50 protein-coding genes, 1 tRNA gene and 3 pseudogenes (2 of these 54 running past the window's edge) are annotated in these 57,671 nt (G+C 67.2%); 23 read left to right on the top strand and 31 right to left on the bottom strand.

The window, feature by feature from the left end; translation table 11 throughout:
* From GLP40_RS24225 to GLP40_RS24205, 5 genes are all read right to left on the bottom strand, one after another.
* Positions 1-56 carry the beginning of an SAM-dependent methyltransferase gene (locus GLP40_RS24225; RefSeq protein WP_154790270.1) on the bottom strand. The gene continues 862 nt to the left of window position 1, outside the view, so the window shows 56 of its 918 coding nt (coding positions 1-56); its start codon is at positions 54-56; its stop codon lies beyond the left edge, outside the window.
* Position 57: 1 nt separating this feature from the next.
* Entirely contained in the window at positions 58-315 is a 258-nt protein-coding gene (locus GLP40_RS24220; RefSeq protein WP_328290589.1) for an acyl carrier protein, read from the bottom strand.
* A gap of 12 nt (positions 316-327) precedes the next feature.
* Positions 328-1,302, bottom strand: a complete 975-nt coding sequence (locus GLP40_RS24215; RefSeq protein ID WP_154790269.1) for an acyl-CoA desaturase — start codon at positions 1,300-1,302, stop codon at positions 328-330.
* 192 nt (positions 1,303-1,494) lie between these two features.
* Positions 1,495-1,923 carry a PNPOx family protein gene (locus tag GLP40_RS24210; protein ID WP_154790268.1) on the bottom strand — a complete coding sequence of 143 codons (429 nt, stop codon included), beginning with the start codon at positions 1,921-1,923 and terminating at the stop codon, positions 1,495-1,497.
* Positions 1,924-2,143: 220 nt separating this feature from the next.
* The gene (locus GLP40_RS24205; protein WP_154790326.1) at positions 2,144-2,596 is read right to left on the bottom strand and encodes a MarR family winged helix-turn-helix transcriptional regulator; all 453 of its coding nucleotides are present in this window, start codon (positions 2,594-2,596) and stop codon (positions 2,144-2,146) included.
* A gap of 121 nt (positions 2,597-2,717) precedes the next feature.
* Here GLP40_RS24205 and GLP40_RS24200 point away from each other — a divergent pair, with 121 nt between their 5' ends.
* Positions 2,718-3,194: an SPW repeat protein gene (locus GLP40_RS24200; RefSeq protein ID WP_154790267.1), complete on the top strand. Its 477-nt coding sequence runs from the start codon at positions 2,718-2,720 to the stop codon at positions 3,192-3,194.
* A gap of 547 nt (positions 3,195-3,741) precedes the next feature.
* Here GLP40_RS24200 and GLP40_RS24195 read toward each other — a convergent pair.
* Both GLP40_RS24195 and GLP40_RS24190 read right to left on the bottom strand, forming a co-directional pair.
* Complete coding sequence (locus tag GLP40_RS24195) at positions 3,742-3,888, bottom strand: hypothetical protein (protein WP_154790266.1); 147 nt, start codon at positions 3,886-3,888, stop codon at positions 3,742-3,744.
* A 267-nt stretch (positions 3,889-4,155) separates the two neighbouring features.
* Positions 4,156-5,196 carry a hydroxyacid dehydrogenase gene (locus GLP40_RS24190; protein WP_328290588.1) on the bottom strand — a complete coding sequence of 347 codons (1,041 nt, stop codon included), beginning with the start codon at positions 5,194-5,196 and terminating at the stop codon, positions 4,156-4,158.
* Between the two features lie 195 nt (positions 5,197-5,391).
* On the opposite strand from GLP40_RS24190, the gene ppsA reads away from it, so the two are divergent.
* Entirely contained in the window at positions 5,392-7,791 is a 2,400-nt protein-coding gene (ppsA, locus tag GLP40_RS24185; protein ID WP_154790265.1) for a phosphoenolpyruvate synthase, read from the top strand.
* A 194-nt stretch (positions 7,792-7,985) separates the two neighbouring features.
* Here the strand turns inward: ppsA and GLP40_RS24180 are convergent, their stop codons facing one another.
* Both GLP40_RS24180 and GLP40_RS34080 read right to left on the bottom strand, forming a co-directional pair.
* Complete coding sequence (locus tag GLP40_RS24180; RefSeq protein WP_154790264.1) at positions 7,986-8,474, bottom strand: MarR family winged helix-turn-helix transcriptional regulator; 489 nt, start codon at positions 8,472-8,474, stop codon at positions 7,986-7,988.
* 578 nt (positions 8,475-9,052) lie between these two features.
* The gene (locus tag GLP40_RS34080; RefSeq protein ID WP_230329866.1) at positions 9,053-9,673 is read right to left on the bottom strand and encodes a hypothetical protein; all 621 of its coding nucleotides are present in this window, start codon (positions 9,671-9,673) and stop codon (positions 9,053-9,055) included.
* 1,992 nt (positions 9,674-11,665) lie between these two features.
* Here GLP40_RS34080 and GLP40_RS34905 point away from each other — a divergent pair.
* Positions 11,666-11,821, top strand: a pseudogene (locus GLP40_RS34905) (hypothetical protein); the annotation flags it as partial.
* A gap of 283 nt (positions 11,822-12,104) precedes the next feature.
* Here the strand turns inward: GLP40_RS34905 and GLP40_RS34065 are convergent.
* Positions 12,105-12,237: pseudogene (locus tag GLP40_RS34065) on the bottom strand (NADH:flavin oxidoreductase); the annotation flags it as partial.
* On the opposite strand from GLP40_RS34065, the pseudogene GLP40_RS24165 reads away from it, so the two are divergent.
* Positions 12,235-12,668, top strand: a pseudogene (locus GLP40_RS24165) (hypothetical protein); the annotation flags it as partial. The pseudogenes GLP40_RS34065 and GLP40_RS24165 sit on opposite strands and share 3 nt — an antisense overlap.
* Positions 12,669-12,896: 228 nt before the next feature.
* Positions 12,897-13,748 (top strand): SDR family oxidoreductase, encoded by an 852-nt coding sequence (locus tag GLP40_RS24160; RefSeq protein ID WP_328290587.1) that lies wholly within the window; start codon positions 12,897-12,899, stop codon positions 13,746-13,748.
* Between the two features lie 49 nt (positions 13,749-13,797).
* Here the strand turns inward: GLP40_RS24160 and GLP40_RS24155 are convergent, their stop codons facing one another.
* The 3 genes from GLP40_RS24155 to GLP40_RS24145 all read right to left on the bottom strand — a co-directional run bounded on the left by GLP40_RS24155 (position 13,798) and on the right by GLP40_RS24145 (position 15,406).
* On the bottom strand, positions 13,798-14,016 hold the full coding sequence (locus tag GLP40_RS24155; protein ID WP_154790261.1) for a hypothetical protein: 219 nt from the start codon (positions 14,014-14,016) through the stop codon (positions 13,798-13,800).
* Between the two features lie 523 nt (positions 14,017-14,539).
* Positions 14,540-14,616 (bottom strand) — tRNA-Pro (locus GLP40_RS24150).
* Positions 14,617-14,728: 112 nt separating this feature from the next.
* Positions 14,729-15,406, bottom strand: coding sequence for a TetR/AcrR family transcriptional regulator (locus GLP40_RS24145; RefSeq protein ID WP_154790260.1), 678 nt, complete (start codon positions 15,404-15,406; stop codon positions 14,729-14,731).
* Between the two features lie 77 nt (positions 15,407-15,483).
* Between GLP40_RS24145 and GLP40_RS24140 the strand changes: the two genes are divergently transcribed.
* From GLP40_RS24140 to GLP40_RS24130, 3 genes are all read left to right on the top strand, one after another.
* Positions 15,484-16,818 (top strand): lipase family protein, encoded by a 1,335-nt coding sequence (locus tag GLP40_RS24140; protein WP_154790259.1) that lies wholly within the window; start codon positions 15,484-15,486, stop codon positions 16,816-16,818.
* Positions 16,819-16,874: 56 nt separating this feature from the next.
* Positions 16,875-18,470 (top strand): GMC oxidoreductase, encoded by a 1,596-nt coding sequence (locus GLP40_RS24135; protein WP_154790258.1) that lies wholly within the window; start codon positions 16,875-16,877, stop codon positions 18,468-18,470.
* A 321-nt stretch (positions 18,471-18,791) separates the two neighbouring features.
* On the top strand, positions 18,792-20,324 hold the full coding sequence (locus GLP40_RS24130) for a sensor histidine kinase (protein WP_154790257.1): 1,533 nt from the start codon (positions 18,792-18,794) through the stop codon (positions 20,322-20,324).
* Here GLP40_RS24130 and GLP40_RS24125 read toward each other — a convergent pair.
* Positions 20,308-20,601: a hypothetical protein gene (locus GLP40_RS24125; RefSeq protein WP_154790256.1), complete on the bottom strand. Its 294-nt coding sequence runs from the start codon at positions 20,599-20,601 to the stop codon at positions 20,308-20,310. The genes GLP40_RS24130 and GLP40_RS24125 overlap by 17 nt on opposite strands.
* Before the next feature lie 147 nt (positions 20,602-20,748).
* On the opposite strand from GLP40_RS24125, the gene GLP40_RS24120 reads away from it, so the two are divergent.
* Positions 20,749-21,768: an asparagine synthase-related protein gene (locus GLP40_RS24120; RefSeq protein WP_196054768.1), complete on the top strand. Its 1,020-nt coding sequence runs from the start codon at positions 20,749-20,751 to the stop codon at positions 21,766-21,768.
* A gap of 3 nt (positions 21,769-21,771) precedes the next feature.
* Here the strand turns inward: GLP40_RS24120 and GLP40_RS24115 are convergent, their stop codons facing one another.
* Positions 21,772-22,674, bottom strand: coding sequence for a LysR family transcriptional regulator (locus GLP40_RS24115; protein ID WP_154790254.1), 903 nt, complete (start codon positions 22,672-22,674; stop codon positions 21,772-21,774).
* A 139-nt stretch (positions 22,675-22,813) separates the two neighbouring features.
* Here GLP40_RS24115 and GLP40_RS24110 point away from each other — a divergent pair, with 139 nt between their 5' ends.
* From GLP40_RS24110 to GLP40_RS24090, 5 genes are all read left to right on the top strand, one after another.
* Complete coding sequence (locus GLP40_RS24110) at positions 22,814-24,208, top strand: MFS transporter (RefSeq protein ID WP_154790253.1); 1,395 nt, start codon at positions 22,814-22,816, stop codon at positions 24,206-24,208.
* 17 nt (positions 24,209-24,225) lie between these two features.
* Complete coding sequence (locus tag GLP40_RS24105; RefSeq protein ID WP_154790323.1) at positions 24,226-24,972, top strand: 3-hydroxybutyrate dehydrogenase; 747 nt, start codon at positions 24,226-24,228, stop codon at positions 24,970-24,972.
* Complete coding sequence (locus GLP40_RS24100) at positions 24,969-26,924, top strand: acetoacetate--CoA ligase (protein WP_154790252.1); 1,956 nt, start codon at positions 24,969-24,971, stop codon at positions 26,922-26,924. The genes GLP40_RS24105 and GLP40_RS24100 overlap by 4 nt, the downstream gene beginning before the upstream one ends.
* Before the next feature lie 193 nt (positions 26,925-27,117).
* On the top strand, positions 27,118-27,612 hold the full coding sequence (locus GLP40_RS24095) for a hypothetical protein (RefSeq protein ID WP_154790251.1): 495 nt from the start codon (positions 27,118-27,120) through the stop codon (positions 27,610-27,612).
* Positions 27,613-27,677: 65 nt separating this feature from the next.
* Positions 27,678-28,070 carry an NUDIX domain-containing protein gene (locus tag GLP40_RS24090; protein WP_328290586.1) on the top strand — a complete coding sequence of 131 codons (393 nt, stop codon included), beginning with the start codon at positions 27,678-27,680 and terminating at the stop codon, positions 28,068-28,070.
* 4 nt (positions 28,071-28,074) lie between these two features.
* Here GLP40_RS24090 and GLP40_RS24085 read toward each other — a convergent pair whose 3' ends face one another.
* Positions 28,075-28,674: a TetR/AcrR family transcriptional regulator gene (locus GLP40_RS24085; RefSeq protein WP_154790250.1), complete on the bottom strand. Its 600-nt coding sequence runs from the start codon at positions 28,672-28,674 to the stop codon at positions 28,075-28,077.
* Between the two features lie 151 nt (positions 28,675-28,825).
* On the opposite strand from GLP40_RS24085, the gene GLP40_RS24080 reads away from it, so the two are divergent.
* From GLP40_RS24080 to GLP40_RS24055, 6 genes are all read left to right on the top strand, one after another.
* On the top strand, positions 28,826-29,668 hold the full coding sequence (locus tag GLP40_RS24080) for an alpha/beta fold hydrolase (protein ID WP_154790249.1): 843 nt from the start codon (positions 28,826-28,828) through the stop codon (positions 29,666-29,668).
* A complete protein-coding gene (locus GLP40_RS24075) occupies positions 29,665-32,040 on the top strand; it encodes a beta-glucosidase (RefSeq protein WP_154790248.1) in 2,376 nt (791 codons plus the stop codon). Before GLP40_RS24080 ends, GLP40_RS24075 begins: the two co-directional genes overlap by 4 nt.
* 455 nt (positions 32,041-32,495) lie before the next feature.
* Positions 32,496-33,362, top strand: a complete 867-nt coding sequence (locus GLP40_RS24070; protein ID WP_154790247.1) for a MinD/ParA family ATP-binding protein — start codon at positions 32,496-32,498, stop codon at positions 33,360-33,362.
* 125 nt (positions 33,363-33,487) lie between these two features.
* Complete coding sequence (locus GLP40_RS24065) at positions 33,488-34,006, top strand: hypothetical protein (protein ID WP_154790246.1); 519 nt, start codon at positions 33,488-33,490, stop codon at positions 34,004-34,006.
* Between the two features lie 48 nt (positions 34,007-34,054).
* Positions 34,055-34,288 carry a hypothetical protein gene (locus GLP40_RS24060; RefSeq protein WP_154790245.1) on the top strand — a complete coding sequence of 78 codons (234 nt, stop codon included), beginning with the start codon at positions 34,055-34,057 and terminating at the stop codon, positions 34,286-34,288.
* Positions 34,289-34,815: 527 nt separating this feature from the next.
* A complete protein-coding gene (locus GLP40_RS24055; RefSeq protein WP_154790244.1) occupies positions 34,816-35,010 on the top strand; it encodes a hypothetical protein in 195 nt (64 codons plus the stop codon).
* 42 nt (positions 35,011-35,052) lie between these two features.
* On the opposite strand, the gene GLP40_RS24050 is transcribed toward GLP40_RS24055, so the two are convergent.
* The 9 genes from GLP40_RS24050 to GLP40_RS24010 form a co-directional block, all read right to left on the bottom strand.
* Complete coding sequence (locus tag GLP40_RS24050; protein WP_154790243.1) at positions 35,053-36,051, bottom strand: phosphatidylinositol-specific phospholipase C; 999 nt, start codon at positions 36,049-36,051, stop codon at positions 35,053-35,055.
* Positions 36,052-36,110: 59 nt separating this feature from the next.
* On the bottom strand, positions 36,111-36,785 hold the full coding sequence (locus GLP40_RS24045; protein ID WP_154790242.1) for an FHA domain-containing protein: 675 nt from the start codon (positions 36,783-36,785) through the stop codon (positions 36,111-36,113).
* A complete protein-coding gene (locus tag GLP40_RS24040) occupies positions 36,785-38,074 on the bottom strand; it encodes a vWA domain-containing protein (RefSeq protein ID WP_328290585.1) in 1,290 nt (429 codons plus the stop codon). Before GLP40_RS24040 ends, GLP40_RS24045 begins: the two co-directional genes overlap by 1 nt.
* Positions 38,071-39,180 carry a PP2C family serine/threonine-protein phosphatase gene (locus GLP40_RS24035; protein ID WP_328290584.1) on the bottom strand — a complete coding sequence of 370 codons (1,110 nt, stop codon included), beginning with the start codon at positions 39,178-39,180 and terminating at the stop codon, positions 38,071-38,073. Before GLP40_RS24035 ends, GLP40_RS24040 begins: the two co-directional genes overlap by 4 nt.
* Positions 39,177-41,618 carry a serine/threonine-protein kinase gene (locus tag GLP40_RS24030; RefSeq protein ID WP_154790241.1) on the bottom strand — a complete coding sequence of 814 codons (2,442 nt, stop codon included), beginning with the start codon at positions 41,616-41,618 and terminating at the stop codon, positions 39,177-39,179. Before GLP40_RS24030 ends, GLP40_RS24035 begins: the two co-directional genes overlap by 4 nt.
* Positions 41,615-42,796 (bottom strand): hypothetical protein, encoded by a 1,182-nt coding sequence (locus tag GLP40_RS24025; RefSeq protein WP_154790240.1) that lies wholly within the window; start codon positions 42,794-42,796, stop codon positions 41,615-41,617. The genes GLP40_RS24030 and GLP40_RS24025 overlap by 4 nt, the downstream gene beginning before the upstream one ends.
* Positions 42,797-42,803: 7 nt before the next feature.
* The gene (locus GLP40_RS24020) at positions 42,804-43,760 is read right to left on the bottom strand and encodes a glutamate ABC transporter substrate-binding protein (RefSeq protein WP_154790318.1); all 957 of its coding nucleotides are present in this window, start codon (positions 43,758-43,760) and stop codon (positions 42,804-42,806) included.
* Between the two features lie 5 nt (positions 43,761-43,765).
* On the bottom strand, positions 43,766-45,028 hold the full coding sequence (locus tag GLP40_RS24015; RefSeq protein ID WP_230329864.1) for a hypothetical protein: 1,263 nt from the start codon (positions 45,026-45,028) through the stop codon (positions 43,766-43,768).
* Between the two features lie 408 nt (positions 45,029-45,436).
* Entirely contained in the window at positions 45,437-46,033 is a 597-nt protein-coding gene (locus GLP40_RS24010) for a flavin reductase family protein (protein WP_328290583.1), read from the bottom strand.
* Positions 46,034-46,097: 64 nt separating this feature from the next.
* Between GLP40_RS24010 and GLP40_RS24005 the strand changes: the two genes are divergently transcribed.
* Complete coding sequence (locus tag GLP40_RS24005) at positions 46,098-46,781, top strand: ArsR/SmtB family transcription factor (protein WP_154790239.1); 684 nt, start codon at positions 46,098-46,100, stop codon at positions 46,779-46,781.
* A gap of 345 nt (positions 46,782-47,126) precedes the next feature.
* Positions 47,127-49,961, top strand: a complete 2,835-nt coding sequence (locus GLP40_RS24000; protein WP_154790238.1) for a hypothetical protein — start codon at positions 47,127-47,129, stop codon at positions 49,959-49,961.
* Positions 49,962-50,316: 355 nt separating this feature from the next.
* Here GLP40_RS24000 and GLP40_RS23995 read toward each other — a convergent pair whose 3' ends face one another.
* The 6 genes from GLP40_RS23995 to GLP40_RS34060 all read right to left on the bottom strand — a co-directional run bounded on the left by GLP40_RS23995 (position 50,317) and on the right by GLP40_RS34060 (position 57,089).
* The gene (locus GLP40_RS23995) at positions 50,317-51,336 is read right to left on the bottom strand and encodes a zinc-dependent alcohol dehydrogenase family protein (protein WP_230329863.1); all 1,020 of its coding nucleotides are present in this window, start codon (positions 51,334-51,336) and stop codon (positions 50,317-50,319) included.
* Between the two features lie 26 nt (positions 51,337-51,362).
* Positions 51,363-51,551 (bottom strand): hypothetical protein, encoded by a 189-nt coding sequence (locus tag GLP40_RS33340; protein ID WP_196054772.1) that lies wholly within the window; start codon positions 51,549-51,551, stop codon positions 51,363-51,365.
* 160 nt (positions 51,552-51,711) lie between these two features.
* A complete protein-coding gene (locus GLP40_RS23985) occupies positions 51,712-54,501 on the bottom strand; it encodes a helix-turn-helix transcriptional regulator (RefSeq protein ID WP_196054767.1) in 2,790 nt (929 codons plus the stop codon).
* A gap of 87 nt (positions 54,502-54,588) precedes the next feature.
* Positions 54,589-55,422, bottom strand: a complete 834-nt coding sequence (locus GLP40_RS23980; protein ID WP_154790235.1) for an alpha/beta fold hydrolase — start codon at positions 55,420-55,422, stop codon at positions 54,589-54,591.
* A gap of 590 nt (positions 55,423-56,012) precedes the next feature.
* On the bottom strand, positions 56,013-56,603 hold the full coding sequence (locus tag GLP40_RS23975; RefSeq protein ID WP_328290582.1) for a hydrolase: 591 nt from the start codon (positions 56,601-56,603) through the stop codon (positions 56,013-56,015).
* Positions 56,604-56,636: 33 nt separating this feature from the next.
* Entirely contained in the window at positions 56,637-57,089 is a 453-nt protein-coding gene (locus tag GLP40_RS34060) for a MarR family winged helix-turn-helix transcriptional regulator (RefSeq protein ID WP_328290581.1), read from the bottom strand.
* A 264-nt stretch (positions 57,090-57,353) separates the two neighbouring features.
* Between GLP40_RS34060 and GLP40_RS23965 the strand changes: the two genes are divergently transcribed.
* Positions 57,354-57,671 carry the 5' portion of a methylated-DNA--[protein]-cysteine S-methyltransferase gene (locus GLP40_RS23965; RefSeq protein ID WP_230329886.1) on the top strand. Its footprint extends 153 nt past the window's final position, so the window shows 318 of its 471 coding nt (coding positions 1-318); the start codon lies at positions 57,354-57,356; its stop codon lies beyond the right edge, outside the window.

The raw sequence follows: 57,671 nt of genomic DNA, 5'->3' as shown, positions 1-57,671 counted from the left end.
GCCGCGGCATCGGTGCGCGCGCTGTCCACGATCCGCTCGGTATCGAGATCGACCATGTCAGGCCACGTTCCGGGCAGTCTGCTCGTGCAGGTAGGCCGCGACCGCGTCGAGGTTGGGGTTGCGGTAGAGATCCTCGGGCGAGAGGTCGACGCCGTAGCGTTCCTCGACCTCGATCAGCAGCGCCACCGCCAGTGCGGAATCCACGCCGAGGCGGTCGAAATCGGCGGCCGGGTCGATGGCGGAGGCAGGCATCTCCATCAGATCGGCCAGATACTGCTGGCACCAGGTGACGATGGCTTCTTTGCTGGTATCCACGGTGGGCCCCTCTCAGGCAATACGTTTGGCGGCCATACGGGCCTCGGACGGCAACTTCAGATCCCAGGCGAGACCGGAGGCGGCAAGGGCGCGGATCAGCCAGTAGCCCGGATCCAGCCGGTACCAGTCCAATCCGAACGACGGCGATTCCGGGAAGGCGTGGTGATTGTTGTGCCACGATTCGCCGAGCGTCACCAGTGCGAAGACGCCGCCGTTGCGGCTGTTCTCGCGGGAGTCGTAGGGGCGTGTGCCGAACATGTGCAGGAGCGAATTGATCGCCCACACGATGTGTTCGAGCAGGAAGATGCGTGCGAACCCACCCCATAGCAGGCCGCTGACGGCGCCGGTCCAGCTCATGCTGATCAGTCCGCCGATCACGGTGGGAATCAGCAGCCCGAGCGCGACCCACCAGTAGTACAGGCGCGCGACGCGCACGATGCCGCGGTCGCGCAGCAGATCGGGGGCGTAGTGCACGATGTTCGGGTATTCGTGGCGGCGCATCCACAGGAAATGCGAGTGCGCCAACCCTCGTACCGCCCCTCGGAATCCGTCGCCGGACAGGTTCGGCGAGTGTGGATCTCCTTGGCGGTCACTGTATTCGTGGTGCCGCCGATGCAAGGCCACCCACGACACCACGCCACCCTGACCAGCCATCGAGCCGAGCACCGCCAGCACGACCGCCACCCACGGGGCAGCCTTGAAGGTGCGATGCGTGAACAGCCGGTGGTAGCCGACTGTCACCCCGAGCCCGGTTGCCAGCCACATCGAGAACAGCAGGCAGAATTCCAGTAGCCCGAACGGGCGCACCCACAGGAAGGCGAACGCCGCTACGGTCCCGATGATCGGCAGCACATCGAACAGTAGGAAGTGCCGACGCTGTAGCCGGTGAATGTAGGGGTTGCTGATCGTCTTCTTGCGCGGTTCGGGCTTCCCGGTCTCCAAGACCTCCGGAAAGTCCCCGACCGATAGCGAATCGTCGTCGGTCATCGCAGTTCACTGAACCCCTCGTGATTGGCGTTCGACCGGCGCCGACGAATCGCCGGCGTCGATCACGGACTCGACGCTACGGTTGCGTCTCCAGATAGTGGCGTCGAATTCCGTTTGCCTGCATAGCGATTCGTTCTATCTATCGAGGGTTCCCAGGTTCGCAGGCCAGGTGTGGCTTCGTTGAGGCAGTCTCTAGGAGTCGGTGCGGGCGAGTTCGACGGTCACGAAGTTGTCGATATGGAATCGCCGGAATTGGCGTTGGCGCCGCGGGGTCAGCAGGGTTTGCGCGGCGGCGGCATCGATGATCCTCGGGGTCCCGACCGCGTAGGTGCGGCCTCGACGGGTGAGGGTCGACGTGCCGGTGTGCTGGAGGTTGCGCAGCCAGTCGACTCGGGTGCCGTAGGGCAGGGGAATGATGAACCCGTTGGCTGTCGGTTCGGCGACGATCGGGGTCGCGTACTTAGTGCCGGTGCGTCGGCCGATGTGCTGAATCAGCGAGGCGTACCAGTATTTTCGACCGGCCACGGGCCTCATGAGTCGGTTGGTCACGTACTTGTTGAACACCCGTAGCGCCTCTCGAGCCGAGGTCGAGTCGGGTGCGGTCGACGGTTTATCGGTCATGGTTTCGATGCTCACCCGGCGGGTGCACAGTAGAGCAGAGGAGAGGGCACCGCCCTCGATGGCATTTGGTCCTCTCATTGACCTCGATCTTTCGCCCAGCCCGGCGTGTTCGGGTGACGCGTGGCGGATGCCCCGTATGAAAGGCGTTCCAGTGCGGCGACCAGTAATGTTCATCGGTCCGGATTCGGCACCCGGGCCGGTGGCCGACACCGCCGAGACACTATGACCGAACCGGACAGGCCCGATCCGAGGGTGTCATCGCGGTGGGGTCGACCAGCGCGTCGACGAGCGGGGCCAGTCGCCGAAGTTCTTCGAGATGGGTCGCACTGAGTCGTGCGAGGATGTCCCGACCCGCCTCGGTCAGTGCGAGACGGACGACGCGGCGGTCCTTGCCCTCCTCCCGATTTCGAGCGACGAGGCCGAGTTGCTCGGTGCGATCGATCAGTTGCACCACACTGTGGTGCCGAGTGCACAGATACTCAGCGATTTCTCCGATGCTGGGGCCGGCTGGATGTGAATGGCCTCGAATCGCCAGCAGCAGTTGATGCTGAGTGGCGGTGAGTCCCACGTCGGCTGCTCGCCGCTCACTCCATCGCAGGAAGTGCCGGAGCCCTGCCCGGAACCTGAGCAGCCTCGAATACTCGTCGTCACTGAGGTGATCATCGGCCGACATGGACTGGTATATCATGCCGTGATATTATCACAGGGCGCCGCATAGGCCGGGTGGTCAGGGCTGTTGCCGTCTCCGCTCGACCCTCTCTATTCACGTACTGCGTCTGAAGGTGGTGGAGGACATGACCAGTGAGGCCATGAGCATGAGCCGGCATCCCGACATCCTGGAGTTGCGGGCCAAGCATGAGAAATATGAGCTCGCCTCGGAGGCGCCGGCCGCCCAGGCGGTTGCCGGCCTGATGTTCCTGACCGGGCTCTATATCGCGATCTCGCCCTGGGTTGTCGGATTCAACGGGTTCGCGACTTTGACAGGGAACAACCTCATCGTCGGGATCGCCCTGGCGATGCTGGCCCTGGGATTCGCTTCGGTGTACGGCCGGACGCACGGCATCGTCTGGACCGCTCCACTGATCGGTGTGTGGACGATCATCACTCCCTGGGTGGTGAGCGGCAATGTCGATACCGCATCGACGATCTGGAGCAACGTAGTCGCCGGCGCGGTCGCACTGCTTCTCGGTCTGGGCTCGATGGTCCTCGGGATGAGCCGAACCGGCCGACTGCAAGGCCTGGTGCCTTCGGCGGGCGCGAGGCAAGGTTAGGTGTACTGACCACGGACGTTGGTGACGGCGTGGCGAGCTGACATGGCGAAGACCTCCGAGTGAAATGCGAGCTGTCGCATTCACTCCGGAGGTCTTCGTGTCTTCCCGTCATGCCCCGGTTGTCGGAGTTGGGCCGACTGCGGTTCACATGTTGCGTCATCGAGCAGGGCCGGCCACTTCGGGGGGCGAAGTTGTCCCGGAACTCGAGGCCGCGCCGCTTCTGATCCAATCCTTGCCCGCAACACCGCGCCGGCCCTCGCCCGCCGTGGAATTGTCTGCGACGGGACCAACCGAAATCGCGCTCAGGATGCTCGTCGACACGTTGAACACACCTTCGAACCGATAGGTGTACCTCGAACAGATTTGCGGATCCGCAGATTGCGATGAGCATTCCCCGTCGGCCCGTCCACCTCTCGTCGCCCATGTCCGCGGTCGTGGTGCGGATCGGCCCGCGAGTAGACGCGCACGCGGGCGGCCCCCATTCCAGGTGGCGGCCTTGGTTGGCCCGCGCAGTCCCCATTCGCTCGCCGATATAGCCAGCGTGGCGTCAGGGACGCGCGGACTTCACACGGCTCGGCTTGGTGAGATCCTCGCCTCGCATCACGGCGTCCCACCAGGAATCGAGCGGGCTGGGGTCCGGCCAGATGACCGGGCTCTGTCTGTCGTAGGAAGTCCGGTGCGCGTTGTCGATCACGGCGTTCTCCTGACGCGAATCGAGTGATGAATATCAGGATCGCCGGATGATCGGCTCGGAACGAGGGGACTGCGGCTCGCTTCGGGCGGGGCTTTGGTCCCCGCGGTAGCGTACAGCCGGTCAGGGTGCGGTCCATGTTCCCGTGACATCGCGTCCGCCGATTCCGTTCAGCCGCAGTTCAACCGACGCGCCCGAACCCATCGGAGCGGGAATGCGCAGTGCTCCCGAGCGGTGATGGCCTCTCGGAGCCGGTCGGTTCGGTGGTATTCATTTCGCACTGAAGGGCTGCGGGCCTGGTGATGGGATCGAAACCTCGGCGGACACGACGTTTCGAGGTTCGCCGCGAGTGAAGGCGTCGATATTGTCGATCGTGGCGTCGATGAGCCGGTGCAATGCTTCGTCGGTGTTGTAGGCGTTGTGCGGAGTGACGAGTACGTTCGGGAAAGCCAGCAGGGCGTGGTCGGCGACGAGGGTGGCCATGTCGTATTTCGGGGCTGGGTCGCGGAAGATGGCCGCTTCCTCGCGGATGGCGGGTTCCTCCGGCAGTACGTCGAGTCCGACCGCCCGCAATCTGCCGACCGCGAGCGTTCGAACCAGCGCCGCGACGTCCACGATGTGGCCGCGGGCGGTGTTGATCAGGACCGCATCGGGCTTCATGAGCGCCAGTTCGCGGTCGGAGATGAGATGGACGGTGTCCGGTGCGGCGGGCGTGTGCAGGGTGAGAACGTCTGCCGCCGCGAGTGTTTCGTCCAATGACGCGTAGCGAAAACCCATTGCCCGAGCGGCAGCGTGGTCGGGGTGGGGATCGGTGGCGATCACCGCCATGCCGAAGCCGTGTGCGATCTGGATGACGCGCCGGCCGATGCGTCCGGTCCCGACGACGCCCAGCACCCGATCGTGCAGCTCGAAACCACGGAGTCCGGTCTGGTTGAAGAGCCCGTGGCGGGTGCGCTCGGCCGCCTCGACCAGGTGGCGGGCGAGGCCGAGGAGGAGGGTGAAGACATGCTCGGCGACGGTGGAGTCGCCGTAGTCGGGCACATTGCACACCGTGATGCCGTGCGCCGCACAGTAATCCATATCGATGTGATCGAATCCGCTGGACCGTGTCGCCACCAGCCGCAAGCGCGGGAATCGGGCGAGGACATCGGCGGTCAGCCGCGAATACACGAACGGGCTGATCACCTCGGCGTCGGGCGCGCTGATATGTGAATCGAGCGGCTCGGAGAAACAAACCAGCTCCTGTTCGTGCGCGAGCCGTCGGCACGCGGCGTCTTCCCATTGTTCGGTTTCGAAGATCGCGATTCGCACGATTCTCTGCCTTCTCACGGGACGCCGAATCCACGGTACCGCCGTCGATGGAGGCGTTCTACGGGCCGATGTCCAATCTCGCTTGCCCGGAGGGCACCGTGACCGTGGTCCAAAGGCCCTGTCGGCCGTGCGACGCCGCGCCCAGGATCAAGGGGAACGCACCGGCCGGTGCGATATCGACGACTGGAGACAGCTATGACCGATAGCACCTACGTCCGGTTCTTCGACGAGTTCGGCATGGCCGATGTCGCTGTAGTCGGCGGCAAGAACGCCTCCCTCGGAGAGATGTACCGCTCGCTGTCTGCGGCGGGTGTACGGGTGCCCGATGGGTTCGCGATCACCGCGGACGCCTATCGGGACATGTTGACGCGGGCCGACGCATGGGAGCGGCTTGCCGAAACCCTGGACGGTCTGGACCCCGGCGATGTGGCCGACCTGGCCCGGCGCGGCAAGCAGGCGCGCGAAATCGTCTACGGCGCCGGTCTTCCCGATGCGGTGCAGGCCGCGGTGCTGGCCGGTTACCGGCGCTTGCGCGACGAATACGGGACCGACATCAGCTTGGCCGTCCGCAGTTCGGCCACCGCGGAGGATTTGCCGACGGCCAGTTTCGCCGGACAGCAGGAGACTTTCCTCAACGTGCGCGGCGAGCAGGATCTGCTCGATGCGATCCGACGCTGCTTCGCCAGCCTGTTCACTGACCGATCGATCCACTACCGGATCGACCAAGGCTTCGACCATCTGAAGGTCGCGCTCTCTGTCGGCGTGATGAAGATGGTGCGGTCGGATCTGGCATCGTCCGGAGTGATCTTCACACTCGACACCGAATCCGGATTCCGGGACGTCGTCTTCGTCACCGGCGCTTACGGTTTGGGTGAGAATGTCGTGCAAGGGACGGTGGACCCGGACGAATTCTTTGTGCACAAGCCGACATTCGTCGCCGGGCACCGTACGGTATTGCGTCGCCGGCTCGGCGACAAAGCGGTGAAGATGGTGTACACCGAGGACCAGACCGGTCGGAGCACCCACAACATCCCCACACCGCGAGCCGATCAGCGCCGATTCTGCCTGTCCGATGAGGAGGTGTTGGGCCTCGCGGACTCGGCTCTGGCGATCGAACGGCACTACGGGCGGCCCATGGATATCGAATGGGCCAAGGACGGTACCGACGGCTTGCTCTACATCGTGCAGGCCCGGCCCGAAACCGTCGCTTCGCAGCGTTCGGCGGCCACGCTGGACACCTATCGTCTCGATGGTCACGGCGAGGTGCTGGTCACCGGTCGCTCGGTCGGCGAACGCATCGCGACGGGCACTGCCCGCCGGATCTCGAATGTCGAGCAACTGGGCGAATTCCGCCCGGGTGAGGTGCTGGTGGCCGAAACCACCACACCCGACTGGGAGCCGGTGATGAAGACCGCCGCGGCGATCGTCACCGACCGCGGTGGACGCACCTGTCATGCCGCGATCGTCGCGCGGGAGATGGGGATCCCCGCCGTCGTCGGCACGGTGGACGCGCGCACCGTGATCGCCGACGGCGAGACGGTCACCGTGTCGTGTGCGGAGGGCGATGTCGGACGCGTCTACCGCGGCGCGCTCGACTTCCACGTGGACCGGCTCGCCGTGACGGAGATGCCGCGCCCGGCCACCCGGGTCATGGTCAATCTGGGCGATCCTGACCGTGCTTTCGCGACCGCCATGTTGCCCAGCGACGGTGTCGGCCTTGCCCGGATGGAGTTCGTCATCACCGAATCGATCAAGGCCCACCCTCTGGCCTTGATCCACCCGGACCGGGTGGGCGATCCGGCCATACGGACCGAGTTGGAGCGGTTGACCGAAGGCTATTCCGACGGCTCGAGCTTCTTCGTGCAGCGGCTCTCGGAGGAGATCGGCACCATCGCCGCGGCCTTCTGGCCGAAACCCGTCGTGGTGCGCATGTCGGATTTCAAGACCAACGAATACGCCGGACTGTTGGGCGGACGGGATTTCGAACCGGCCGAGGACAATCCGATGCTCGGCTTCCGTGGTGCGTCCCGCTACGCCCACCCCGCCTACACCGAGGGCTTCGCGCTCGAGTGCGCCGCCATCAGGCGGGTGCGGGAGGAAATGGGTCTGACCAACGTCATCGTCATGATCCCTTTCGTGCGCCGGGTGGTCGAGGCCGAACAGGTGCTGGCGCGAATGGCCGAACTCGGACTTGTGCGCGGCGAGAACGATTTACAGGTCTACGCCATGTGCGAGATCCCCAACAACGTCATCCTGATCGACCAGTTCGCCCGACATTTCGACGGCTTCTCCATCGGAACCAACGACCTGACCCAGCTCACTCTCGGCGTGGACCGGGACAGCGAGATCGTCGCCTTCGACTACGACGAACGCGATCCGGGAGTCAAGGAGATGATCCGGCTGGCGGTCGAAGGCTGCCGCCGCAACAGCATTCATTCCGGCCTCTGCGGCCAGGCCCCCTCGGACTACCCCGACATGGCCGAATTCCTGGTCGAACTCGGCATCGACTCGATCAGCCTCAACCCCGACACCCTGATCGCGACCACCCGCACCATCCTCGACGCCGAGCAGCGCCTCGGCCGCTCACACCGCTGAGCGTCGCGTCCTATCGAATGCCTGCGCCGCGGAACGGCGAAACGCCATGAGCATGCTTGCCCGAGCCCCGACCGGACGACCTGACGCGCGACGGTGTGACACGGCCGTTTCCATCGAAGTCGACCTCGCGAGTCAGCTGTCCGCACGCGGGAAACCCTGTGTCGGTATGGGTTTCGGTGAGCCGCCCGGAACCCTCAGGGTCGCGGGTAGGGGTCCATGTTGCGTAGCCGTTGCCGGTGGATTCGTTGCAGTTCGCCTACCCGGGTGAGAAAGGCCGCGATCGTTTCGAGTTCGGCGGGATCGAACCAGGTCAGCATCATCTTGTAGCCCTCGTCGACCAATGGTGAGATCAGTTCCTGTACGCGGCGGGCGGCGAGATCCGTGGCCACCACGATCACGCGGCGACGATCGGTGGGGTGCAGCGAGCGGGCGATATAGCCCTGCTTCTCCAACCGGTTGAGCATGACCGTGGCGCCCGCGGCGGTGAGGCCCAGCCGTTCGGCCAGCATTCCAGGCGTCGTGGACTTCTCGTCCCCGAGAAGGACGATTTCCAGCGCACGTCGATCGGTCTCGTTCACGCCCAGCAATCTGATCGATTCGCGGGCCAGATCCTCGACGGTTCCGTGATAGAACTCCAGGGCCTTTCTGAGCTTTACTGCGATCCGAGCGGGTTCGGTTGACATCGGACGCACAGGCTCCCACCCTCGAACGCTTGAAACATGAAACCTCTCAACGGAATTCACCGACCATGGCTCGACCGATCGTCGAACAGCATGATTTCGCGCATGAACCGACGAGTTCGATGGACTCAATGAATACCGCGGGCCGCGGTGGCGCGGCGCGGGTCGAGGGCGGTGGGGGACTCGCGATTGTGCTTCATTGCTTCCCCTTCGCGCAGTGTGGATTCCGCGAGGCGCTCGATGCGGGCATCCCCAAACTCCTATCAAACGATAGGTCAACAGTCCATACCGCGGCTGACGATCATCTCGAGAGCGGCACCGCCCCTGGCCGCCGAAGCGGCTGCGGGCAGTGCCGGACATGCACTGTACGACGCGGTAGTCGATACGATAGTCTGCATTGCATAGCCGGTCAGAGTGGCTTTCACAGCACGAAAGCCGAAGCGGCCGAACACTATCCGGGACGGCGATTGTCCGATCGCGGAACCTGGGCTGGGCTGTTGGTACCAGCCCAGTCCAGGCATACTCACCACATTTCGCCAGCGCGGATACTGACCGTCACGCTGTTCCGTCCGCCCTCGGACTCAGCTCACAGCTGTGGTGGTGAGGGTCGGAGATGGATTCGGATAACACGCGGTCGCGACACCGCCGACCCATTGCACGTTGGTTGTCATGGTCATACCGGGATTGGCATAGCTGGTCCCCGCATACTTGCTGGTGATCGGCGTTCCGGAGGTTCCGGCCGTGACATTGATGGTCACGGCCGGCGGGGTGAAGCTCGAGCCGCCGGCGATCGGACCCGGCACGGTGAGAACGACATTCCCGCCCGAGGTGGTGACGGTGCCGGCCACGGTGCCACCGGAAGCGGTAGCCGAGACGAGCGTCGAATTCGCCGGAGTCGGGAAGATCATCTTCAGGTTGCTGATGCTCGTGACGGTGAAGCCCGAGGCCGAGCTGGGAACCGTGGAAACACCGGGGGTGAGGGTGATGGCCACCGCGGAGCCGGATGCCGCCGAACTCGGCGCGGTGCCGTCGACCGATGTGGTCATACTCGAGGTTTGGCCTATGCCGAAGATCGTGCCCTGGCAACTCCAGTTCACACTGACAGCGGTGGCATTTGCGGGTGCAGCTAAACAGAAGACAGTGGCCAGCGCCATCGGAGTAACAACTCCGGCACGAAGCAGCATGGCTGCGGTCGATCTCATAACTATCTCCAAAATGTGAAGCAACGGTACGACCCGGATGTCGCGCCGTAACCGTAGGGGATCTAAAATATAACCTGTTCTCATCTGACTGTGATCGAAATCCGAAATAACGTTTTGGCATCGATGGCCACGTCGGAGAGCGTTCCGGTAGATCCTTATCCGCTATTAAATATTTAGCTTGGAAAGTTAATTCCGCTAAGGCTTTGACATGAATCGATCGGATCTTTGTCATCGATCGGCGTTGCGATCACAGGAAGGATTCGCGGCCAGTTCGATCAGATGTGCTCCCTGACCAGGCATTACAGCCAGCGCTAACCATCGGTTGGTCTGTGCGTGGTTGGCGTGTCTCAGGATACTCCTGTGGAAGAATCGGGTTTCCAATAATTGTGTCCATCGCTGAGATTGGGTGGTCGGTGGCCCTCTCCTGGATCGATATTTTTCTTATCCAGAGCGTATTATGAGCGTGTAAAGGTGTTTTGCCATGGGTTCGCTCGGTGGCGGAACACTGCTTCGAGCCCTGGTGCCTCTATTGGATTCCGCAGTTGCCAGTGACGGCCTGTGGGCGACCTTCCTCGGCTCACTCGGCAACCTCATGAAGTAACCGCGCCCAGCGAACCATCTCTTTTTCGGGCCTTTCCATACCCGCGCCCAGCCTGCCCGTCGTAACAGCCATACGGGCGAGGGCTGAATTAGGTTCGCGTGGCTGATCTCGTTCCCAATCGGCGAATTGCGCACACCGGCATCCCTCACCCCCGAGCCTATCGCCGCCGATATGGCCGTCTTTATGCTCGTTGCCGGATCGGCCGCACCCGAACGCATCCCGCGATCGCAGCCACCGGGCAATGACCCCGATGCTCTCTACCACGATGCCCTCGGCGTCTTGCACGATGGACGAAACCTTCTGTCCGCGAAGCACTGCCACCCTGCGGGCGCGGGCAATCCGAAGGCGGCCAGTGGGGTCGGCCCTACTGCGCACAACCTTGCGACACAGCACATTTCGCGTGCGTTACCGGCCGGCGCTCGCGCAACTCACACGGGCACTACGGGGACGTATAGATGTCGCGGAACGCTTCGCGCATACCACCGCGTCCGGTTATCCCCGGTCCTCTATCCCTGCGACCATTTCGGCCATGCGTTAGTAGTGCCAGTGCACCAGGCCGCCGGACTCCACCGTCTCCAGCGCGATACGCGCGGCTTCCTCGGGCATGTCGGCAGCGACCAACGCCCGCAGGTTCAGGCTGGTCATGACGATCCGGCGCGGCTGAACAGTGCCGACACCATGCGGGCCGTCCGCCGCAGAGCGCCGTAGGGTGCCCTGTCGGTCGAGCAGCGCGATCGCATCGGTGCTCTATGATCCCGACGGGCGCCGTGGTTGAGCGTGGCCGATTCATGCACGCCCTCGGTCTTGCCGAACACCGCCTGGTCGGTATAGGCCCGTCATGCCTCGGCTGTCACACGTGGTCGACCAGGCCCCTGGCGCCCTCGGACAAGGCACAGTGCGCGCAGCAGAAGAAACGCCTGTCCGCCTCCACGCCATGTCCGATGATTCGGCACCCGCAGTGTTCGCAGGTGGGCGCCATCTTCTGAATGGCACATTCGAAGCAGTCGAACACGTGCCGAGCACCCTGCGCCTCGATCGTGAAGGCCAACGCGTACTCGTTGCCGCAAACCTCACAATGGCTCATTCCTCCAACGATAGCTTCCGGCTACCAAAATCGCGGCCGAAATCAACGACGACTCCCACTCAGGTCACCGCCATGCGGGTCGGGCGCGGTCCGTTCGTTACCCGGATCCGATGTGCCAGCCGAGTACGGCTCCTGGCCGGTGGCAGCGTTGCAGGTCTGTTGACGACCTTGCCGTAGTCGGTGATGGCTGGTCGGAGTGGGAGGTCCGCCGGGCCGGCTACCCCAGACCAGCCTCATCCCACAGGTATTCGGCAACCGTGGCTACGAGTTGGGGTTCTGGTCGCTGATTGAAGCATTGATTGAACTAATGATTGAATTGCTGATTGAGGGGTGGTTGAATGCCTTCATGCCAGAGAGAGTTGCGGCGGATACCCGGGCTCGACTGCTGGCCGCGGCCGAAAGGCTGTTGTTGACCGAGCGATACGACGAGATGTCCGTGCGCCCGATCCGCGCCGCAGCCGGGAGGAATCCAGCCGCGGTGCACTATCACTTCGGATCCGAGGACGCTGTGGTCGCCGCACTGCGCGAAGAACCCCCGTCGCTGTGGGAGCAACGGCTGTCCGTTGTCGCGGATGCGGGCTGTTCGGTGGGCGAGACGGTCGCCGCCGTGCTGGCACCGTTCGTGTGGCTGGCCGATGATCCGGTGGGCCGCTCGAATTTAGGGTTGCCGGCGCGGTTCGTGCTCGGTTGGCGCCTGTGGTACGGAGCCACCGCCGTGGCGCCGGATGACGTCCTGGTGCGGAAGTCGATCAGCTCATCGGTCGCCAGTGCGTCGGGGGTGCGGCCCTCGAACGTGGCAGCCTTGATCACCCTGTTACGCAATGTCAAAGGCCCGAGCTCGACCGGTGCGAAGACCTCCGGAACTTCCGTACCTGTCATTTCTTCCACGGTGATGCACCACGGCGTTCGTTCGCGAAAGTACTTCCGGTCCCGGCTCGTTGGGGATTCCGGGTGATCGGTCACGCGTTCCTGAGGGAGTATCCGTACCGCGAGGCGTACCTGCTCGAGCGCGCCCGCCATTTCCGTCGCGAGCTGTGGATGCCGTTGATCCTCTTGGGCGGCATCACGAACCTGGACACCATGCGGCTGGCCATGATCGAGGGATTCGACCTCGTCGCCATGGGCCGCGCACTGCTGCGCGAGCCGAATCTGTTGCAGCGCATCCGATCCGAGGAATTCACCCGATCCGGGTGTATTCACTGCAACGAATGCATGCCACCATCTACACCGGCACCAGATGCGTCTATCGGCTCGGCAACCTTACCGCCGCCGAATCACTGCCGATCACTATTAGTGAATCGGAGATATGAGCATGAGCGAGCGTGCAAGCGGCAAGGTCGTGCTCATCAGCGGCGGCGCAGGGGAATGGGTGCGGTGCATGCCCGCGCCTTGGTGGAGAACGGTGCGCGCGTCGTGAAAGTAAAGTGCCCGCGGCGGATCGGAGATCGCCCGGGGGCTGGTTTCTCTCGGAACTGCCCGGTACGAATGGCCGGACAGATGCACATCGATGCTGGCAACAGCGGAAAACAGGTGATTCAGTGGGCGTATACGCGGTGACGGGATCGGCCTCAGGAATGGGGCGGGCTGTTGCGGAGAAACTGCGAGAGCGTGGACACACGGTCCTCGGAGTCGACCTGCGGGATGCGGATATCGTAGCCGACCTGTCGACCCCGGCCGGTCGGCGCGCCGCCGTGGACGGCGTGCTCGCCGCGGCGGATGGCCATCTCGATGGCGCCGTACTCGCTGCGGGTGTGGGTCCGACTCCCGGGGCTGAACGCGCTCGACTGATCTATGAGGTGAACTTCCGCGGGGTCGTCGAACTTCTCGAGGGCTGGCGATCGGCCCTGGCTGCCGCATCCGAGCCGAAAGTCGTTGTGTTCGGGAGCAATTCGACGACAACCACGCCCGCGGTCCCGCGTCGAGCGATTCGCGGGCTGCTGACCGGCGACACGGACAAGGCGCTGCGGGCGGTCCGGATCTTCGGCCGGCATGCCCCGTCGATCGCCTATGCGGCATCGAAGATCGCGGTGAGTCACTGGGTGCGCCGCCAGGCGGTGACCGAGCGGTGGGCGGGACAGGGCATCCGACTCAATGTCCTGGCTCCCGGTGCCGTGCTGACCCCACTGCTGGAAAAACAACTCGCCACCCCGGAGGAGGCGGCGCTGATCCGTAGTTTCCCGGTGCCGATCGGTGGTTTCGGCGATGCCGGTGATCTCGCGGAGTGGGCGGTGTTCATGATGTCACCGGCCGCGCGGTTCCTGTGCGGCAGTGTGGTATTCGTCGATGGCGGCAGTGACGCGTACTTCCGGGCAGAGGACTGGCCTCGCTCGGTTCCGCTGCGGCGACTTCCCGGATATCTGTGGCGCTTCCGCCGTTTCGGCAAACGGTGACCGGTTGTGTCCCGCCCGTCGCGCGGGACACAGCTTATTGTCGCCGACATTATGAGGCCGAACCGATTTCGGGCAGCAGCACCTGCGTGCACCATTCGAATTCGGCCTCGCCGAGGGTGCCGAGTCCTATAGCCCGCCGACACCACGCTGGGACCAGCTGGGCGAACTCGGCCGGATTATAGACGTCCTGTTCCTTGGAGAATCTCCCGCCGCCCGCATAGGTGAGGATGCTGATGTTGTCGGCATCCAGAGTCGCCCCAGATGTCATGAGGACACTGGTGGAAGTTGAGGGCCGGGCACAGGCGGGCGGATGCGCAACCGGTTCTCGAACTCAGTGAACGGGTGGCGCCGCATGCACTGCCGGCGCATTCGGTGCATACGTGCCGCGAGGCGTTGAAGGATCTGGAGGTAACCGGACGGCCGAACCAGCACGGCGCACCGATCCCGGCACGCAACGGGTCGCCGCGCAATCCCAACAACTTCGGGCGCAGCTGGCGCGCCGCGCGCGGGAAGAACTGCTCCGCCCGTACACCGGCGCGGAGCCGGCACGGCAGTCGACAACGCCTATGGCGACCCCGAGCGCGCGGCCGACAACTCGGCAACACTGAGACTGCGGCGAAAGCCCGCTACATCGATATCCCCGAGACAGCGCCGGACAATGAGAGGTCCTCGAGCGGTGGGCGCGGGAAGAACCGCCGAAAACGTGAGATTTCCGCGAGATCGGGCCGAATCTCGGAACGATGCATGGCAAAGAAAAACCCCTTCCAACCATGGTCGGAAGGGGTTTTTCTTGGTCGGGCTGACAGGATTTGAACCTGCGACCACTTGACCCCCAGTCAAGTGCGCTACCAAGCTGCGCCACAGCCCGTTGCATTCGCTCTCGCTTGTGCTCGATGAGATTACCTCAGGACCCCCCTCTACATACAAATCGGCTGGTTATCGCCGTGTGGCGGGCTGGAACGGACGTTGGGGGAGGAGGTTCAGGGTTGTTCTGGCGCAGGGGAATCCGTGGGGGTGCGGCGGTAGGGGACCGCTGCGTCGGGGGCGAGGGGGAGGGGGTCGGAGGAGTCTCGGCAGCGGAGGGCTTCGGTGGCTTCGGGTTCGTTGTTGGCGGTGAGACGGTGGACGGTTCGTTCGAGAATGGGGAGGACTTGGGAGACCTGGAGGGTGCCGTCGGCGCATTGGCCCAGGAGGGAGAAGGTCATGTTGGAGAGGATGACGGCTATGTCTTCGAGGTAGCGGGGGGTGGCGCCGGCGAGGACGGCGGAAACGACGGGGATGACGGCGTCGAGGCCGTGGTTGTCGAGGCGTTGGGAGGCCGGTCCGGTGCGGGCTCGGTGGTAGGCCTCGAGCATGATCGGGTGGCGTTCCCAGGGGTCGAAGACGTGGCGGATGACGCGGATGAGGCCGTCGTGGATGGATTCGCCGGGGGGCGGGGGCTTCATCGGGATGTAGGTGTTGTCTTCCATCCAGGCTTCGATGGCGGAGACGAGCAGGTCGTCGCGGGTGGGGAAGAGCTTGTAGATGGTGGTCAGTGAGACGTGGGCGCGGCGGGCGACTTCCCGCAGTTGGACAGCGTCGTAGCCGTCGGATTCGAGTAGGGCGCGCACCTCGAGCAGGATTCGCGCTCGCAAGGCCTCTTCCGTCTCCCGTGCCATGCCGTTAGAGTAACGCCGTTACTGAAGTAACTGGGTTACTCGTCGTGCGCGACCGAAGTTCGGAGATCGAGAACTAGATGCCTCGTCAGCAATATTCGTCGGTGTCGGCTGCCCATCGGCGGATCACCCTGGTCGGAGTCGCGCTCGGCGCCGTGGCGGTCGCGCTGGCCGCCACCTGTACCGCGGTCACGCCCGCCGCGGCCGAGCCGGTGAACGGCTTCTATTATCCGCCACAGCAATTCGATGCGACACCGGGCGCGGTCATCAAAACCGAGGACATGTCGGTGTATCCGGCGGCGCCCGGTTCCGATGGGACCTGGCCGCTGCCGGCACAGCGCGTCATGTACACCTCGCGGACCCAGGACGACGCTCCCGCGGCTGTGACCGGCACTTTCATCGACTCCAGTCAGCCGTGGCGGGGGTCGGGGCCGCGTCCGACGGTGCTCATCGCGCCGGGGACGGTGGGGCAGGGCGATCAGTGCGCGCTGTCGCTGGCGTTTCCGGCGGGCATCTACGCGAGCCTGACTCCGCCGACCTTTTCGGCCAATCAGGAGGCGCTGGCCGCTTTCGCCTGGAACGCGCTCGGTGCCCGGGTTTTCGTCACCGACTACATCGGTATGGGCACGCCCGGGATTCACACCTACGCGAATCGGATCGAGGAGGCGCACGCCGTGCTCGACGCCGCCCGCGCCGCGAACCGATTGTCGGGTAGCGGGACGGATACCCCGTTAGCGTTCTGGGGCTACTCGCAGGGCGGCGGCGCGAGCGCGGCCGCCGCGGAAATGCAGCCGAGCTATGCGCCGGAACTGAATCTGAAGGGCACCTGGGCGGGTGCGCCGACCGCGGATCTGTCGGCCATTCTGGATCGGATCGAGGGTAGCCTGATCGGTGGCGCGGTCGGGTTCGCGCTCAATGGCTTCTTGGACCGTTATCCGAATCTGCGGCCCGACTTCGAGAAGCGGGTGAACGCATCCGGGCAGGGGTTGCTGAACGAACTCTCCAACGAGTGCATCGGTGATGTGATCGCCCTGCATCCGTTCCTGCGCACCAATGAATTCACCGTGGATCACCGGCCGCTGGTCGACCACATGCGTGAAATTCCCGGAGTCCAGGACATTGTGCGTCAGCAGCGGATCGGAACGCTGACGCCGGGCAGTCCGGTGCTGATCACCAGCGGCATCAATGACGACACCGTTCCGTACGGCCAGGCACGGCAACTGGCGACGGACTGGTGCGCCTCCGGCGCCGCTGTCACCTTCCGCACCAATGAGTTGCCGCCGATTCTGTCGGGCGCCACCATCCCCAATCACTTCGGGCCGGAATTGCTCGACGGTTTCGGCACGAACAATGCGATCGGCTATCTGATGGATCGGCTGGCCGGCAAGCCGGTTTCGGGATGTGCCTTCGACTGAGTCGAAGCCGCCATTCGCTTTTCGTCCAATGCTCCACACTCTTTCGAGGTGCTCCCATGTCAGAAATCACCCGTCGCTCCCTGCTGTCCGGAGCCGCCGCCACCGCCGCCCTCCTGGCGACCGCACCCGTCGCCCGCGCAGGATCCGGAATCGCCGCCCGGGTCAAGAGAGTTCAGCTCACCCGTGAAGACCACCGGGTCATTGTCATCGGCTCGGGTTTCGGCGGCGGCGTCGCCGCCCTGCGCCTGGCCGAAGCGGGCGTCCCCGTGCTGCTGCTCGAGCGCGGCATGCGCTGGCCTACGGGCCCGAACGCCCAGACCTTTCCGCACGCCACCGCACCGGACAAGCGCATCCTGTGGCATCGCTCCAGCCCCGAATTGTTCGGTAGGCCGGTGGCTTTCGAGAAGTACACCGGCCTGGTCGAGGCGGTGCCGGGCGAGAACATGACCGCGCTGTGCGCGGCCGGTCTCGGGGGTGGATCGCTTGTCTATCAGGGTATGTCGCTCCAGCCCACCGAGGCTGTCTTCAACACCCATTTCCCCGACGGACTCGACTGGTCCGCGCTGAATTCCGTCTACTACCCGCGCGTCGCCCGCATGCTCGGCCTGGCCGTGGCCCCGGACGAACTGATCAACACCCCGAACTACACGGCCGCAAGGATTTTCGCCGACCACGTCCGCAAGGCGGGCCTGCCGTTGTCGAAGATCCCCATGCCGATCGACTGGAACTTCGCGCTCGCCGAACTTCGTGGTGACATGGCCTCCTCCTACACCAATGGTGACGGCGCCATGGGCGTCAACAATGGCGGCAAGCACACCATCGACGTCACCTATATCGCCGCCGCCGAGGCCACCGGCCGCGTCACGGTGGAGACCCTGCACGAGGTCACCGATATCGAGCGGGCCGCCGACGGTCGTTGGGTGGTGCGGGTGAACCGCACCGATACCGCGGGCACGGTGCTGGAGAACAAGATCCTTACCACCAATGCCTTGGTCCTGGCTGCGGGCAGCCTCAATACCAGCCGTCTGCTGGTGCGCGCGGCCGCCAAGGGCCAGATCCCCGATCTGCCCGATGATCTCGGTCGCGGCTGGGGCACCAATGCCGACCGCATCTACGTTTGGTCCGCCCCCGCCGAGGAATTCGGCGTCGCGCAGGGTGGTCCGGTGGTCTACGGCAGCCTGAACTGGGATGACCCGGATGGCGCGCACACCGTGATCCAGGCGTCGATTCCGCCGCTCTCGATGGACGCGCACAGCACCATGCTGGTCGGCTACGGCGTGAGTAACGGCTGCGGCGAGTTCCGCTACGACGCGGCGACCGATGCCGCGAAGCTGTACTGGCCCGCCGACGGCGATTCGTTCATCCAGGACAACCACATCGGCCCCGCGGTGCAGCGCATCGCCGGACCGTCGAGCGTCCTGTTCGACACCAATCTCGCCTTCCCCTCCACCTGGCATCCGCTCGGCGGCGCGAGCATGGGCACGGTGTGCGACCTGGACGGCCGTGTCCTGGGGCAGCCCGGCCTCTATGTCGTCGACGGCGCGCTCATGCCCGGCAACACCGCGGCCTGCAACCCGTCGATGACCATCGCGGCCCTCGCCGAACGCGCCCTGGACCGCCTGGTGGCGACCGATGTGGGGGAACAGATTTGACGTCGGAGGAGCTCACCGGCGGGCCCGCACATGCCGCCGGTGAACGCCGTTCGCCCGACGGCTCCGCCGGTAGTCCCGATGTGGCACACGGGGGATGGTGTCGAATTTCGAACGGGCTCCGGGTGACGTTCGAAACCGCTGCCGACATGGTGCTTTTCGATGGCCACCGTCGGCAGAGCGGACAGGCGCACAGCTCTCACAGCTGACCCGCAGCTTCGGTACAGCGTCGGCCCAGCGATCTCCCCGACGCTGTAACGATGTCCGTTCTGACCTCGGGAGAACGCCCCGAGCCCATGATCCACACACTGCGAGGTGCGGGCTATGTCCTCGAACCCGCCCGCTGACCCCGCACCCCGCCGCCGCTGGTCGCTGCGGACGCGGCTGCTGATCGGGCAGGTGGTGCTGCTGGTGGTGGTGGTCGCGGGCATCGGCATCGCGACCGAGCTTGCGCTGCAACAGTTCCTGGTGCACCAGATGGATGTCGGATTGAGCGAGGCGGCCAAGCGGGCCCTCGTCGACTCGGGCGGCGGTCCCAGCCTCGGCCCGCCCCCGGAGCAGCACACTGCCCCCGGACCACCGCCGTCCACCGAGGCGCAGACGGGTCCGGGACCGGATTTCCTGAATCGCCGCAGTATTCAACCGGATACGATCGGCGCGCTCGTCGACAGCGACAAGTCGGTGCGTGCGGGGCGCGTCGGCACCGACGGTGTGCAATCCGCGCTGTCGGCGGCGGCGCACGAACAGCTCGCCGCCGTCACGCCCGGTAAGCCTGTGTCACTGGATATCCCGGGCCAGGGCCACTATCGCGTGGTCGCCGCCACCACGTGGTCGGGCAAGACCGTGATCACCGGGCTGCCGCTGAAGTCGGTCGACGCCACCCTCATGCGGGTGTTCCTCATCCTGCTCATCGTCACCGCCGTCGTGCTGGTGGTCGCCATCTCGGTGGGCATCTGGCTGATCCGGCGCGCCCTGACCCCGCTGGACCGGGTCGCCGCCACCGCAGCACGGGTCGCCGACCTGCGGCTGGATCGCGGGGAAGTGACACTCCCCGTGCGGGTTCCGGTCGCCGACGCCGACGCCCGCACCGAGGTCGGGCAGCTCGGCGTCGCCATCAACCGCATGCTCGATCACATCGCGGGCGCGCTGGAAGCCCGGCACGCCAGCGAGACTCGGATCCGGCGCTTCCTGGCCGACGCCAGCCACGAGCTGCGCACCCCGTTGTCCTCCATCCGCGGCTACGCCGAACTGGCGCTGCGGGAACGGGATGCGCTGCCTCCGGTGGTCGCCCACGCCATGAGCCGCGTCGATTCGGAGTCTCGGCGCATGACCACGCTGGTGGAGGACATGCTGTTGCTGGCCCGTCTGGATGCCGGGCGCGGGCTCGAGCACACCCCCGTGGATCTGACCCGGCTCACCGTCGACGCGGTCAGCGACGCCCATATCGCCGGGCCGGACCTGCAGTGGGCATTGGAATTACCGCCGGAACCGATCGTGGTCACCGGCGACTCGGCGCGCCTGCACCAGGTGCTGGCCAACCTGCTGGCCAATGCGCGCGTGCACACCGGGCCCGGCACCAGAGTCACGACTGCCCTGGCCGAGGACGGCCGGGGCGGGGCGATCTGGCGAGTCACCGATGACGGGCCGGGCATTCCCGACGAACTGCAGCCGGAGGTCTTCGAACGCTTCGCGCGCGGTGATTCGTCGCGTTCGCGACGCGCCGGCAGCACCGGGCTCGGCCTTGCCATCGTGGCGGCGGTGGTGAAGGCCCACGGCGGGGCGATCGCCGTGGAAAGCACGCCCGGACGCACCGAATTCACGGTGTGTCTGCCGGGCGCGCTCACCGTCGCGGGCTGACCGCGCCGCTCGCGGCCCGAGCAGCCCGCGGAGCCGGTCGGCTACCGGGGCCGCGGCTGCTCCGGGCCCCGATCCGGTCGTGGCGATCCTGGTCACCGCCGTGATCGTGGTTCCAGTCCGGATCGGCGATCTGGCTGACCACCGGGATCCCGGCCTCGGCGGTGGCCGCCGAGGCCGGGATGGCGAGCGCCGCCAGCGCCACGCGGCCAGCGCACCGCACGGCGGTGCGCGCGGTCAGCCGACGCAGGCGGGAGGTAGTCGCAGACGAGGAAGTCAACGCGCAGAGCCCTTCTCGAACGGACGGCCTGCCGATCGGCCGGGCGTGACTCTCATCGGAGGGCCCGCGAATCGGCGGGCCATGGGTCCGGACCGTGCGCCCGCTGAGGATCCTGGGCCCGGCCGTCACCGCAGTAGGCTGGGCGGTGTGGGACGACCGGACGTAGGACACACCGCACCCGCCGCCCAGAGTGGCGCACCCATGCAGTTCGTCGCGGAGCTGCGGGATATCGCCGCACCCGACCCGGAATCACGCCGCCTGACCGATCCCGTGCGCGCCGCCGAGTTGATCGCGGCCGAGACCCGGGATCGCCTGCGCGCGGTCTTCGAGGCCTTGCCCGGCGACCCGGTCCTGCTGCTGTCCGGTGGCGTCGACTCGATTCTCCTGGCCGCGGCTTCGGTCGCTCTGGGGCGCCGCCCGCACGCCCTCACCGTGCTGACCGCCGACGGCACCGACCGCGCCAATGCCGTGGCCGCCGCGACGGCACTCGGCCTGACCCACGACATCGTCGAGCTGGATCGCGCCACCGTGCTGAACCTCGCGCGGGTGGCCCTGGAGGCCCTGAAAATCCCCGAACTGTGGGAGGTTTCGTACGCCATCCCGATGCTGGCCATGCAGCCTGTGCTCGACCGCCTCGAGACCGCCGGCCCGATTCTCACCGGCAGTGGCGCCGACGCGATCTTCGCGGGCGGCAAAACCCTTGCGCACCCGATCGATTCGCCCGAGGCGGCCGCCGAACTCGACCGCATCACCCGCGCGGAATCGGCACGCAATTTCACCACCGACCGCCTCGTACCGGATTTCTATTCCCGGATCCTGGGCGACCGCGCCGACCGCATCGTCCACGTTTTCCAAACCCTTCGCTTCTGGGAACTCGCCGAAACCCTCGCGCCCCCAGCATTGTTCGGTGCCCGCAGCGGTGAGGACGTCGACAAGCTCTGTGTCCGTACGGCTTGCGAAAATCTGCTGCCCGACTCGGCGCGAGAGTTGGCCTGGGCCAGGAAGTCCGCCATCCAACGCTCGGCGGGCATCATGGGCGAGCTCGCCGAGGCCGCCCGCGAGCACGCCGCGTCTCTGCCCGGGGCCCGCACCTATTCCGATCCCGGCATCGAGCCCTTCGAAGCCGTGGCCACCCGCCTGTTCCTGGCCCTGCTGATGCCGTCGTAGCGATCAGGAACCCATGAGCATGTCGCGGTGGGTGTCCACCTGCTCGCGCAGCGCCTCCACGATGGCGGCGACCTCGGGGCGGCGCAGCGTCTCGGGGCGGGCGACGAGCCAATAGGTCAGGCGCACCGAGATTTCCGGCAGCACGCGCGTGAGATCGGCATGGCGGTCGGCCATGAAACAGGGGAGCAGGCCCAGTCCGGCCGAGGCGCGGGTGGCCTCCACGTGCACGAAAACATTGGTGGAGGAAATGGATTCGCGCATGGCGGGCGCGAAGGTGGGAGCCAGGTCGAGGTCGTCGACCTGGAGCATGGAATCGATGAAGTAGACCAGCGGGTGGCGCGACAACTCCTCGACGCTGACCGGGACGGGGTGCCGGGCCAGATAATCCTGCGAGGCGTAGAGCCCGAGCGTGTAGTCGCCCAGTTCGATGGCGCGGGCTCGGCGCAGCTGCGGTTTGCCCACCACCACTTCGATATCGGATCTGGACCGCTGCAGCGATGCCAGCCGGGTGGCGGTCACGATCTCCACCGACAGCTTCGGATGGCGGCGCTGGACCGCGGCAATGGCGGGTGCGGCCACGTAGGCGCTGAACCCGTCGGTGGCCGACATTCGGACCACGCCTTCCAGCGCCGGGGTGTCGGAGGTCAGCGAGCGGACCGCGGATTCGATGGCCTCGGCGGCCGTGAGCGCTTCCCGGCCCAGATCGGTGAGCTCCCATCCGCTCGCGCCGCGAATCAGCACCCGCCCGCCCAGCGCCTGCTCCAGCGCGGCGATGCGCCGGGAGATCGTCGTGTGGTTGATGCCCAATTCCTCTGCCGCGGAGACATAGCGGCCCGTCCGGCCCACCGCGAGCAGCACCAGCAGATCGTCGGGGCTCGGACGGCTTGTGGCGGAGGTCACGCTCATTTCTGCATCATTGCAGATCGGTGCTGCGGATCTGGTCATTGCAGTGGCGCCGAATGTGCACGAATACTCCTTGGCATCGATATATGTGGTCCGCCTCACAGATGAGGGTGGGGCGGCCCAGGCGTGAAGGAGTTGGGCGATGAGCCTCCCGGATACCGAGCCGGCAGCCGGCGGCGGCCTGGCCGGACTGCGGCGCGTGGTCGCCGCGTCCATGGCGGGGACCGTGGTCGAGTGGTACGAATTCTTCCTCTACGGCACCGCGGCCACGTTGGTGTTCAACAAGGTGTTCTTCGCCAAGGGCACCAGCGATCTGGACGCCATCCTGGCGGCCTTCGTCACCTACGCTGTCGGCTTCGCGGCACGGCCGTTGGGCGGCATCGTCTTCGGGCATTTCGGCGACAAGTACGGGCGTAAGAAGCTGTTGCAGCTGAGCCTGATCCTGGTCGGCGCGGCAACCTTCCTGATGGGCTGCCTGCCGACCTTCGGTCAGGTCGGCTACCTGGCCCCGGTGCTGCTGGTGGTGTTGCGGTTCGTCCAGGGCTTCGCGGTCGGCGGTGAGTGGGGCGGCGCGGTTCTGCTGGTGGCCGAGCACAGTCCGAGCCGCAGCCGCGCGTTCTGGGCATCGTGGCCGCAGGCGGCGGTTCCGGTGGGCAATATGCTCGCGACCATCGTGCTGCTGGTGCTGACCTCGACACTGTCGGACGCGGCATTCCTGTCCTGGGGCTGGCGGGTGGCCTTCTGGCTGTCGGCGGTGGTGGTGCTGATCGGCTACTACGTGCGCACCAAGATTACCGATGCGCCGATCTTCGTTGCCGCGCAACAGCTCGCCGAGCAGGAGAAGGAGAACTCCTTCAGCGCGCTGGAGGTGCTGAAGCGGTATCCGCGCGGGGTGTTCATCGCCATGGGACTTCGGTTCGGCGAGAACGTCTTCTACTACCTGGTGGTCACGTTCAGCATCACGTATCTGAAAGTCCATGTCGGTGCGAATACCAAGGTGATCCTGTGGTGGCTGCTGGCCGCGCACACCGTGCACTTCGCGGTCATCCCGCTGGTGGGCCGGCTCAGTGACCGGATCGGGCGGCGACCGGTCTACCTGGTGGGTGCGCTCACGGCCGCCACGTGGGGCTTCTTCGCCTTCCCGATGATGGACAGCAAGCAGAATGCCGTCATCCTGTCCGCCGTCATCATCGGTCTGGTGTTCCACGCGTTCATGTACTCGGCACAGCCGGCGATCATGGCCGAGATGTTCCCGACCCGCATGCGGTATTCCGGTGTGTCCCTGGGCTATCAGGTGACCTCGCTGGTGGCGGGTTCAGTCGCGCCGATCATCGCGGTGCGGCTGCTGGAGACCTACAAGTCCTCGGTGCCGATCTCCTGGTATCTGGCGGGCTCGGCGGCGGTGACCGTGGTGGCGGTGCTGTTCGCCCGCGAGACCAAGGGCGCCGATCTGGCGGAGATCGACCGGGCTGACGCGGAAAGCCTGGCCGCACAGCAGGATTCGAAGCAGAACGATGCGAAGGTGAAGGTGGCATGACACGGACGACCGGACCCCTGGGTGAACTGGCGGGGCGCAGGGCACTGGTGACGGGCGGGGCCAGCGGGATCGGGGCGGCCTGCGCCCGCGAGCTCGCCGCCCGCGGCGCGGAGGTGACCGTCGCCGATATCGACGGTGAGGGCGCGGAGAAGGTGGCCGCCGAATTCGGCGGACGTACCTGGCAGGTGGATCTGTCCGAGGCGAACGCGCTGGAGGACCTGCGGCTGGAGACCGACATCCTGGTGAACAACGCCGGGGTGCAGACCGTCAGCCCGATCACCGACTTCCCGCCCGAACGGTTCCGCATGATGCTGCGGCTCATGGTGGAGGCCCCGTTCCTGCTCACCCGTGCGGCATTGCCGCACATGTACGCCCAGGGGTACGGCCGGATCATCAATCTCTCATCCGTGCACGGGCTGCGGGCCTCGGCCTTCAAGTCGGCGTATGTGACAGCCAAGCACGCGCTGGAAGGGCTGTCGAAGGTGACGGCCCTGGAGGGCGGGCCGCACGGGGTGACCAGCAACTGCGTGAACCCCGGCTATGTGCGCACCCCGCTGGTGGACAAGCAGATCGCCGATCAGGCAGCGGCGCACGGCATTCCGGAGCAGGAGGTGGTGGAACGCGTCATGCTGACCGAGAACGCGATCAAGCGGCTGGTGGAGCCGGACGAGGTGGCCTCGCTGGTGGGTTGGCTCGCCTCGGACGCGGCGCGCATGGTGACCGGGGCGTCGTACACCATGGACGGCGGGTGGAGCGCCCGATGACCGAGATCGTCGCGGCCGCGCCGCAGTGGGTGCCGAGCGAACGCGCCGTCACGGCGGCACGGATCACCGACTTCGCCCGATTCGTGGAGCAGCGCTATGGGATTCGCACCGCGGACTATTCGGAGCTGTGGCGGTGGTCGGTGGACGACATCGCCGGGTTCTGGCGGGCCGTGTGGGAGTACTTCGAGGTCGGCGACGAGCCCGCCGAGGTACTCGCCTCCAGCGACATGCCGGGGGCGAGGTGGTTCCCCGGTACCCACGTCAACTATGTCGATCAGGTCGCCCGGCACGCCCGCGCCGATCGGCCGGCCATCGTCGCGCTCAGCGAGGACACCCCGTTGCGGGAACTGTCCTGGGCGGAAATGCTGTCTCGCACGGCGGTTCTGGCTCGCTCCCTGCGCGAACTGGGCGTCGGTCCCGGCGACCGGGTGGCAGGCTATCTGCCGAATATTCCCGAAGCCGTGATCGCCTTCCTGGCCACCGCGAGTATCGGCGCCATCTGGAGCGCGTGCGGGCAGGACTACACGGCCGGGGCGGCGCTCGATCGCCTCGGCCAGCTCGAACCGGTCGTGCTCATCACCGCCGATGGCTACCGTTACGGCGGCAAGGCGCATGACAGGATCGCCGAAATCGATGCTCTCCGAGCCGGTCTGCCGTCGCTGCGCGGCACGGTGCTGGTGTCCCGGCTCGGCGGGACTCGGCCGGATGTCCTGGACTGGAACGACGCCACCGAGGAGCTGTTCACACCGCAACCACCCGCACTCACCACCGAGCCGGTCGATTTCGAGCATCCGCTCTGGGTGCTGTATTCCTCCGGCACGACCGGTAAGCCCAAGGGGATCGTCCACGGCCACGGCGGTGTCCTGCTCGAGCATCTGAAAGCCGTTGCCCTGCAGTCCGACATCGGGCCGGAGGACACCTTCTTCTGGTACACCAGTCCCAGCTGGATGATGTGGAACTTCCAGGTCGCCGGGCTGCTGGCGGGCGCGACCATCGTCTGCTACGACGGCAGTCCCGGCCATCCCACACCGGATGCGCTGTGGGCTTTGGCCGCCCGCACCGGCGCCACGGTCCTGGGCACCAGCCCCGGCTACGTGCTGGCCTGTGAGAAGGCGGGCGCGCGCCCGGCGCTGGCCCACGACCTGCGCGCCCTGCGCCAGATCGGGATCACCGGTTCGGCCTTCCCGGCATCCTCGTCGATCTGGTTGCGCGACAATGTCGGTGACATTCCGGTCTCCTCCATCAGCGGCGGCACCGATGTGGTCTCGGCGTTCATGGGTGGAGTCTCCACCGTCCCCGTCTGGCCCGGCGAGCTCTCCGCCCCGTATCTCGGTGTGGCTCTGGAAGCCTGGGACGAATCCGGTCACCCCGTCCACGACGCGGTGGGAGAGCTGGTCATCACCGAGCCCATGCCCTCGATGCCCGTCGCGTTCTGGAACGACCCCGACGGCACCCGCTACCGCGAGGCCTACTTCGGCATGTACCCCGGCGTCTGGCGGCACGGCGACTGGATCACCCGCACCGCGCACGGCAGCGTCATCGTCCACGGGCGTTCGGATTCCACGCTGAACCGCAACGGGATTCGCATGGGCAGCGCCGACATCTACGAGGTCGTCGAGGCGCTGCCGGAGATCGCCGAGTCATTGGTCCTCGGGATCGAACAGCCGGAGGGCGGCTATTGGATGCCGCTGTTCGTGGTGCTGGCCCCGGAGCACGAGCTCACCGACCGGCTGCGGCAGCGCATCGGCGCGGCCATCCGGGCCGACCTCTCCCCGCGCCATGTGCCCGACGAAATCCTCGCGGCCCCGGGCATTCCTCACACCCGCACCGGCAAGAAGCTCGAGGTTCCGGTGAAACGCCTGCTCCAGGGCGCGGATCCGGCCCGCGTGGTGGATCCCGCCGCGGTCGACGCCCCGGATCTGCTGGAGTGGTACCGCGGCCACGCGCGGTGAGCGTGTGCCCGGAACGGTGGAATCCGGTGACCCGCTGTTCGAGGGCACGAAACCGGCAATTCGTTCTTGCGAAACGCCGTTGGGGCGCGCGAGCACGCGATGACCTTGTACTCTTTCACAATTCGGTCGCCACCCCGGCTACTGTCGGGAGTGCCGTGCACCTATTGATCAACAGAGAAGGGGTTTGTCGGACGTGGACGTGGGAGCAGTGGCAGCGGCCGCGCAGTCGGGTCGCAGCAGCGAAGCCATCGTCGCCGACACCGAGAAGCAAGTCATCGAACTGCTCACCAATATCGGTCGGTACTACCAGGCCATGTACAACCTCGGTGACATCCGTTCGCCCGGGGCCGAGCTGCGCGCGGCCTGCTCGAAGCTGCTGACCGTCGCGAACTGGCTGGACACGGCCCGCGACGAGCAACTCCAGGACGTGCCGCCGCCCGGAGCCGCCGAGGCGACGACGCAGGGGCGCTCGTTGCCTCGGGTGGTCGCCGATTTCCTCGCCGAACACCCGGAGCAGACGTGGACCCCCGCCGAGGTGATCGCGGCCCTGCAGAGCCGCGGGGTGGAGTTGCCGATCAGCGCCCGCCACCATGTGGCGGTCGCGCTGGGGCGGATGGCGCAGCGCGACAACAGCAATGTCCGCAAACTCGATCGCGGCAAGTACCAGTACGCGGCGGACTCCGCCTGATCCGGCCTCGCGTTGGCGAACCGGGACAGAGCCTGACTCGCGGTCTCCTCACCCATGATCATGGGGTGAAAGAGAAGCATTTGGTGTACTGCCGGATCGAGCGTGACGGCGCGGTCCTGCTGCTCCGCAGGGCCGCCGGGGTTTTCCTGGCCGGGCGGTGGGAGCTGCCCGGCGGCGGCGTCGAGGCGGGGGAACAGCCCGAGCGGGCCGCGGTCCGGGAGGTGTCGGAGGAGACGGGACCGCGTATCGAGGTGCTCGGGGAGCGGTCGGCGCATGCGTGGATGGATGTTGCGGGGCGTCCGCTGCGGATTCACGCGCGGGTGCTCGATGTGCGCGAAAATGGTAGCGGTGCGGTAATTCTCAATCCGGCGGAGCACGACGACCATGCGTGGGTCACGCCGGAGCAGGCGGCGCGCCTGGATCTCGCTGAGCACTTCCGTGACGCCGTGGCGCGGTGATCCGCTAGGTGATGTAGGCGATGAGCTCGTCGATGTAGGCGCGGAAGAGAGTGGCCATGTCGACGGTGTCGGGGTCCACCAGCCATTGCAGTTGGAGACCGTCCATCATGGCGAAGACCTGGCGGGCGACGGCGGCCGGATCGATGTCTCGCCGGATGCTGCCGTCGGCGATGCCCGCCTCGAGCGCGCCGGCGAGGTGGACCTGGAGCTTGCGGTAGCGGTCGAGCGCCCACTCGTGGGCCGGGTGGTCGGCGGTGACCGCCTCGCTGGTGAGCACGGTGAACAGCCGGACCAGGCCTGGCACGTGCATATTGTGGTCGACGAGCTGGGCCAGGCGGATGAGGGCGTCCTTGCCGCGCAGCCGCTGATCGAAGCCCAGGCGGTCGTAGTCGAGGCGGTCGCGGTAGTCCAGAACCGCGGCCAGCAGGGCGGCCTTGTTCGGGAAGTAGTGCAGCAGGCCCGGCTGGGACAGGCCACAGCGGTCGGCGATCTCGGCGAGGGAGGTACCGCGATAGCCATTGTCGGCGAAGGTTTTCAGGGCCTCGTCGATGATCTGCTCGCGACGGTCGTCGCCCCGTCTGCGGCGTCGGGGATGGGGCGTCATGAGGTGGGACAGTAGTCAAGAGGGTTGAGCAGGCAAAATCAGGTTATAGTAACAAACTGATAACATTGCCTAGTGGGTGCTCGGTAAACTGTCTCTCCACTGGCACACTCGTGCCAGCCGTACAGGGCCGTACGTAGGGAAGGGATTGCCGATGAATCACGCCCCGATCACGCCGATCGCGCTGCGCGGAGCCGCCGGGAAGCTGGCCGCGTGGGAGGTCGAGCCACCCGCCGAGGTCGAGCGGCACGGCACCGTGCTGCTCGTGCCGGGCTTCACCGGCTCCAAGGAGGACTTCGAGCAGATGCTGCCGCTGCTCGCGGCGGCCGGGTACCGGGCGGTCGCCTATGACCAGCGCGGGCAGTGGGAGTCCGAGGGCCCGGACGACGTATCGGGTTACACCATGGCCGATTTCGTCGGCGACCTGCAGGGCGTCGTCGATCAGATCTCGCCTGAGGAGCCCATTCATCTGGTCGGGCATTCGTTCGGCGGCTTTGTCTCCCGTGTCGCGGTCATCGAGCGCCCCGGCCGCTTCCGCAGCTTCACGCTCCTCGCCTCCGGCCCGTCCTCGGTCGATGAGATCAACTTCCCGCCGCCACTTCTCGTCGCGCACATGGTGGAAGCCGGTGGGCAGGAGACCATCTGGCAACAGATGAGCTCTGTCACGGCGCAGGCTGACCAGCGGCCCTCGCCGCAGCGCATGGAGTTCCTGCGCGAGCGGATTCTGCGCACCAAGAAGGCCAATATCATCGGCATTCTGACCTGCATGGCCGAACCGCCCATGAAAGATGCGGCGGCACTCCGGGATTCGGGCGTACCGCTGCTGGTCGCCTATGGCGACACCAATGATCTGTGGGCGCCCGAAGTCCACGAGAAGTTCGCGAAGGAATTGAACGCGAAGACCGCCGTCTATCACGGCTCCGGCCATGTGCCGAACGAGGATGTTCCCGCGCGAGTCTGCGCGGACCTGGTGACCTTCTGGAAGGAGCAGGCATGACAGACGTCCTCGACGACCTACTCGGAAAGCTGGACCTTCCCGCCAAGATTCGCCTGATCTCGGGTGCGAACTTCTTCCGCTTCGCCGGCGATCCGGGCATCGGGCTGGCCGAGATGGCGGTCTCCGACGGACCGTCCGGCGTGCGCGGCGAGCAATGGGACGAGCGCGACCCGTCGGTGAGCCTTCCCTCGGGCACCGCCCTGGCAGCCACCTGGGATCGTGACCTGCTCACCGAGATCGGCGCGCTCATCGCCGCCGAGGCGCGCCGCAAGGACGTGTACGCGGTGCTCGGGCCGACCATCAACCTGCACCGATCCCCGCTCGGCGGGCGGCATTTCGAATGCTTCTCCGAGGACCCGATGCTGGCCGCCGAGATCGCCGACGCCTATGTGCGGGCCGTGCAGGCGCACGGGGTGAGCGCGTGCCCGAAGCACTATGTGGCCAATGACTCCGAGACCGAGCGCTTCACCGCGAATGTGGTCGCCGACGAGCGGACGCTGCGGGAGCTGTACCTGTATCCGTTCGAGCGGTCCGTCGAGGCGGGCGCGTGGATGATCATGGCCGCCTACAACTCGGTCAATGGCGTCACCATGACCGAGAACGAGCTGCTCGACGAGCCGTTGAAGGGCGAGTGGGGCTTCGACGGGGTGGTGGTGTCGGATTGGACCGCGGTTCGGTCCACGCTCGGCGCGGCAAGGAGTAATGACCTGGCCATGCCCGGACCGTGGGAGCTGTGGGGCGCGCCGCTGGAAGAAGCCGTGCGCCGGGGCGAGGTGCCCGAGTCCGCGATCGACGAGAAGGTCCGGCGCATTCTGCGATTCGCTGTCCGTGTCGGCGCGTTGAACGGAACGCCTCGGCCGGCGCCGACTTTCAGCGACGAGGCTTCGCAGCGGCTGGTGCGGGACGCCGCGGCCAAGGCCATGGTGCTCGCCGCCAATGACGGGACGCTGCCGCTGGGCAAACCGGCGCGGGTGGCGCTGCTCGGATCGGCCGCTGCCGAACCGCGATTCATGGGCGGCGGCAGCGCGACCGTGATCCCGGCGCACACCACCTCGCCCTTGCAGGGACTGTCGGAGGTGCTCCCGGTGGTTCATACGCCGGGTGTGCACCTGAGCGAGAACATGATTGCGGTTCCACCGAACCTGGTCACGGATCCGGAGACCGGTGAGCCGGGGCTGTCGCTGCGGTACCTCGATGGTGACCACGTGCTGGAATCCGAGCATCGGACCGCGGGCAGCATCATGCTCTTCGGCAATCCGAATGCCATGCGGGCCAAGGCCATCGAACTGCAGGGGCGACTGCGGGCCGACGTTGCGGGACAGTGGCGGATCGGGTTCGCCGGTGTAGGCACGCTGGCCCTGAGGCTGGACGGCGAAGAGGTGCTCGAGGAGACCGTGCTGCCCGAGGGCGCCGATCCGGTCGAGACGCTGCTGAATCCGCCGCAGCGGTTCGTGACCCGCACCCTCGCCGCGGGGGAGGAGATAGAGGTGCTGGTGCGCATGGCGCCGGGCGAGGGCTTCCCCGCCATGAGCATCACCTGCGCCGTGGGTCGTCCGCGCCGGTCCGATGACGAGGAGTTCGCCGCCGCGGTCGAATTGGCGCGCACGTCCGAGGTGGCGGTGGTCGTCGTCGGCACCACGGAGCAGATCGAATCCGAGGGCTTCGATCGGACCTCGCTGCGGCTGCCGGGTCGGCAGGACGAGCTCGTCGCCGCCGTCGCCGCGGTGAATCCGCGCACCGTCGTGGTGGTGAATTCCGGTTCGCCCGTGGAGATGCCGTGGCGCGATGACGTGGCCGCCGTGCTGCTGGCCTGGTTCCCCGGCCAGGAATTCGGTGCGGCGCTCGCCGATGTGCTCACCGGCGCTGCCGAGCCCGGCGGCCGGCTGCCCACCACCTGGCCCAAGACCATGGCCGATGTCCCGGTGCTGAACACCAAGCCCGCACCGGACAACGCCCTGCCCTACACCGAGGGCATCCACATCGGCTATCGGGCATGGCTGAGATCCGGTGTGGCTCCCGCCTATCCGTTCGGCCATGGGCTCGGCTACACCACGTGGGCGCTCGAGGACCTCACGGTGTCCGGCCGCAGCGCGACCGTCACCGTCCGCAATACCGGTGACCGCTCCGGGCGTCAGGTGGTGCAGGCATATCTGTCGCGCGAGCACAGCGCGATCGATCGTCCGGTGCGCTGGCTGGCCGGGTTCACGGTGGTCGAGGCGGGGCCGGGTGAATTCGCGACCGCCACAATCGAATTGCCGAAGCGCTCCTTCGAACACTGGACCGAGGAAGGATGGGCCGTCGAACCAGGGTCCTTCACCTTGCACGTCGGTACCTCGGTGACCGCGCTTCCCCTCACCGCCCGCATCGACTGATCGCCTCGGCAGCAACGGGTTTCGTCCATCTGCGGCCGGAACCCGCGCTTTCCGCACGGCGCCGTTCATGATATCGGATGCGCAATGTCGTACGCGGCGTGCTGACATTCAGTGCCGGAGTTTCGGCGGGACCGTGTATGCCGATGCTTGCATGACAAGATCATGTAATATCTGGCCACATTGAAAGAGGCTGCACAGCAACCTTTTTGCACTCTCAGATCGACTGCTGAACGGTAGGGGGTATCCGGGGGGGACGAAAACTCGAGGCTTCAGCGAAGATGTCGAAGCGCAGGGGCCGCTTGTCGACGCGGTGTGGGTGTTGACGGCGAGATGAAGGGGCCGGCTGCGCTGTCGTTCGTGCACGCGATGGATGACGCCGACGTTGCCGTCCTCCGCGACGTGGTGACCACAAGATTCCGCAGCATCGACTGCCGCTCGCACCAAAGGAATCTAGAGTGTCCGAAAATTTCCCGGATCATCCCGCCGCTCTTTCTTCCACTCCCACAGACCTTTCCCTGCTATTGCGCCCGGCCCCGCCCGGCGCGCCAACCGACGTGGTGCGCATGCACCCGCGCAACGGTTATCTGCTGTGGGCCGACCTACCGCCCGTCCTCGTCCTGGGCAGCTCCGGCGGCTCCGGCGCGACGACCACGGCCCTCGGCTTGGCGGGCGCCGCCGCCTACGACTACGGCGAGCACTCCCCGATCGTCGTCGACGCCACCACCACCGGCGGCGACCTGGCCGCCCGCGGCTGCGACACCATCGACGCCGCCGGCACCGTCCAGTCCTGGCTCAATATGACCCACCGCAGCCTGCCCTCCACCGTGATCGACAGCTGTGGCGAGAACAGCTCCGGCGTGGGCGTCCTCCCGCGCGGCCCCGAGGCCCTGCCGCGCCGCGAAACCTACTCCTCGGTCCACCGCGACCTGGTCGAAGCAGGCTGCCTCCCCGTCTACGACGGCGGCGCCCCCGTCACCAACCGCATGGTCGCCCCCCTCCTCAGCGACTCCCGAATCTCCCTGGTGATCACCCTCGCAGCCCGCCCCGACGCCGTGAATCGCCTCAAGCCCGCCCTCATCTGGCTCGACGACAACTACAGCCAATACCACCTGGCCGAAGCAGTCATCGTCGTCACCCGTCAACACCCCAAGGACGGCCCTCTCGTCACCGAACACGTCCGCAAATACCTCGGTGACGTCGTCCGCGCAGTAGCCGAAATACCGTATGACGCCCACCTGGGCAGCGGAGGCCCCATCACCTGGCGGCGCCTGGCGCCCCCCACCCGAGCCGCCTACCGCCAACTGGTCAACCTCCTTCGCTGACACCACGACCCATGAGCCGGGTAGTCGCTACTCGCGCAGCCCCATTGCCGATGTACTTTCTGGTTATGGGGAGCCCGACCGGCGCGGTGCGTCGAACACGGAGATTTCGGCGTTTGCTCGCGTGCATGGCGGGTTTGGTCGCGGCGGTGGCGGTCGTGGGCTCGGTGCCGAGTTGGTGGTGCGGACGCGATGCGGACGCGTGGTTTCGTGGGGATTCGGCGCGGGTGCATGGACTTGCCGAGGAGTTGGTCGCCTTCGAAGCTGATGATGATCACCGGCGCGCTACCGGGGCCGGAGGGGAACTGGACGGCATGTGGGGGCTGCTCGCGCATCAGATGACGGCGCTGGGGTTGGCGCAAGTCGTTCTGGCGCACCCGGAGTGGCGGGATCGATACGCGCCGATCGTGATTCGTTCGGCGGCCAAGAGTCTGCTGCCCGAGATGCGCACCGTGTTCACCGATGCCTGGCACGGTGAGGACGGGCGGGCGGTTCCGGACAGTTCGCACGGGCACGCGTACCTGTCCTATCCAGCCCTCGCGCTCGGGATGGCGCGTCTGGTCGATCCGGCGTTCCCGACCGCCCTCGCGGTCGAACAGGATTCAGCGAGATATTTCGCTGGAGGGGCAGCGCTGGTCCGATCATGAAATAGTCCGTCGGCACGGACCTATCGGCCATTACCATCCGCTGCCACCATGACGGATTCGATGACCAATCCACAGCCCTACTGCGAGATGCCATCCGCCTGTTACGGTTTGCCGCCGTCTTTGTGCGGGCTGGTCGTCGCTATCTGCGCGCAGTCGATTGTCGAATCCGCAGCCGGAACATTGGACTTCGATCACCTGACCTCGGGCGGCCAGTCGATGATAATCTTCGTCGCCCGCGAGGATCGTCCGCATGAAATCGTCACCGTGCCGTTGACGACCTGATCGAAAGACATCATCGAAGGGTAGAACCCTTCCGCGGTAGCTGCATTGAGGTCAGCGGTGCCGTCCCGGGTCGGTGAGCTCAGACGCCGACGGATAGCGGCCTCGCCAGGGGAGAGGCCGAAGGTCCCTAGTGGATGTCCGCTGACGCGGCGGACGATTATTTCATACCGCGCGGTTTGTGAGGCGCTTCTTACCGTGCTTGTTTCTACAGCACCGGGGGTGGCGCACAGCTCAGAAGGGAAAATCAGATGATTACCAGAATCGCTAGTTCTCTCGCCGCGACTGCGGTCATCCTATCCCTCGGGGTCGGCGCAGCTCCCACAGCCTCTGCCTCCGAGGTTCCGGCGAAGCCCGTGGATGGAGCCGCCGCCATCTGTTTGAGCATCCCGTTGGGATCGTTCGCCTTGGTCTTCTGCTTATGAATCAGCCGCGATCCTTGGAAGGCTCATCGGCTCTGCGCGGCTGATCCCCCGCGATGAACTCCGGCCGCACTCGTCGCCGAGGCGCGCTGTGCCGGCTACCGGTTGGTGAGCAGGACCAGGATGGCGATGGTGGCGGTGGAGACTTTCGGGGTCGGAAAGATCACCACGGCAAGGGAATTGACCGAGCTACTGCCCGGCTCCCGGATCCTCGACACCGAGGAAGTCGGCCTCATGCTCGGACATGGTTTCGGCGAATGGCATAACCGGGAAGCCCGGATCATCGACACCGCCGCGCTGTGACCGCGGGATGTCCCCCGGTGCCATCGCCGCAGGGGTTGAGCCCTAGCCGAAGTTCGCGGCGAGAAGCAGGTCGAGGACTCGGGGGTATTGGTCGGGGAAATCCATGGGCAGGATGCCGTAGTGGGCGGGTTGAGTGGTGTGCGTGGTGAGGTAGGTGGCGAGTTCGGGCATGAGGGCGGCGGCGTTGTCCTTGGGCCAGGCGTTGTCGGCGAAGCTGGTGAAGTTGATGTATTGGAGGGTGTTGGTGGGGTCCGCGGCGGACTTGTCGAGGCAGGCTCGGATGTAGTCGAATTTGTCGCCGCCGGAGGAGCCGAAGTTGGAGGAGCCGGAGTCGAGGCCGGCCAAGCCGTGGTTCTTGTAGTGGTCCTGGAGGTAGATGCGGTCGGTGGTGAAGACGCCGTTGTCGCCGGCGGGCCATTGGAGGCAACCGAGGGAATTGGCGAACTGGGCGATGAGGACGACGCGGCCGCGGGCTTCGCCGAGCGTGGGGAAGCGGTTTTCCAGCCAGAACAGCGGGCGGTAGCCCTTGGTGTCCAAGTAGCCGTTGAAGACTCGCTCGAAGGCGGAGCCCACGTCGTTGGTGGTGCCGTCCTCCTTCTTGACCCGCATGATGAGGACTTCGCCGGGATTGCGGGCGAGGAAAGCGCGGCAGTGGTCGAGCACGGTGTCGAAGGTGATGCCTTGGTAAAAGGCGCTGTGGTAGATGCCGAAGGAGTCGGCGGTGTGGTCCTGGAGGCCGTTGCAGCGGATGTCCAGGAAGCGGATACCGTGGGCGAATTGCTCTGGGAGGGACCAGTTCTGAGTGTGTGACCACTCGGTGCCGTTGAGGGGATCGGTGCAGCAGGAGTCGTGGGTGCCGGGGATGGTCAGGCGCAGCAGCGAGGTGGCGTCGGGGAATGCGGACATCCACGCCTGTGGCGACGCGGCGACGGTTCGCGCATGCGGGATCGCCTGTGCCGCAGCACTGTTCAGTCCGGTGGCAACCACACCGACAGCGGCGGCCAGGGCAGTGCGGGTGAAGTCTCGGCGGGTCAAGCTCATAGAGCGGGGAGCCTAACCTGGACAAGGGACCAAGATCGCCCTTTTGTTTGAATCGGCTGTCAGCCCGGTTCGGTTGTCAGGGTGATGGTGGTCCAGCCACCCACGTGGATCCGATCGCCGTCCTGGAGCGGGATCGGGGTTTTGGGCGGAATCGGAGTCGGGCTGTCATTGAGGCAGGTGCCGTTGGTCGAGCCCAGGTCCGTCACGGTCAGCGTCGCGCCCTCGATGTGGAGGATCGCGTGCGAGCGCGACACCGCGATATCGGCGGGAGCGACGGAGAGATCGATATCCGGATGGACCCCCTGCGACACGCTGCGCTTGCCGATCAGGATATTGGGCCCCTGCAAAGGGATTCGACGGTCGGGGTAGTAGTCCGGAAAGTCGACCCTGTCGAGGTCGGGACCCTTCTGAGCCCGCATGCGCGCAAAGTGCGCGGCGTCGGCGGTCACGGTGGCGACCCACACCGACGCATCGGCCGAGCCATTGTCGCCCGCCCCGCCGACGGTCCTCGTCGAGTCCTCGCGGACTTCCTTCACCGGCGGCGCGGGCGGAGGAGCCGGCAGCGCCGAATCATGCCCGCAGTTCTCGCAGAACCGACCCTCCGACGGCGCCCCGCAAGATGGGCACAGCGCCGAATGCGGTGCGGCACTGCCGAATTGCATCCCGATCGGCGCACCGCAGACATCGCAGTAGTCGGTGCTGGTGGATTCGTGCCCCTCGGTGCAGAACGCCATCACGGCTCCTTGCGGACTCGGGCTGTCTTGGTGGAGCGCACATCGAGCGCCATCTCGTCGGCGGGATCGACCTTGTTGCGCAGCCGGATGGTGCCGGTCCGCTCGTCGACCACATCGACCACGCTGAGCAGCAGTTTGGCGGTGTTTTCGTTGCCGGACTCGGTGGCCAGGTGGTACGCGCGCTGGAGTTTGGCGGTGGCCGTGGCGAAGTCGCCCTGCTTGCGCGCGGCCAGCCCCTCCTGCACGGTCTGGGCCAGCTCGGCCTGCCCGGTGTAGTGGGCGACCCGGCGACTGATGCGTGCCGACTTGTCGGTATCGGTGGTCCAGACCGCCTTCACCAGCCCCTGCCCGAGAATCTCGCCCTCGGCCAGCACGCTCACCCGCGCAGCCAGCTTCTCCCGATCCGGCGCGGCGGGCTCGAGTTCCAGCTGGACGTGATAGTCGCGATCCTCCGCACCCCAGGAGCCCAGCGGATATTCACCCACCTGCGCGCCGGCCTCGGAGCGCCGCGCGGTCAGATCCTCGATGAACGGCGCGACCTGCTTGATGAATACGATCTTCGCGCCCACCGGCGTCCACACCCGCAGCGTGAGCTCCGGAATCGCCTTCTCCATGGAAGTTTCCATCATGGCCGCGAAATCCTGGGCCAGCAGGTCCGCGGTCTTCACGATGTCGACGGCTCCATGCAGCGCGGAGGCGATGGCGCGCAACTCATCCGGCTCCCAGTCCGCCCCGACACCACGGCAGTCACAGGTGAAAACACCGGTGGACATGCGGATCTCCTCGGCCAGCCGTTCGGGCGTCTCGTGCTCGTTCTTTCCGTCGGTGAGCAGAATCGCGTGCACCATGGCCTCCGGATGCTGCTGCGCGATGAGTCGCGACAGCCCGAGCCAGGTGCCGATGGCGGTGCCGCCGTGCGGGGTCAGCTTGTCCAGCGCCCGCCGCGCGTTGGCCCGCTCCTGCGGGCTCGCCACCGCCGAGGGCCCGCGATGCGGAAACACCACCTGCGCCTTGTCGGTACCCTCCACGATCGCGAACCGCGTGCCGTCGGGCATGACGTCCAGCGCCGCCAGCGTGGCCCGCCTCGCCCCCGCGAACTTGTCGGCCCCACCCATCGATCCGGAGGTGTCGATGATCAGGATCTCGACCCGCGACGGCGGCGGCACCGACACCACCAGATCGTCGGTGGCCTCGACGGTCACGATCGCGTCGACCGTGCGCGCCCCCTCGGCGAGGAATTCGTTCTGGTCGATGGCGACCGAAAGACCTTTGTGCTCAGCGGAAGTCACGGTGTGTCTCCTGATGGTGTTCGGGACGGGACGGGGACCAGGGCGACGGTGATGTTGTCCTTGCCGCCCGCACCGAGCGCGTGTTCCACCAGTGCGCGCGCCGCGGGCAGCGCGGACAGCGAACTGGTGAAGCGGGACAGGGCCGCCGCCTCCGGGAGGTAGTTCCACAGCCCGTCACTGCACAACAGCAGCACCCCGGGCTGGTCGGTATGCATGGTTCGCACGCAGTTGGCCGACCACTGGTGCTCGCTGTCGGCGCCCAGCCAGCGGGTGAGCACATGTGCGTGCGGGCCGTCCATGGCGGTGGCGGCATCCAGCAGGCCGTTGTCGACCATGGCCTGAGCCAGTGAGTCGTCGACCGTGAGCCGATCGGAGTCGTCGCCCGGCCGCAGCCAATAGGCCCGGCTGTCGCCGACGTTCGCGACAGTGATGTCCGCGCCGCCATTGCCGTCGAACTGCACGATCGCCGACACATAGGTGCACGATGGCGCCTTTCCGTCCGGCGAGCCGACCGCCTTGACCGCGTCAGCGGCAGCGGTGAGCCCGGCCATGACGCAGTCTTCGGCGCTGCGCTTCTCATCCAGCGCGGCGAGGCAGGCGTCGATCCCGGCGCGCACCGCCGCCCCCGAGGCCGCCTGCGGATCCTCGGAGGTGGACACCCCGTCGCACACCGCGAGCACCGCCGCCGCGGGACGATCCGGCACCGGCCCGTCGAGTACCGCCACCGCGACGGCGTCCTCATTGCGCGTGTGCAGCAGCCCACGATCGGTGATCAGGCACGCGGTCCCCAGATCGGCCTCGAAGCGATCCCGCTCCGGCCCGAGCTCACCGCAGTTCGCGCAGTACCCATCCGGGTCGAAATCGGCGCCGCCGCAACCGGTGCAGTCGGGCGCGGGACCGGATTCGAAGGTGGCGGGCGTCCTGGTGGCCGGTTCGAGCCGTGCGTCGCGCGCGGCCTCCGCCACCGGCACGGTCGACCCGGACCCGGGTCGGAATTCCTTGGGCGGCAAGGCGATCACTCGAATCCCCAGTTTGTGGCCGCACGCCTCGCAAAATCGGTCGGTATCGGCGGTGAAGGTGCCGCAGTGCGGACAGCGGGCCGTCACAGTAGGGTCCTCGGGCGCACGGCATTGGCCTGCTCCACCAATGCGATCCGTTCCCACATGTCGTCGGTCTCGTGTGCCAGGTCGCGATAACAGCGTTCCAAACCGGTGCGTACCCCTTGTTGATCGAACGCCACCCCCAGCAGCGGAGAATGGTCGGTGGGCACCCTGCCCAGGCACAGCCAGCGCAGCGCCGCGTCCAGGACTCGCAGACGGGCCTGGGCGGCACGGCGTTTCGAGTCGAGGGTCAGACTATCGATGCGTCTGCCGGCATCGCGAACCAATTGTTCGGTCAGCTCGGCGGGATCGCCGACGGCCAGTAGCGTCTCCACGGCGGTGACCCCGGCCTCGGTGTACATCGCCGAGGCGGCGTCGACCTGATCCAGCACCGCGACCGCACCCGAGCGGTCCCGGGCCGCGCGCCGCAGCCGGGCCGCGCCGAAGGCGGCACTGGTGAAGGAGCGGTCGGTGCGCCAGACCAGGTCGTAGTAGCGGACTGCGCGCTCGCGCGCGGCCTCGGGATCCCGACCGTCGGCCGCCATGAGTTCGGCCGTCGTCGCCAGGGCCAGCTTCGGCGCGGCCTCGCCCGGCAGCGCGCTGTAGAGCGCGTCGAATTCCGCCGCAGCGGAGGGCCAGTCGCGTTTCAGCAGCCGGGCCTGCCCCGCGAACCAGGTGAGCCGCCAGTCGCCGGACAGCGTTTCGCCCGCCTTGTCCAGCCGGCGCAGCGCATCCTCGGGGTCACCGAACTCCAGAGCCGCGCGGATCAATCGGAGCGGAATCTCCACCGATTCCTCATGCCCGGTGACCACCGACTGCAAACCCGCGGTGATCTCCCGTTCCAGATCCTCGGGCGTGACCGCGTTGGTCGAGGCGAGCAGCGCCGCGCCACTGTCGCTCGGGTCGACCAACGGAACCGGCAGCGCCGCGATGATCGCGCGCGGATCATCCGGCACCTGAACGCCGATGCCGAACGTCCCGCGCGGGGGACCGAACCGCGTGGACAGTCCCGGCCGCGGCCGTCCGTCGTCGAGGGCCAGCACCTCGCGCAACGTGCCGGTGAGCTGATCGGCCATCTCGCTCATGGAGGTGAAGCGCGACTCGGGCTCGCTATCGGTGGCGCGCATCAGGAAGCGGTACAGCGACTCGTAGCGGGCCATGAGGGGCTCGGCCTCCGGGCCGGGCAGCGGGCCGAGTTCGTGGTTCACCGGCGGGATCCGCATGATGAGCGCCGCCAGCGTGCGGCCCACCGTGTACACCTCGGAGGCGATGGTGGGTCCGGTCTGCGCGATCTCCTTGGCCTGGTATCCCGGTGTGCCGTAGATGGTTTCGGTCTGGTCGTGCAGGCCGACCACCGCGCCGAGGTCGATCAGTTTGAGCTGCTCCTCGGTCTGCATCACGTTGTCGGGCTTGAAGTCGCAGTAGGCGAGCCCGCGGTCGTGCAGGTACTCCAGTGCGGGCAGCATCTCCAGGATGTAGGCGATGGCGCGCGCCGCGGGCAGGTATTGCTGATCGGCCGTGCGCTGTTCGCGCAGCAGCTGTTTGAGCGACTTCCCGCCCACATACTCCATGACGATGTACCCGACCGGCTTGCCGTCCGGCCCGGTGTCCTCGGCGAAGTTGTAGATCCGCACGATATTCGGGTGATCGACCTGCGACAGGAAACGCTTCTCGGCCACCGCCGCCCGCATGGCGTCCACGTCGCCGGTATTGAGCAGGCCCTTCAGCACCACGGGCCGGTCGTCGACCTTGTGGTCCACGGCCAGATAGATCCAGCCCAGACCGCCGTGCGCCAGCGGACCCAGCACCTCGTACTGGCCGCCCACCACATCGGTGCGGGACAGCTTGGGGGTGAAGGAGAATCGCGTTCCGCAGTGCGCGCAGAAACCCTCCGCGCGGCCGGGCTGACCATTGCGGCTGCGCCCGACGGGCCGTCCGCACTTACCGCAATCCCGATGGTTCTCCGGCACTTCCGGGTCGACCAGAACGGCGTCGGCGGGATCCTTGCGCGGTACCGACGGCACCGTGACCATGCCCGCGCCCAGCCGCCCGCGACTGCCCCCCGATGCTCCCGACCGCCCGGTCCGGACCGAGCGTCCGCTACGCGACGACCGCCCGCCGCTCACCGTCGACCCCGTGCTGAGGGCGTGTCCGCTCTCGCGTGCGGTGGTGGCCAGCGCAGACGGCGGCGCGGGCGCGCTGCCGCAGACATCGCAGTAGCCGTCGACAATCGTTCCGGTGCAACCGGGTTCGGCGCATTGGTCGGACGCGCCCGCGGCGGCCGGGCTCGCAGCGGCATGGCCCACGCTCCCGGCGGCATTGCCCGCATTGCCGCCCGTGGCGGCACCAGCGGCGCCGGTCGACGCCGCGCTCGGGGCGGTGCCGCAGACGGTGCAATACCCGTCCTCGATGGCCCCGGAGCAGCCGGGCTCGGTGCAGTTCATGATCGCCTCCCCGATTTCTGCGCAATGAGCTGGCGGTAGTCCGTGATGGCGCGGGTGACCGCGGCCAGATCACAGGGTTGCCGCGAGAGCAGTCCCGCGGCAATACGACTGGAGGCGAGCACATCCTCGTCCTCGCTCACGCCCAGCCGGGCGGCCTTGGCGCGATAAGAACTGAACCGCCCCTGCAATTCCCTCCGCCGATCGAGCAGCCCCTGCGCCAGTTGCTCGTTGCGTGTCGCGGTGTCGAGCGCCTCGGTGATGCGCCGGCGCAGCTCCCACAGCGCCGATGGTTCGGGCGGATTCGCCTCGAGCGCGGTCAATTCCGCGCCGTACACGGCACTGTCATCCGGATGCCGCGGCAGCGGTGCGGCCAGAATCGTGTGCTCCACCGCGGTACGCGCCCGGTCGGCCCGCTCATAGGTCTTGCGCAGCGCCTCGACCCGCGCCCGCGCCCGCTCGACCGCGTCGAGCCAATCGGTCGACATGGCCCGCAATTCGGTGAGAACGGCGGCGGCCTCACGCATGCGCCGGGACAGATCGCCCAGGCGGTGGTCGAGGACATCGGGTCCGAGCGCGAGGGGATCGGTGGCGACCTGCACGGCGAGCGTGTCGATATCGGTTGCCAGCAGCTGCAATAGGGGAATCGAGGTGCCGAGACGGTCCAGTTCCGCCTGTAACGGCGCGACATCGGACATGACCCGGGTGTTCACCGCCTCGACGTCATCGAGCACCCGCACCACGGTCGGGAACGCCGCCCGCATCCGGTCCAGCATCTCCGCGATCCCGATCAGTTCGACCTGTTCGCGCGGTCCGCTCAGCGAGCGCTGCGACATGGGAATCGTGGTGCGCGACACCTCGACCGGCTGCCCGCGCAGCAACCGCGTCAGCTCCTCCCGATCCAGCGCGTCCAGCCGCCGGCGCGCCCGTGCGGACCGGGCCCGATCCAGCACGGTGCTCAGCCGCCCGAAGTCCTCCCACATGAGTTCGAGCGCCGCCCGCGCCGGGGCCCAGCGCTGCTCGGTCACGCCGGTGGGCGGGAAGCGGCGCAGCAGCACCAGCCCGGGATGCTTGTCCAACTCGACCAGGGTCGCGGCAATGGTCTCGATTTCGCGTGCTCGCTCGGCGATTTCACGATCTATCTCGGCGACGCTGAGAATGTGCCCAGGATTCTCGTGCATAACCGACTCAATCGCTGTAGCGGGTGGCCGGGGGCCCGGGGGAGGGGCCGACCCCGCTCAGCCACTTGTCGTAGAGCCGCTGCCAGGTGCCATCGGTGCGCAGACGCTGCAGGACACTGTTGACGAAGCGCACGAAATCGGTTGCCTGCTTCTGGATTCCGATGGCGAATGCGTCGGAATCCATGGTTTCACCGACCAGCTCCAGATTCGGGTCCTGCATCTTCAGCCCGTCGAGGATCGGTGCATCGGTGCTGACGGCGTCTACCTGGCCCTGCTGCAATGCGGTCAGGCAGTCGAGCCAGTTCACCATGCCGATCACGGTGGGATGCTGCGGGAGCGCGAAAATGGCGTCCAGCGTGGTGGAGCGGTAAACCCCGCACACCTTCTTCCCGGCCAGGTCGGCGGTCGAGCGAATGCCCGAGGTCTTGGTGACCAGGAGCCGCTGGTCGGCGAGTAGATACGGGGTCGAGAACTGGACGTCCTTTCGCCGAGCGCAGGTGGCGGAGAAGGTCTGCACGACCATGTCGACCTCATTGGCGACCAATGCCGGTGCCCGATTGGCTGATTCGGTGGGATGCAGCTCGACCCGTTCGGGATCGCCGAACAGGTCGCGAGCGACCTCGCGGGCGATATCGATGTCGAAACCCTCGATTTGCCCGGTCGCGGGATTGCGATAGCCGAACAGGGTCTGGTTCTGGTCCACGCCCACCCGCAGCTTCCCGCTCGCCACAATGGCCGCCATGGTCGACCCGGCGGGCATCGCCCCGGGCTGCGGCTGGATGCCTGGACGCAGACTGGCTGTCGGATCGCAGGATTGGTCACCGCGTTCGCTGGGCCCGGACGTGATCACGGCCGCACCGGGCGGCAGCTGGCTCCCCGGGGGCAGCTGAAAGGGCACGGCCCCGGGCGTCGACCCGCACGCGGCGGCCAGCAGCGCCACGGCTGCCATCAACAGCATCCGCATCCGCTTCACAGGAACTCCTTCAACCGCGGCCAAACCCCGACGACGATGGCGGCCGCGGCGGCGAGCAGCAGCGCCAGCGTCCCCAATGGGCTGAGGGTGAGGGCATTCCCGGCCGTGTTCACATCGTCGCGCACCTCCTGGCGGGTGCGCTCGAGCTCGGTTTTCAACGCGTTGTCGAGGGCGGTGAACTGCGCCGCGGACCCGGCGCCGTCGGTCTTGATCGACTGCTCGACCGCCCCGCGATAGTTGTTGCTCAGATACGCGGCCACTTCCTTGCGATGGCCGTCCTGCCAGCCCGAGAACGCCTTCGACGCGGCGGAGTCCGTGCCCACCAGCCCGGTCAGGTCGGCGCGCAACCGGTCGCTACTGTCGGCGAAGCGCTTCTCGCTGGCGGTGATATCGCCGCGGGTGATGAGCTGCAGTGTCTCCTCGGTCCTGGCCTGCTGGGCCAGAATCCGTGCCTGCGCGAGCTTTTCGAAGCGAGTCGTGGCTCCGGTGTCGATGGCCGCGGAGGCCGCCAGCGTGGTGACGACGATCCACAACAGTGCGACCACCGCCAGCCCGCCCGCCGCCACCACACCCGGATTGACCCAGCGATTGGTGCGCCGCACCAGAATCCACGAGCCATAGCCGCACGCCGCGAGCAGCAATACCAGCACGCCCGCACTCCACAGCGGCAATCCGGTGATCGCGCCCTGGTCGCTGTGCAACTGGCCCAGGCGAATGCGTTCCAGCTCGGCCGCGTTCTTCAGGATCGAGCCCTGCATGAGCGCCGATGCCTGCCGCAGATACGCCGAGCCGACCGGCAGGCCCTGCCGGTTGTTGGCCCGCGCCGACTCGACATAGCCGGTGTAGCTGGGTAATTCGGCCGAGATCTGACCCAGGATGGTGCGTGTCTCCGCGTCCGACGCGCCCGTCGTCGCCTCCGCGAGCGCGGCGGCGGCATCGGTCAGCGCGTTCTCGTAGCGAGCGCGTACCTCGGGCGATTCGATGCCGCCGGAAAGATAGGCCGTGGACGCCGCGGCGTCGGCGGTGGACAGCGCCACGTACAGCCGTTGCGCGGCATTGGCCAGCGGTTCGGTGTGCGTGAGCACGGTGTCGTGGCGGGAGATCTTGGCGCCCTGCTGATTCGCCGACGTCAGGCCGGCGATGAGGGCGAGCAGTGCGAGGGCGGTGCCCACCGCACCGATGACGCCGGGCGCTGTGCGCGCGAAGCGTCGCGTCCATTGCGCGGCATTGCGAATGGTCGCCGGTAAGCGACTCCTCAACTCCGTTTCCCCCGTTCGACCGGCCGGTGCTCCCCGTGCCCAGATCGTACGGGAGTGATCGCAGCCTGTCGATCGAACTCCAACCGGTTGGAATTCGACTGTCGAGTCGGTCATTTCGAATGCGCACGTATTCATGACCGGACGATGAAATTCAGATTCAACCGCATCTAATCGCCGGGAAACGTTCCGGCACAATATTTTATTCACCCAATATGACGCTGGATACCTTATGCCACAACATAATTTAGTTCAGTGCTTCAGCGCGTGCGGTGCCTGTTCGCTCCGCGGTGAGGTGGTCATCTGGGGCGCCGATGGCCCGCTTCGAATGATCAGGAGTGCTGGACCGCGGGCAAACTGCTGAGGCCGAGGCCCTGGCAGCCACTGCGTTGATCGGCAGATGCGACGGCATCAGCGGCGCCGGGTCCGCCCCAGGCGTGGCCCGGTGCCGAAGTAGTCGCGGAAGACGTAGAGGGACGGCGACCATGCGTCAGTGTCGATGTGGCCGATGGCTGGGTCGACGAGGTCTCGTCGGGCGTGGACGGTGCGAACATAGGTCTCGACGATGCGGAAGCCATCCCGGTCCGGGCCTGACGGCTCATGGATGCCTCGGACCTCTGCCTCGCAGTGGATCGCGCATTCGGCGATTCGCGGTGGACGCACCCCCGCGGAGGGCAGCGGCGTGAATCCTCCCGGGGTCCACTTGTCGTTTGTGTAGGTGAACCGGTCAGCTTTGTGCGCGGCCGGCGGGTTGCGGCCGGTGAGCGTCGCTATCGCCTCGACCTTGGCCCATTGGTCAGCGTGTGGGTAGTTGATCACGCACTGGCCGTCTCTGGCCAAGTTGGCGAGGGTTTGAGAGGTGGCCTCCCAGCCGAGCACGATGGTGCGGCCAAGCGCCCACGCCGAGGACATCGGCCCGATGTTCACCGACCCGTCGGGACTCATGGTGGTGATCAAGGCGATCGGTGTCGGATCGAGCGCGCTGTCGGTGTCGGTGTCGTGTGTCACGCGATCACCGTTGCAGCCGGACAGTTCGGTGGCCGCCGAACTGTTGAGTGGATAGCGTCGCTGGATGCCGATCTACGCCCACTCCGTACCGGATATCGCGTCTCTCGGGCGGCTATTGGGCGACGAGAGCCGGGCAGCGATGACGTTGGCGCTGATGGACGGCCGGGCTTGGACGGTGGGTGAACTCGCCCGCTATCTCGGCATCGCCAAGTCGACAGCCACAGGCCACGCACACCAGCTGGTTGACGGCGGCCTGCTGGTCGAAGTCCATCAAGGTCGGCATCGATACCTGCGGCTGACCGGCCCGGCCGTAGCCGAAGCCATCGAGGCGCTGGGAGCGCTCAGCGGCACCATGCTCCACCCACACCGGACGCTGAGTGCGGACACCCGCGACAAAGCCCTCAGGGCCGGCCGAACCTGCTACCGCCACTTGGCCGGGCGACTAGGTGTGGACCTGCTCGAAGCACTGCACGACCGCGGAGTGGTCGACAAATCCTGGGAGCTCCGGTCGCCTGGAGCCGACTGGTTCGCTCAGCTGGGCATCACAGCCGAGCCATCCCGTCGTCCACTCGTACGACCATGCTTGGACTGGACAGAACGCCGCGACCACCTCGCCGGTGTCTACGGCGACGCACTGTGTGACCACATGCTCCGCGAATCCTGGATCACGCGAAACGGGTCGACCCGCGCGGTCCGGCTCACGGAAAAGGGACGCGTCGAACTCGCCCGACTCGGTGTGGACCTGTAGCCGCTGACCGCTGCACCAACCTGCGAGCTGCCCGGCGCCAGCAGTATCGTGGCCGGCAACACCGGCCGGATGGACCCGGCACAATGCCGGGCCGCTGGTCGCCGCAACCTTGGTCGGCCTGATGAGCATCCGCGGTATCGCGATCTTGCATGCCGTTCTGGTGCAACGGGTATGGGCCGTCAACGTCGGATCGGCTCCAACCACGGGTCCGCCGATATTCAGATCTTGATGATCGAGGCCCGGCGATCCGTGAACTATCGGAAAACTCGATTGCCGCGCACACGCCCCGATCGTAAAGTTCGGGACGGGAGTCGTGCGCGGCAAATCATCGGTGGGAGTTGGAGTTTGGCAGTCCTGTTGGCCTTCGGCATGGTCGCGGACCGGAATCGCCGCGCTTGGCTGGTCGAGACCGGGGAGGAAATCGACCACGACGGGCCCGAGGGCGCGGCCGTCGTCCTGGGCGACAAGGACAGCGATCCGGCCCGCGTGGCCATTGCCTGCGCCGACCTGGCCGGGCTCATCGAGATCGGCGGCACCGTAATCGCCGGAGCCGGAATAGATCTCGGCGAAGGTTTCGTATCCGCTCGATTGGCCGGCGCCAGCGGCGATCGGCGGGACGCGGTACTGGCCGCGCTGCGGGTATTGAAGGTCGGCGGCGCGTGGCGGCTGGGGGAGCGCACGGCCACGCTGGTCGCGCTGTTCGGGGTGACCGCCACCAAACCATTGGGCGCGGCCGCCGAGCAGGCTATCGGCGAGGGGCGTTGGGCCGCGGTGGTATTGGCCTCGGCCGCGGCGGACGTGCTCGGGCCGGAGCAGCTGGTGCGGGTGCTCGAGCTGCGGGCGCCAGACGGTGTCGACCCGGTGCCCGACAGCGTGCCGTCGGGGCTGGCGGCAACTCTGCGCCGAGTGCTCGAACCATATTCGGGGCCACGGCGTGTGGACCTCGTGCTGGATCTGTGGGAGCAGGTCTGTGCGCGACAGCTGGCGGTGCTGGCGCGCGAGCGGCTGGTCGCGAGCCACGATCTGGGCGTGCTGGAGTCGCTGCGTGAACGCTACCATCGGTTCGACGAGTCACAGGTGATCGAGCTGGTGCAGGGGGCGTCCGCGGGGCCACTCACCCTGCTGACCGCCATCCGATTCCGTCCCGCCTGGCGAAATCTATGGAAGCACAGCGTCGAACGGCTGATCCAGGACGCGCTCGCGGCCACGGTCCTGCTGCGCGCCGCCGTGGCGGTGCACGAGTTCGGCGTCAGCGCGGGCATCGATCGGGTGCGCGACGAGATCTCCGTCGTCTCCGCGCAGTTCGGCAGGGCCGAGATCAAGAAGGCCCAGCGCCCGGCAGGCCAGTTGAACGCGCTGCCCGGACGTCCTATCTGCCATGTCCACGACATCGATGCGTGGCTGCGGCAGCAGCAACCGAGGAACGCGGCGTTCGAACGTTTCGTACGCGCCAGGCTGCGGACCGCGCTGGCCTACGCGGTCGTCGTTCAGGAACGGTGCCGGACGCTGTTCGGCCACGAGATTCCCAGGGACGCCCTGCCCGACAATTGGGATTCGAACTCGCTGCGCGCCTGGCGTGCGGTGGCCGGTCACACCGCGTACCGCGCACCCGAGGATTGGCATACCGAACCGCTGGTGCGCAAGCACGATCAGCCCAGTCTCGCGATCCGGCTGGCCCAGGACCCCACCGCGGTCGAGCAGGCCTCCGACCTGTTGTGGCTCGCCGACCTCGCCGATGCCGTGGCCCGGGCACGGGGACATGAGGCGGCGATGCCCCAGCACTACTACCGGGTGCCCGAGTTCGACACGAATCCGTCCGAGCCGCAGCCGGATCCGCTGACGCCGCGATCGGACTCGATACCGCTCGCGGTCGCGGGAGCGGCCCAGCTGGTCGATCTCGGCGCGACCGTCCCCGAACGGTGCCGGGACTGGGCGCGCCTGTGTGCCGGGCTGATGGGCAGCGGCGCTGTCGCGGCCGCGCTCACCAGCGAGTTCGAGGTCGCGGAGCCGGTCCTCGCGCACGATGGCGCTCTGCTGCCCGGGACCGCGCTGCGCATCCAGCTCGCCCGCACTGCCGCCCGGCTCGCCGAGTGGTCGGACTACATGGGCAATTGCATTGCGGGAGGGTGGTATCAGCGTGAGGCCGTGCGCGGTCGCAGCATCTTGCTCGCCCTTCGCGATGAGCATGATGTCATTCAGATCAATGTCGAACTGCGGCGTACCGGTCAGGGCTGGTCGGTCTGCGAAATAGCCGGACGGTTCAACCGGGAACCGGATCCTGCGCTGCGGCAGGCGGTGCGGAACTGGGCCGCCACCCTCCGCGCCGAGGAGCCGGAGGCCGACCCGGTGGAGGTGGTGACGGCCGAACCGCCTGTCCGGGTTCGGCGTTCGGCACCGGATCCGGTGCGTGAGGTCGGGCCGGTGCTGCACGAGGCGGTACGCAAGGCGCTGGTCGAGTCGGAGCCCGCGCTGCGGGTCCTCGTCGCCCTGGCCGGAGACGACGACGGCGATCCCCAAACACTGACCGCCCTGCGCCGTTCGAGTGCCGAGCGACTGACCGAAATGTGTGCGGCGTTCCTCGACAGCCGTCCCGCCGCACTGCCCGCCCTCTGGGCGGCCACCTGGGGCCGCCCCCTCGCCGCTGCGGTCGATTCCTTGGAACCGGCCCTGCTCGCCCGTTACCCGCGCCTGCGTACCATTACCGCCGATGCGCCGCTGCCGTCGAAACGATTGCGCGCCTTGGTGAAAGAGCCGGACATCGCCACCGCCCGCAGCATGGACCTCATCGCCCTGCGTGCGCGTGCCGCGATCGGTCGCCTGGCCCGCCGCGGCGACCCGGCGCTGAGCCGCGCCGTCACCGGGCACCCGACGCCGGATGTCCTCTGCCCGCTGATCCTGGCGACCACGTGCGCCTCGTCCCACCGGATCCCGGTGGTCGCGATCAGCGAGCCCCGCGCGGTCACGGTCCCAGGCTTCCCCATCACGTCGCTCTCCGATGTTTCCGGGCCCTGGCAGGCCGCCTGGCCCGCGGCCCTCGAACTCGGGATCGACGAGCCGGAACTCGGTAGCGACGGGGAGCGATTCTGGGAACACGTAGCGGGCCGTGGGCTGCTCATCCCCGCCGTCTGGCTCCCCGCCGGTGGCTGGCCCGCGCTGTGGTCCCGAGCCCACGCGACATAGTTTCGGCGACAGAGCCGGTCACCAGGGGACAGTTACCGCCGCGTCGAGCAGGCCTCCGGTCGGGCCATGGGCGGGCGGCACGGCGAGGCGAATGACGATCGCGGCGTGCTCGCACCCTGGACGCCGTTGAGGTCGGTGGCGACATAGCCGCGGCAGCGTTGTCGATCTTCAGTGGCGCTTCCCGCACGGCTCGAACCAGCCGGCACGGTCGTCGAAAGACCAACACGCCGAGATCATCCGAGCTGGCACGAACGGGACGGTTGTTCGAATGTCTTGTGCGGCACGCCGATGATCAGTCCGCCGTCGATGACGTGTGGCGCCGGTCGTGTAACCGGATTCGTTACTCGCCAGCTGTTCAGTTTTGGACGGTGATTACAACCTTGCCGTTTCTCGTTCCTGCAGTGACCGCACGGTGCGCTTGCGCAACATCGGTCAGGGTGTACGAAGTCGGGTCGACCATCGGCGTGATAAAGCCCTGATCGACAAGCTCGGCAACGGCGGTCAGTATCTCGCCGTGGTGCGCCCTGCCTTCACCGGTCAACAGTGGCAGCAGAGTGAACACCCCGGAGTAGCTGGCGCCGCGGAAACTGAGCGGTGCGAGGCTGTGAGCGCCCCAGCCCAGGATGCTCACGACGCGGCCGGTGTAACGGCGGACGGCACCGAACGAGGCGTCGAGGGTATCCCCACCCATGGTGTCGAGAACGATGTCGAATCCCGCACCACCGGTCGCGGTCCGCACGTACTGCTCGACGGTCGTGGTGGTGTAGTCGATAGGGGCCGCGCCCAGCGACCGGATCAGTTCCAGACTGCGGCCGGACCCCGTCGCGTAGACGGTCGCGCCGCGTGCGATCGCGAGTTGGACCGCGATATGCCCCACGCCGCCGGCACCGCCGTGCACCAGAACCAGGTCGCCGGCCGCGACGCCGGCACGGTCGATGAGCGCCTCCCACGCGGTGATCGCCACCAGCGGCAGCGCCGCCGCTTCGCGCATCGTCAGGCGTCGTGGCTTATGGGCAAGTAGCGCCGGGTCGGCGGCGACGTACTCCGCCAACGAGCCCGGCTCCGCACCGACGCCGCCGATCATGCCGTACACCTCGTCTCCGACGGCGAAGCCGCTCGAGCCCGGCGCGACGTCGACCACCACACCGGCGACATCGATTCCCAGGATGGCCGGTACGGATACCCGCGCGTGCGCGGCGGCGCCATCGCTGATCTTGATGTCCAGCGGATTGACCCCGCTCGCAGCGACTTTGACGAGAACGCGGTCCGGCCCAGGAATCGGCCGCGGGATCGTCCGCAGCACCGGCGGCGAGCCGAACGTCTCGAGCACTGTCGCACGCATCGTTTTCGAACTCATCGTTTTCGATACCTCCATTGATCTCTGTGTTCGCGCAGGCACCGTCAGCGCTGGGCAGTGGGCCGGACGATGATCTCGCTGACATCGACCTCCGGTGGCCGGGCGATGGCGAAGCCGATGGCCCGCGCGACGGCGGAGACGGGATGGCCGGCGCTTCGGTGGTGGTGGGGGGCCGTGGCCTCGCCGATGCCGCTGCTGAGGCTGAACGTGGTGATCTCGAGAGCATCGGTCATCTTCGGTTTCCTTTCCGCGGTGGGTGCCAGGTCGGCGGCGAGCCCGCTGTCAGCGAGATCGCCCGCCGGTCCATGCTCGCGTCGGCCGAGGCGCGCTACATCCGTCATTCGACGCTCATCGACCAGAAGTGGCCGCCGCACGCACCTGCCGGCCGGCGGGCTACTGCCCGAGCGCGACCAAGGCGTCGCGTAGGGCGGCCCGGGAGGCGATGCCCAGCTTCGGGAAGACGCGGTAGAGGTGCGTGCCCACTGTGCGTGGTGAGAGGAACAGCTGCTCGCCGATCTGCCGGTTGCTCAGGCCCGAGGCGGCCAGACGGGCGATCTGTAACTCTTGGGGTGTCAGCTCCGCATCGCGGCCGTCGATGGCCGCCCGGCGGGTCGGGCCGGTGGCTCGTAGCATTACCTCCGCCCGCTCGACCCACGGAGTCGCGGCGAGAGCGGTGAAGCATTCGCGGGCACTCAGGAGGTAAGGGCGGGCTGCCCGTAGGGCGCGCCCGCGCCTCAGGCGTTCTCCGTAAGCGAGTTCGACCCGAGCGACCGCGAACGGCCAGCGGGCCGACGACGGATCGGCCAGCAGCGCCTCGTACGGATCAGGAAAAACATTGTCGTCGCACGCCAGTGCCGTCGCGGCCTGGTGCAGGAACCGCGCGTGCGGGGACAGCTCGGGGATGCCGGCGTCCGCGGCCGCTCGGACATGCGCCCGCGCCGATTCGCTCGCACCACTGCGTACCGCGGCCTCGACGAGGTCCATGACCATCCACGGCGTGACCTGCTCATGCGGCGGGAAGGTTCCCGGTTCGCTGACCGCGGAGTACGCGTCGAGTGCTTCCCGGTAGCGGGCCTGGCTGAGCGCGGCCAGCCCATCGACGTAAGCGGTGAAGGTCCGGACCGCCAGCGCGTTTCGCGGCAGCGCCCACTGCCGCATCCGGCTGTGGGCGACAGCGAGGTAGGACATATCCGCCCGTGCCGCCGCGAGCAGCATCCGCGGTAGCAGCGCGCCCCACAGCAGCAGTGCGTACCCGTTGTCTTCGCACAGCGAGATCGCCTCATCGGCGAATGCCCGGGTCTCGTCCCAGCGTCCGCCGAAGAACGAGTCGACACCCAGCATCACCAACGCGTTGGCGGCGAGGGCGATCGTCTCCCCGGAATGGCCGGCCGCGACCACACGGTGGAGGGCATCGCGGGGTACCCGGCCGACGTACCAGCCGGCGCGGGCGAGGTCGACGATTCGCAAAGGGTTCGCCTCGTCGTCGAGATCGGCGAGCATCGCATCGAGTGACCGCAGTTCGGCCGGGGTGGAGCGCACGGGGTCGGCGAAGGTTACCGCCTGGATTCGCAACTCCTGCGACAGCAGCGGAGTGAAGCGGGCGACAGCGTCGTCGAACGCCGTCCACAACTGCGCCCGCCCACCGAATGAGCAGACGGTCGTCAACGTCTGCAGCAGGGCCTCCACGCTGCGCGGGTTCGCCTGGTCGAGCGGCGTGCTGTCGAGCGCGCCGACCAGCAGTCGGTGCGCGGTATCGATATCGCCGTCGGAGTTCAACAGGTGCGCGGCGGCGGCCGCCGCGGTCCGCAGTGTGTCGGTCACGTCCGGATGTTCGCCGCGCGCGCGGGCGAGCAGGGTGCCGGCACCGTCCAGCGCGCCGGTGACGTGCGCGCCGATGTAGGCCGCCTCGGTCAGTCGCCGGGCCCGCTCGGTGGGTCGCGTCGTCAGTTCGGCGGCGCGCAGCAGCAGTGACACCGACTGCACCGAGTCGCCGCGCGCCAGCGCGGTGTCGGCGACCCGGGCCAAATCTTCGGCGATGGCGTCATCCGGGCCGAGTGCCGCCTCGGCCAGGTGCAGCGCACGTGCCTCGGGCTGCTCCGTGAGCTGAGCGAGGCGCCGGTGCGCCGCTCGCCGTTCCGGCGGCGATGCCAGATCGACCACCGCGGCCCGCATGAGGGGGTGGGCGAACAATACACGCCGGCCGCGGCGGTCGACGGTGACGAGGCCGCTCGCCTCGGCCGGGGCGAGGTCGGGGCCGGAGGCCGCGATGACGTCCATCAGTGCGGCTCCGGTGCCGCGGTCGAGCGCTGCCAGCAGTAGCAGTCGCCTGGTCGGTATCGGGAGCGGCGAGACCCGCGCGGTGAACAGACGCCGGAGCCGGTCGGTCAGCGGCAGAGTGGCGGGCAGGAAGTCGGCTCCCGATTCCTGCTCCGAGGTGAGGACGCGGGGAAGTTCGATGAGGGCGAGCGGATTGCCACCGCCCTGCTCGATGATCCGCTCTCGCACCGACTGATGGAAGCTCGGGTGCAGCGAGTGGACCAGATCGCGGGCGGACTCCGCATCCAACGGTGGAAGGGGGAGTTCGGGTATCGCCGTACGGTCGAAGAAGCTCTCATAACCGGAACGCTGCGTCAGCAGCAGTCCGACGCGGAAGCCGGCCGAACGCCGGGCCACGAGGCTGAGGACGCCGGCGCTGGCGCGGTCGAGCCATTGCAGGTCGTCGACGACGACCAGGACGAAGGCCGAGCGTGCGAGTCGCTGCAGCAACGTCAATGTCGCGGTGGTCAGCAGGAGGCGGTCCGGCGCTGGGCCACCGTCGATGCCCAGCGCGATCTGCAGTGCTACCCGATGGGCCTCCGGCAGGTGGGCGAGCTCGGGCGAGACCGGCAACAGCAGCTGATGCAATCCGGCGTAGCTCAGTTCGGCCTCGAACTCCGCTCCAGAGGCCCGCAGGATGCGAGCGTCGAATTCGGTTGCGGCCCTGTCCAAGGCGATGTCGAGCAACGCGGTCTTGCCCATTCCCGGGTCACCGGTGACCACCAGCGCAGCGCCGTCCCGCGCGGCGCTGTCGAGGAACCGCGCGATAGCGGCCATCTCGTCGTCGCGACCTATGAGGTCCGGCGTAGCCGCGCGCTGTTCCCGGCTGTCGCGCCAACCCCTGTCCCAACCGTCTTTCGACCTCATCCTGGACATCGTGGCAGGATCCACCTGGTGGCGAAAGCCGTGGGGCCGAGCGGAAGGGCCGGCGGTCGCCGGCCCCTCCGTTCGACGTCAGGACTTCAGGAACTCCAGCAACGCCGGGTTCACGACCTCGGGATGGGTCCACGCGATGTTGTGCGGCCCGCCGGCGACCGTGACCACCTTCAGGTCCGCGATCAGCCCCGGCAGCCGCGCCGCCGTGGCGGCGTATGGCAGGATCCGGTCGGCGTCGCCGTGGATCAGCAGCACGGGGACGTCGATCTTGCCCAGATCCGCACGGAAGTCGGTGAGCCATGAGTCGACGGCGGCATAAGTGGCGAATGCCCCCGCTTGCAGCGCCATCACGAAGGCCGCCTGCCATGCCTGCTCGCTGATGCGGGTTCCGCCGAGGACGTCGACATTGAAGAAGTCGTCGAGGAACTGCTTGAAGTACGCGGGGCGATCGTCGGCGATGGCCGCCTTGATGTCCTCGAATACCGAGCCCTCGACACCCTCGGGGTTTTCATCGGTCCGGAGTAGGAAGGGCGGGACCGATGCCATCAAGACTGCCTTGGTCACGCGCTCGGAGCCGTGCCGCGCCAGGTACCGGGTGACCTCACCCGTTCCCATGGAGAAACCGACGAGTACCGCATTCCGCAGATCGAGGTGGTCCAGCAGCGCGGCGAGGTCGTCGGAGAACGTGTCGTAATCGAACCCGACCGTCGTGTGGCTCGACATGCCGAAGCCGCGGCGGTCGTAGGAGACGACCCGGTATCCGGCGCCCAGCAGCGCGCGGGCCTGCTTATCCCAGGAGCGGCCGTCGAGCGGAAAGCCGTGGATCACCACGACCGGCTGGCCTGTTCCGTGGTCCTCGAAGTAGATCTCGATGTCGTGGCCGTTCTCGTGGCCGACCGTCAATGTAGGCATGCGAACCTCCTGGGTGAACGGTGAGGCCGGCGCTCGGACGAGGCGGCCCCTCGCGGGTCCGGGCCACGACGCCTGCGGCCGCGAACATCGGATCCGCACTCCACTTTCGGCACTGTGCGAGCGCCGAACATCCGTCATATGACTGCGGTCTGGAACGTGGTCGCCAGCGTTCAATCGAGTAGCCATCGGAACACAGTCATAGACCGCGACCCGAAATGCCGGTGCTTCGCACGTTGGTCGGGCCGGTGTTCTGCGACCTCGGTCATATCGGGGCCCGTTCACGACAAGAACGCGAACCTGACAGGGCGAGTGAGCCGCCGAATCGGATGGTTCGCAACGGCAATGGCGCTGGGGTCACGACGGCGGCTGTGCGAGCCCGGAAGGCGCAAGCGGGCTGCCGTCTCGCCGACCCGGGCTTGCTCGTGGTCGACGCACACGACCCCCAGTTACTGCGGCACGCCCGACCTTCCAGCGCCGCTCACCGACCCCTCCGAGGGCATCCGCTCATGCCTGCGGGTTGCTGGCGAGGGCATGTCGGACCACATGCGTGAAGCTCATTCGTTCAGCCTTCGCGGCGGCGGGATCGTTTGTCAGGGTTGGGGTTCGAGGTCGGTGAGGGCGGCGAGGACCTCCTCGGTGGTGGCGGTGACGCCGAGGCGGGGGAAGATCCTCTCCACCGAGTGGGCGTGGGAGGCGGGGTCGCGGTCGGCGGAGGCGTCGGTGGCGACGACGACGTGGTAGCCGTGTTCGTGGGCGGCGCGGGCGGTGGACTCGACGCCGATACTGGTGGCGATGCCACCCAGGACGATGCCGGTGATGCCGCGGCGGCGGAGGTGGAGATCGAGGTCGGTGCCGTGGAAGGCGCCCCACTGGCGCTTGGTGATACGGATGTCGGTGGGCTGGGCGTCGAGGTCGTCGACGATCTCGTCCCAGCCCTGGGGTGGGGTGAAGCGGCCACCGGGCTGCATGGTGCGGCCGGGCGGCATATCACTGCCGTCCTCGGCGAAGGTGACGCGCACCAGCACGACCGGGAGACCCTTGTCGCGGAAGGCCTTGGCCAGCTCGGCTCCCCGGCACACCACCTCGTCCGCGGTGTGCGGCTGGGTGGGCGCGGTGACGATGCCGCGCTGCAGGTCGATGAGAACCAGCGCGGTCTTGGGATCCAGCAGGGCGTCGGTCACGGTGTAATCCTTTTCTGGGAGTGGGGCTTCCGGTCAGTCCTCGGTGAGCCGAGCGAGCAGTGGAATCGCTGCGATGAGCGAATCCTGTTCGCCGGGAGAGAGTTTGGTGGCGATGGCGGTGGCGAGCCAGTCTTCCTTCGCGTCGTGAGCCAGACGCAGCAGGCGCCGCCCCTCGTCGGACAGCGACATGAGCAGCTGCCGGTGATCGGTCGGATGCGGTGCGCGCGTCACCAGGCCGCGCTCCTCCAGGGCGGCGAGGGTGGTCCGCATGGACTGCGGCCGCACCCGTTCGGCTCGCGCCAGCCCGGCCACCGACATGGGTCCGTCGTGCCCGAGCCGACTGAGTGCCACGGCCTGCGAGGGCGTCATCTCGATTCCGGCTCGCGCCGACCGCAATTGCCGCAGCAGTCGGCTGGCCGCGATCCGCAGCTCACTCGCGGCGGCGGTGACCTCGGCCGTCGACCGGGCCTTCGCGTTCGCGCTCACGATTTCCAGAGTGTCATAAAGGAAGCGAAACTTGCAAGTTTGACTGTTGAATTCGGAGGGGTTCCCCAGCATCGGCGCCCACGCCGGACGCAGTGGCGAAATCTTCCCGCCGACTCGGCAGCCCTGCCCATCACGGTGTGACCGCCCGTCCGAATGCCGCCAACGCGATGGCTGATTCCCGCCGGTTATCGGTTATCGGCTGCGCCAGAGTGGGTGATGGAACAGAACAAGACAATGGAGGAGGAAGTGGTGAGCGTGTACACCATGATGACCAGCCCGGTCGGGGAACTGCTGCTGGCGGGAGAGTGGCGCGGCGGCGCGGTGGAACTGACCGCGGTGTCGATGTCCGGAAGCAAAAGCATTCTCGGGGAGGGCGATTGGATCGCCGACGCGGAGCCCTTCGCGGACGTGATCGGCCAGCTGACCGCCTATTTCGCCGGTGAGCGAGACGAATTCGATCTCCGAGTCGGCACCGCCGGAACCGACTTCCGGAGACGGGTCTGGCGGGCGCTCGACGAGATCCCCTACGGGACCACCACGACCTACGGCGAGATCGCGGCGCGGATCGGGGCACCCCGGGCC

Source organism: Nocardia aurantiaca, assembly GCF_009708175.1.
Classification (GTDB): domain Bacteria; phylum Actinomycetota; class Actinomycetes; order Mycobacteriales; family Mycobacteriaceae; genus Nocardia; species Nocardia aurantiaca.
This window is presented reverse-complemented; position numbering and strand designations above follow the sequence as displayed.

What these genes read in the sequence shown, in the direction of transcription:
- ppsA (WP_154790265.1), top strand. Translation starts at nt 5,392, where the DNA reads ATGACCGATAGCACCTACGTCCGGTTCTTCGACGAGTTCGGCATGGCC.
- GLP40_RS24020 (WP_154790318.1), bottom strand. Translation starts at nt 43,760, where the DNA reads ATGCGGATGCTGTTGATGGCAGCCGTGGCGCTGCTGGCCGCCGCGTGC.
- GLP40_RS24145 (WP_154790260.1), bottom strand. Translation starts at nt 15,406, where the DNA reads ATGGCACGGGAGACGGAAGAGGCCTTGCGAGCGCGAATCCTGCTCGAG.
- GLP40_RS24155 (WP_154790261.1), bottom strand. Translation starts at nt 14,016, where the DNA reads ATGACATCTGGGGCGACTCTGGATGCCGACAACATCAGCATCCTCACC.
- GLP40_RS24075 (WP_154790248.1), top strand. Translation starts at nt 29,665, where the DNA reads ATGACAGACGTCCTCGACGACCTACTCGGAAAGCTGGACCTTCCCGCC.
- GLP40_RS24025 (WP_154790240.1), bottom strand. Translation starts at nt 42,796, where the DNA reads ATGCACGAGAATCCTGGGCACATTCTCAGCGTCGCCGAGATAGATCGT.
- GLP40_RS24210 (WP_154790268.1), bottom strand. Translation starts at nt 1,923, where the DNA reads ATGACCGATAAACCGTCGACCGCACCCGACTCGACCTCGGCTCGAGAG.
- GLP40_RS24065 (WP_154790246.1), top strand. Translation starts at nt 33,488, where the DNA reads ATGGCGGGTTTGGTCGCGGCGGTGGCGGTCGTGGGCTCGGTGCCGAGT.
- GLP40_RS24180 (WP_154790264.1), bottom strand. Translation starts at nt 8,474, where the DNA reads ATGTCAACCGAACCCGCTCGGATCGCAGTAAAGCTCAGAAAGGCCCTG.
- GLP40_RS24050 (WP_154790243.1), bottom strand. Translation starts at nt 36,051, where the DNA reads ATGAGCTTGACCCGCCGAGACTTCACCCGCACTGCCCTGGCCGCCGCT.
- GLP40_RS24045 (WP_154790242.1), bottom strand. Translation starts at nt 36,785, where the DNA reads ATGGCGTTCTGCACCGAGGGGCACGAATCCACCAGCACCGACTACTGC.
- GLP40_RS24110 (WP_154790253.1), top strand. Translation starts at nt 22,814, where the DNA reads ATGAGCCTCCCGGATACCGAGCCGGCAGCCGGCGGCGGCCTGGCCGGA.
- GLP40_RS23995 (WP_230329863.1), bottom strand. Translation starts at nt 51,336, where the DNA reads ATGGAGGTATCGAAAACGATGAGTTCGAAAACGATGCGTGCGACAGTG.
- GLP40_RS24130 (WP_154790257.1), top strand. Translation starts at nt 18,792, where the DNA reads ATGTCCTCGAACCCGCCCGCTGACCCCGCACCCCGCCGCCGCTGGTCG.
- GLP40_RS24140 (WP_154790259.1), top strand. Translation starts at nt 15,484, where the DNA reads ATGCCTCGTCAGCAATATTCGTCGGTGTCGGCTGCCCATCGGCGGATC.
- GLP40_RS24030 (WP_154790241.1), bottom strand. Translation starts at nt 41,618, where the DNA reads ATGAACTGCACCGAGCCCGGCTGCTCCGGGGCCATCGAGGACGGGTAT.
- GLP40_RS24080 (WP_154790249.1), top strand. Translation starts at nt 28,826, where the DNA reads ATGAATCACGCCCCGATCACGCCGATCGCGCTGCGCGGAGCCGCCGGG.
- GLP40_RS23985 (WP_196054767.1), bottom strand. Translation starts at nt 54,501, where the DNA reads ATGAGGTCGAAAGACGGTTGGGACAGGGGTTGGCGCGACAGCCGGGAA.
- GLP40_RS23980 (WP_154790235.1), bottom strand. Translation starts at nt 55,422, where the DNA reads ATGCCTACATTGACGGTCGGCCACGAGAACGGCCACGACATCGAGATC.
- GLP40_RS24215 (WP_154790269.1), bottom strand. Translation starts at nt 1,302, where the DNA reads ATGACCGACGACGATTCGCTATCGGTCGGGGACTTTCCGGAGGTCTTG.
- GLP40_RS24100 (WP_154790252.1), top strand. Translation starts at nt 24,969, where the DNA reads ATGACCGAGATCGTCGCGGCCGCGCCGCAGTGGGTGCCGAGCGAACGC.
- GLP40_RS24005 (WP_154790239.1), top strand. Translation starts at nt 46,098, where the DNA reads ATGCCGATCTACGCCCACTCCGTACCGGATATCGCGTCTCTCGGGCGG.
- GLP40_RS33340 (WP_196054772.1), bottom strand. Translation starts at nt 51,551, where the DNA reads ATGACCGATGCTCTCGAGATCACCACGTTCAGCCTCAGCAGCGGCATC.
- GLP40_RS24115 (WP_154790254.1), bottom strand. Translation starts at nt 22,674, where the DNA reads ATGAGCGTGACCTCCGCCACAAGCCGTCCGAGCCCCGACGATCTGCTG.
- GLP40_RS24060 (WP_154790245.1), top strand. Translation starts at nt 34,055, where the DNA reads ATGACGGATTCGATGACCAATCCACAGCCCTACTGCGAGATGCCATCC.
- GLP40_RS34080 (WP_230329866.1), bottom strand. Translation starts at nt 9,673, where the DNA reads ATGAGATCGACCGCAGCCATGCTGCTTCGTGCCGGAGTTGTTACTCCG.
- GLP40_RS24205 (WP_154790326.1), bottom strand. Translation starts at nt 2,596, where the DNA reads ATGTCGGCCGATGATCACCTCAGTGACGACGAGTATTCGAGGCTGCTC.
- GLP40_RS24200 (WP_154790267.1), top strand. Translation starts at nt 2,718, where the DNA reads ATGACCAGTGAGGCCATGAGCATGAGCCGGCATCCCGACATCCTGGAG.
- GLP40_RS24135 (WP_154790258.1), top strand. Translation starts at nt 16,875, where the DNA reads ATGTCAGAAATCACCCGTCGCTCCCTGCTGTCCGGAGCCGCCGCCACC.
- GLP40_RS24085 (WP_154790250.1), bottom strand. Translation starts at nt 28,674, where the DNA reads ATGACGCCCCATCCCCGACGCCGCAGACGGGGCGACGACCGTCGCGAG.